The following is a 53,841-nucleotide window of genomic DNA, read 5'->3' on the forward strand; positions in this document are numbered from 1 at the left end:
AACGCCGACCGGGGCCGCGGAAATGGCGGTGCCCGTCAAGGCGGAGCTCGAGGCGCAGGCCGCCGCTCTTGCCGCGCGCCTGCAGGGCTGCGTGAACCGGCAGATGGATCAGCGCCTCCAGTCGGTGCGGGCGCTGATGCGGGCATTGCCGTCGCTCGATCAGCTTCTCGCCTTGCCGCGCCGCCGTTTCGACGAGGCGGCAGCCGGCCTCGGCCGCGGGCTGGAGCTGAACACCATCAACAAGCGCCGCGGCTTCGAGCGCGTCGCCGCGCATCTGCGTCCTGATGTGCTGTCCAATCGCATCGCCGAGCGCCGCCAGACGCTGAACGAGCGGATAGTGCGGGCCGAGCGCATGGTCGAGCGGCTGTTCGACCGCTCGAAATCGCGCGTCGACCGCGCCGAGGCAATTCTCTCGTCGCTGCCTGCCCGGCTGAAGACCCAGACCGACCGCGGTCGCGAACGCCTTGGCAATCTTTCGCGCCATGCCGATACGGCAATCCGCCACCAGCTGACCCGGGCGCGCGCCGAGCTTTCTGCGCAGGACCGCGTGCTGCAGTCGCTTTCCTATAAGAATGTGCTGAAGCGCGGCTACGCCGTCATTCGCGATGAAGATAACAGGCCGGTCTCGCAGGCTGCTCAACTCTCCGCCGGCATGGGCATCGCCATCGAATTCGCCGACGGCCGTGTCGGCGCCATGACCACGGAAGGCGGAACGCCGCCGGCCGGCGCCAGGAAGCGCAGCGTAAGACCCGCAGACCCGCCGAAGCAGGGAAGCCTGTTCTGACTATGCGGATCCTGCTGGTGCTTACCCATCCGTTGGAGGACAGTTTCGCCGCCGCCGTGGCAAGGACCGCGCGCGAAGCGCTGGAAGCGGCAGGCCATACCGTCGATCTGCTTGATCTCTATGCCGAGAATTTCGATCCACGCCTTTCGAAGGCCGAGCGCGGCGGCTATTTCGACGTGCCTTATGACACGTCAGCCGTTGCCGATATCGTTGCCCGCCTGAAGGCGGCCGATGGTCTGATCTTCGTCTTTCCGCAATGGTGGTTCAATTTTCCAGCGATCCTGAAGGGTTTCTTCGACCGTGTTTTCGCCCCCGGCGTCGCCTTCAGCCATGATGCGGCCGGCGGCCGTATCGTGCCGCAACTGACCCATATCAGGCTGCTTTATGCGCTGACGACGACAGGCTCGCCCTGGTGGCTGGTGCGTCTCTATATGGGCGATCCGGTGCGCCGGCTCTTGAAGCGCGGCATCGCCGCCTTCTGCTCGAAGAATCTCGTCTTCCGAATGCTCAGCCTGCACGACATGGACCGGGCCACCGATGCAAAGCGCAGGGCGCATCTCGATCGCGTGCGTAAGCTGCTATCGGCAATTCGATAGGCGCTATTCGAAGTCAGCAAGAAACTTGCGCAGCAGCCTGTCGAGTTCCGCCTTGTCGGCGGCGCTCAGATTTTTCGACAGCCGGTGCTGATTGGCGACATGCGCATCGACCGCGGTTTCCACCGTCGCAAGCCCTTTCTCCGTCAGCGCGATGAGCACGCTCCTGCGATCCTCCGGATTGAGGATACGTTCGACGTAGCCCGCCTTCTCCAGCTGGTCGATGCGGTTCGTCATCGTGCCGGAGCTGACCATGGTCATCTCCAGGAGCTCCCCCGGCGAAAGCCGGTGAGGCGCGCCGGCGCGGCGAAGCGTCGCCAGCACGTCGAAGGCGGAGGATGAAAGCCCCTGCTGCGTGAGCACGGCCTCCACCTCGCGGCCGAGATGCGTACTCAGGCGTTTTAGCCGTCCGAGGATGCCCATCGGTTCGACGTCGAGATCCGGCCGCTCCCGTCGCCATTGCGCCAGGATCTTGTCGACATGGTCCAACTTGCGGTCTTCGCTCATGCTCCATCGATATCATTCATTATCTTGACGTCAAGATAAGAAGGTGTAGGATCAGTTTATCTTGAAATAGAGATTCTTGATATGAAGACAAATTCACGCTATATCGCCGATCTTATGGCAACCGCGCTCGCCCCCGCCATCTGGGGAAGCACCTATATCGTCACCACCGCTTTCCTGCCGGCCGGATATCCGCTGACAGTGGCGATGCTGCGCGCCCTGCCGGCCGGTTTGCTGCTTCTCTTCCTGGTCAGAAAGTTGCCTTTCGGCATCTGGTGGGGAAGGACTTTCATTCTCGGCGCGCTTAACTTCTCGTTTTTCTGGCCGATGCTCTTTGTCTCGGCCTACAGGCTGCCAGGTGGCGTTGCCGCAACGGTCGGCGCGGTGCAGCCGCTGATCGTCATCGCTTTGTCGCGGCTTTTTCTCGGCAAGCCGATCCGGCCGCTTGCCGTGCTGGCCGGTCTCGCCGGCATGGCCGGCGTCGGATTGCTGGTGCTGACGCCGAAGGCGGGCCTCGATCCGATAGGTGTCGCTGCCGGTCTCGCCGGCGCCGTTTCGATGGCCTTCGGCACGGTGCTGACGCGACGCTGGGCGCCGCCGGTCTCAAACCTCACCTTCACCGCTTGGCAATTGACGGCGGGCGGCATGCTGCTGGTGCCTTTCGCCCTTTTCCTCGAACCGACGCCGCCGATCCCGACCGCTGCAAACATCGCCGGCATCGCCTATCTCGGGCTGATCGGCGCAGCCTTGACCTATCTGCTCTGGTTTCGCGGCTTGTCACGCATCGAGCCCTCGGCGGTCGCCTCGCTCGGCTTTCTGAGCCCGCTGGTCGCGACAATGCTCGGCTGGCTGGCGCTCGGCCAGACCCTGACGCCGGCGCAGATCGGCGGTTTCGCCATGGTGCTTGCCAGTGTCTGGTTCAGTCAGCACATAATGAAGCCGGTCAGGCCCATTCGCCCTGCCGCATCACCGGAACCCGTGAACCATCCGGCTTGAGGCCGTCGATATCGATCTTGTCGGAGCCGATCATCCAGTCGATATGGATCAGGCTGGAATTGCCGCCCTGAACCTTGATCTGCTCCTGGCTCAGTGTCGCGCCATCGAGGAAGCACTTGGAATAGCACTGGCCGAGCGCGATGTGGCACGAGGCGTTTTCGTCGAACAGCGTGTTGTAGAACAGGATGCCGCTGGCCGAGATCGGTGAGGAATGCGGCACCAGCGCCACTTCGCCGAGCCGGCGCGCGCCCTCGTCGGTATCGAGCACCTTGTTCAAGACCTCTTCGCCGCGCGAGGCCTTGGCCTCGACAATGCGCCCGCCCTGGAAGCGCACCTGGATATTGTCGATCAGCGTTCCCTGGTGCGAAAGCGGTTTGGTGCTCGACACATGGCCTTCGACGCGCAGCGCATGCGGCGTGGTGAACACTTCCTCGGTCGGGATGTTCGGATTGCAGGTGATGCCGTTCTTGGCGGTGGACGCGCCGCCATGCCATTCGTGCCCGTCGGCAAGGCCGATCGTCAGGTCGGTGCCCGGTCCCTTGAAATGCAGCGAGGCGAAGCGCTCGCCGTTCAGCCAGGCGCTACGCTTCGCAAGATTACCATTGTGTTCGGCCCAGGCGGCGACAGGATCGCTGACATCGACGCGCGAGGCGGCAAAGATCGCCTTGGCAAGCTTGGCAATGGCGATCGGTTCCGGATCGTCGGGGAAAACCACCTTGGCCCAGGACGGGTTCGGATAGGAGACGATGTTCCAGTTGATGTCGAAATTCGAGATCTTCTCCAGCGCCGGCTTGTAGGCGGTGGAGTTGGCGCGATTGGCGCGGCCGACTTTGCCGGCATCCTGCTCGGACAGCAGCATCGGATTGTCGCCGGCAACCGCAAGACGGGCCGCCCCGTTGGCATAGGCCTTGGCCATGCCCTCGTAGAGCCAGCCGGAGGCGCGGTCGAAGCTCTCGTCGCTGCCATACCGATAGCGCGCCAGCGTCGTTTCCTCATCGGAATAGAAGGCGGAGACCAGTCCGGCGCCGGCCAGATAGGCATGTTTGGTGATCAGGCGGACGAGCGGTAGCGCCACGACAGGTGCGGTGATCACCAGGTCCTGACCTCTTTGCAACTGAAGCCCGACCTTGACGGCGACTTCCGCAAGCTTTTCCAGCTTGACGGGATCAACGGTGTTCTGGCTCTGGGGCATGAAAGTCATGGTTCAACCTGCCTTCTGTCATCGACTGTGTGAGGCTGGAAGACTTAGACCCGTTTGCGGCGAAAATGAAGCGCGCCGCTGCCGAATTGCAGCGGCCGGATTATGTCTGGCCGGTTGCTGCGCTTTAAGCTGCGGCAGGCAACTTGAGCAGGATCGAATTATGCTTCTCGAGGAATTCGGTCAACCGTTGCGAATAATCTGCGCCAACGGCGGCCTTGACGCTTGCCCGCTCGGAGAGAGCCTTGCGCCAGCATGTCACCCGCTCTAGCCCTTCGAAGATGTCATTGTCGCCGAGCGTGTCGAAGAGATCGAAATACCGAAAGACCGGCGCGAAGACGGCGTCGACGAGGCTGAAATCGTTGCCGGCGAAATAGGGGCCGTCCGTCAACACCCTCTCGACAGTTGCGAATTTGGAGATGAGCGCCGTGCGCTTGGCCTCCAACTGCGCGGCATCCTGCGCCGTCTCGTAACCCCAGAGATCAGAGAGCACGGAGGAACCGAATTCCATCCAGCCGCGATGGCGGGCACGTGTCAGCGGGTCTTTCGGATGCAGCGCCACACCTGGCTGTGTTTCCTCCAGATATTCGCAGATGACGCTGCTTTCGAACAGGACAGCCTCGCTGCCATCCTCCTCCTCGATCCGCAGCAGCGGCACCTTGCCGAGCGGCGAGATCTTCAGGAACCAGTCGGGCTTGTTGGCAAGATCGATATTGATGCGCTCGAAGGGCACACCCTTTTCAAGAAGCGCGATCGCGGCGCGTTGCACATAGGGGCAGAGATGATGGCTGACGAGGGTAAGGTTGCTCATGGCGGTTTCCTTGGTAATGAGGATAGATGTAAATGCATCTAATATCGCTTGCGGCGGAATTCAAGATAGATGTAACTGCATTTATGTCCGAAAAATCGTCAAATCCGAGCGAAGCGGTCACTTCTGCCTGGACGAGCATCATGCGCGCCCGCGAACGGTTGCTCGCTGCCATCGAAGCCGACCTGAAAACGGCCGGCATGCCGCCGCTTGCCTGGTATGACGTGCTGTGGGAATTGGCGCGCTCGCAAGACGGCAAGCTGCGCCCCTACGAGATCGAGGAGCGGACATTGCTGGCCCAGTATAATCTTTCTCGCCTGCTCGACCGGCTGGAAAAAGAGGGCCTGGTCCGGCGCGAGGTCTTCGCCAAGGATGGACGCGGCCGCTGGGTGGTGATGACGGATGCCGGCCGAAAGCTTCGCGAGCGCATGTGGATTGTCTATGCCAGATCGATCGAGACCCATATCGGCTGCAAGCTTGCTGAAAACGAGGCGAAGGCGATCGCCGGCCTGCTCGACCGCTTCCTCTGATCAGGCAATCAGTGGCGCGGCGACAGCCTTCAGCACCTTCAATGCATCCCTCGGATCGAGCCGCACCTGCAGGCCGCGCTGCCCGCCATTGATATAGACGAGCGGCTCGCCAAGCGCGGCCTCCTCGATCGCCGTCGGCACGGTCTTCTTCTGGCCGAAAGGACTGATGCCGCCGACATGATAACCCGTCAGCCGCTCAGCATCGGCAGGCTTCATCATGCTGGCCGATTTGCCGTGAAAGGCGCTCGCCAGCTTCTTCATGCTGACCTCGCGGTCCGACGGTACGACGACGCAGACCGGTTTGCCGTCCACCTCCGCCATCAGCGTCTTCAGCAATCGATGCGGCGCCTCGCCGAGCGCTTCTGCCGCCTGCAGCCCGACACGCTCGGCATTGGGGTCGTAGTCATAGGTATGGATCGTGAATGCGATGCCCGCCTGCGAAAGAACCTGTGTCGCGCGCGTGGTCTTGGACATCTCTTTCCCTCGTGAGTTCATCCGGTCGCCTGTCAGCCGCCGAATGCACCGGCGTAAATCTCCGGCTTGAAGCCGATCAGCAATTTCCCCTTCGCCTCCAGCACCGGCCGCTTGATCATCGACGGCTGGTCGAGCATCAGGGCGATCGCTTTCTCCCGGGTCAGGTTCTCGCGCTCCGCGTCGGGCAATTTGCGGAAGGTGGTGCCGGCGCGGTTGAGCACGGTGTCGAGGCCGGCCTGGTCGATCCAGGCTTCGAGATGGGTGCGGTCGATGCCCAGCGCCTTGTAATCATGAAACTCATAGGCGACGCGGTGTTCTTCCAGCCAGCTGCGCGCCTTCTTCATCGTGTCGCAATTCTTGATGCCATAGATGGTGACGGCCATGCCCGATCGATCTCCCTGTGATGGCGCGAGATAACATGCACGAGGGCCGGCGCAAACGCCGTGCGACGTTTTATCCCCCGAGCGCGTCGACGATCGAGGCAGACAAAGCCGGCCTGTGGCTCAATTCTCCAGCGTGCCGGCCTTGCGCGAAGCCTTGCTGGGTTCGTCGCAGGCGATCTTCATCAGGTCGCCGCGCCGTCGCACCAGCCGGTCGGATGTTCGGGTCAGGATCAGCCCGTCCTGCGGCGCGCTAAGCTCGATGCTGCCGCCCGGCTGCCCTGGCCGGGTGATGATCGTCACTAGGCGGTCGCCTTCCGCAATCCTCTCGCCGATATTGCGATGAAAGAGCACGGCTCCACCTTCCGGAGCGCGGATGATCTCGACATTGTCGAGCGGCACGGCCGGACCGGAAAATGCCGTTGCCGCCGGCTTTTCGTCGGCGACGATCCCCCGTGCCGCGAGGAAACGCCAGAGCCCGTCGGCGTCCTTTTTCACCAATACCGGATCGACGTCGCGTTTGCCGCGCAGCTCGACGGTGACGGAAAGTCTGCCGGGCAGCTCGAATAGGCGTTCGCCGGGAATTTCATATTTCCATGCAAAGCCGACGGCCTCCTCGAAGGCCGAGCTTTCGCCATCCGAAAGCAGCACGGCTTCCATGTCGAGTGCAGCGGCAAGATCGGCCGCCTCCGGCCAGAAGGCCTCGTCGATATAGGCATATTGCAGCGATTCATCGTCGCAATGCAGGTCGAGCACGAGATCGGCCCCGAGCGCCAAATGCAGCAACTGTCGCTTCAATCTGTCGGTAGCCGGATAATCGTCGAGGTCTTCGATCAGCGTCGGGCGATCGGCCAGGGAGATCCGCGGAAAGTCCCGGTTGAAATTGGTGCGCGAGCCCAGGTCGAAACGGCCCTGCAATTCGCCGAAATGCGATTGCGCCGCACCGATCGGATTGGCCTGCGGCACGATGGTGATATTGCCGGCGATCCCGCCTTGGCTTTCCGCCTGCCGCAGCCTCTCGCAGAGGAAATGCAACAGCACCGTTCCCGGCAGCTCGCCGGCATGCAGTGCCGCCTGGATATAGGTCTTCGGCGCCTTCGGATCGCCGCCCGTAAAGCGCAGCACCGGCAGCCGCCACTCCGCTCCCGGCGTATCGCCCGGGATGATGATCTCTGAAACGTCCATGCTGATTTCGCTCCCCGTTTGCACCAATGCCGGAACAGGCTTTCGGAGCTTTATGCGCGGAAATCAGGCAAGCGCAAGCCGAGATCCGCGGACTCTTTGCCCTTAGCCCAGCAGTGGCCAGCGATCGATAATCCGATGTTCGGTTTTTCCGAGAACACTGTGGATGAGCAGGAATTCGGACGCCGTCCATGAAACGGGTGTGTCGAGGGTCGTCGGCGGCACGGCCTTGCGGTCGTAGAGCAGCGTCATATGCGGCGTGAAATCCCGGCTGATATTGTGCCGTAATCCGGCATTGTGCATGCCGATGCCCAGTTGGACATGCACTCGGTGAGCGGTTTGCGTCCGCCCTCGCCGCAAAGCACAAGCGCTCGCGCCTGCGGGAATCGCATGATCCGGTCAAAGGTCACTGCGATCGGCGCACTTTCGACCGTGGCGCCGGCCTGCCGTGCCGCGAAGACCACATCCTCCGGCAGCTTCGGATAGTCTCCGACCCCGATGATCGACACATGCAATGTCGTCAGGCGCGGCCTGCCGGAAAGGGAGAAGGCTCGACGATAGTCATCGGCGATTGCGGCCGCCTGCTGCTCGATGGCATCAGGAGGACAGAGCGCAAAGAAAAGCCGGTGTCCGCTGGCGTAGCTTTCGTTCCGCTGTCCGCGATCATTTTTGTCGTCTCCGAAGTCGAGGGGCATTTGGTTCATGGAATTTCAGGTCGTCATGACCCGCCTCGTCGTTTCCAAAACGCGCCGAAGGATACTCCGAAAGAAGGCGATATTAAGAACAAAAAGAGAACATAATTTCCTGATAGGCTCGGCGTCAGACTCATCCGAGCCGTCGCGGCAAAAGGGGCTGACTTGGAGGTTCGGGCAACAGTGCAGGGGTGCATCGCGATCTTTCCTGAAAGCCCGGCGCGCGCAAGAAACGGGTTGAAACCGACGCCATCCCATACGATTTTGAGGGTCATCGAAAACGCGGAGGCTGTGTCATGGCTGAGACAACGCACCACTATCTCATCTTCGAAACCGCGGGCGGCTTCTGCGGCATCGCCTGGAGCGACGCCGGCATTGCCCGCTTCCAACTGCCGACCAAATCGGCAGAGGCGACTGAACGGCTGCTGCTGCGCCGCCTGCCGGATGCCGAACCCGGCGCGCCGACGCCTGCCGTGCTGGAAACGGTCGCTGCGGTGAAGCGCTACTTCCAGGGCGAGGAGACGGATTTTTCCGGCGTCGAACTCGATCTTGCCGGGCAGGATGCCTTCTTCCAGGATATTTATGCGGCGGCAAGGCGTGTCGGCTGGGGCCGCACCACCACTTACGGCGCGCTGGCCAAGGAGCTCGGCGTCGGGCCGGAAACCGCCCGCGACGTCGGCCAGGCGATGGCGAAGAACCCTGTCGCTTTGATCATCCCGTGCCACCGGGTGCTCGCGGCCGGCGGCAAGATCGGCGGCTTTTCCGCGCCCGGCGGTTCGTCATCGAAGGCCCGGATGCTGGAGCTCGAAGGCGTCAACCTCGCCCCACCGCCGCCTGCCCAGCAGTCGCTGGGGTTTTAGGCGGCGGAGGCTTTTTCGTTTTCCGCAATTCCCGGCAAAATTGCTTCGCGCTTTGCCTGGCAAAACCGCACTTTTGCTGGAATTGCTTTGATAGAGTCTCAGGCACTCAATACGGGCTGGCCGTAGGCCGGATGATGATCTCGCTGACATCGACGTCGTCAGGCTGGCTGACGGCGTAGAGGATCGAATTGGCGATGGCCTCGGGGCTGATGGTGATCGCCCTGAAAGCCTTCATGGCGTCCCGCGCCGTCGGATCGGTGATCGTCTCGGCCAGTTCCGATGTCGTCGTGCCGGGCGAGATGACGGTGACGCGGATACGATCGGTCTCCTGCCGCAATCCGTCCGAGATTGCACGCACCGCGAATTTTGTCGCGCAATAGACGGCGGCCGTCGGCGAGACGCTGTGGCCGCCGATCGAAGACAGGTTGATGATCTGACCTGATCCCTGCGCCTTCATGATCGGAAGTGCGGCCGCGATGCCGTAGAGAACGCCCTTGATATTGACGTCGACCATCCGGTCCCATTCCTCGACCTTGAGGGCTTCCAGCGGCGACAGCGGCATGACGCCGGCATTGTTGACGATGACGTCGAGCCGGCCGAATTCGGACCTGGCAAAGCCTGCAAAGGCTTCCACGTCCGCACGGTCGGTGACGTCAAGCTTCTGCAGGCGCACCGACCCGCCCTTTTCCGCGATGTCGTCGGCAAGTTCCGCCAGGCGCTCGGTGCGGCGGGCGCCGATCACGATATGGGCGCCTGCGGCAGCCAGCACCTTTGCCGCCGCCTCTCCAATGCCGCTGCTGGCTCCGGTGATGGCAATGACTTTTCCTTCGATATCAGGCATTTCAAGCTCCATGTGTACGCCGCTCGTCTGGCGAGGCGGCTGAGGTTTCTTGGTATTCAGCTCGGGAAATCGGCGCTGAGCGTCGTCTCCGCCCAGGCGTCGAAGTTTGTGCGCAGCGCGTCCAGCCGTTCGCGGGCGATCTTCAGGGCGGGTGCGCCGAGCAGCAGGCGCAGCGGCGGTTCGTCCGCTTCGAACGCCGATATGATCGCGGTTGCCGCGCGCGCGGGATCGCCCGGCTGATTGCCGGAGATCGCGCGGGAGGCTTGGCGGCGCTTGCCTGATGTTTCGGCATAGTCGTCGATGATCGTGCTGGCTTCGACCATAGACCGACCGGCCCAATCCGTGCGGAAGGCGCCGGGTTCGAGGATCGTCACATCGATGCCGAGCGGCCTGACCTCATGCGAAAGCGATTCCGACAAGCCTTCGACCGCAAATTTTGTGGCGTGGTAGTAGCCGGTTGCGGCAAAAGCGACGAGCCCACCGAGCGAGGAGACGTTGAAGATATGCCCCCGTCGGCGTCGGCGCATGCCCGGCAGGGCCTGCTTGGTGACAGCGATCAATCCGAAGACGTTGGTCTCGAACTGGGCGCGTATCTCGGCGTCGTCGCCCTCTTCGATGGCCGAAAGGTAGCCGTAGCCGGCATTGTTGACCAAGACATCGATCGCACCGAAATGCGCTTCGGCGTCATGAACAGCACCGGCAATGGAGCGGCTGTCGGTCACATCGAGTGCAAGGGCAAGCGCGCGGTTTCCGTGCGCTGCCGTGAGATCTGCCAGTGTCTCGGGTCTGCGCGCCGTCACGGCGGCGCGCCAGCCACGGGCCAGAACGGCTTTGGCGAGTGCCCGGCCGAGGCCGGACGATGCGCCGGTGATGAACCAGATGGGGGTTGGGGGAGACATGATCGTCATCCTTTCCGGCCGGCAAATGCGGCCTTCTCCTGTGTGATGTTGCCTGTCGAGCGGCACGTCATCTGCGCCGAAGCACCATGCCGCCGTGATGGAGGGTATTGCCGTCGACGAAATCGCCGTCGGCCGTGAAGCCCGTGTCATCCCAATATTCGATGTGGCTTCCGGTGACGTCGTAGCGTCCTCGATAGGCGCTTTCCCGGTTGCCGCGGGCTTCGTCGTAACGGCCATTGGGCAGAAGCTCATGGCGGACGCGGCCATCATCCGTAACCCACATGCCGACATAGAGATGTTGCTGCATTGTGTTCTCGCTTGTTTGTTGCTGCCGAGTTTCTCGGTCGTTCACGGCATCGGCAGCGGACGAACTGGTGGCTACACTAGCCAGGGTGACCGCCGTGAAAAACTGCAGGACGGGGCTTTTGAAAATCCTTCGCATTGCCTTGCCTTTCGAAGCCTTCGTTGACCTCGACTGAAAGATAATACGGAGAGCCCGAGTGATTAAGTTGCCAATCCAGGATGCCTTGGTTAGAAACGCTAACCAATGGTCGACGATCTTGAAGGCATTTCAGTTTTTCTTGCGGTGGCCGAAGCGCGGAACTTCCGGCTTGCCGGCGAGCGGCTTGGCGTCACCCGCTCCGCCGTCAGCCAGGCCCTGCAGCGCCTGGAGGATCGGATCGGCGTCGCCCTGGTCCAGCGCACGACGCGCAGCGTCAGCCTGACCGAAGCCGGCGAAGTGTTCTTCGACGCGGTTCGTCCATCGCTCCGCCAGGTCAAGGATGCGATGCAGACGGTGCGGGAAATGCAGGCGCGCCCGAGCGGCCTGCTGAGGATCACCGTTTCCTCGATCGCCGAGAACTTCCTCTCCGGCACCTTGCTGGCCGGCTTCATGGAAGCCTGCCCTGATATCAAACTCGATATCACCATCACCGATGACGAATTCGATATCGTCGAGGCCGGCTTCGACGCGGGCGTCCGGCTGGGCGAAGTGATCGAACAGGACATGATCGCCATATCAGTCTCCGAAGAGCAGCGACAATGCGCCGCCGCATCCCGCAGCTATCTCGAGCGCCGCGGCCAACCCCGCCATCCCCGCGAGTTGCAGAACCACGCCTGCATCGGATGGCGGCCGCGCCCGGATACGGCGCCTTATCGCTGGGAGTTCACCGAAAACGACCGCGACTTCGACGTCGCGGTTGATCCCACTGTTACGACCAACGACATGGGAATGATGATCCGCATGGCCTGCGCCGGAGCAGGCATCACCTTCGGCATGGTGGAAACCTTCCAGGCCTATATCGAACGAGGCGAACTCGTGCCGCTGCTGGAGGATTTCTGTCCACCTTTCCCGGGCTTCTATCTCTACTATCCCAAGCGCCAGAGGCAGCCGCTGAAGCTGCGCGCATTGGTCGATTATGTGCGCAGGTCCGACCGGCGGTAGACATCGTCGTTACCTCCGGCGAATGTCAACGAATTGGTTTCAGGCTTCCCGGACTGCCTCATAACCCGCGGCTTGAGCCGCTTTCATAAATTTGCGGTCGAAGGTAACGAACTCTTCGCAATGGACCGATTTGGTAAGGTGTAAGGCATCGGCAAAATCCATTCCGTTCTCGGCGAGATCGAAAGCAGCAGCAACGATTGCCGAATCTTCAATCGTCACCGTGGACAGGCCGCCGAAAGCGCGAAGCGCACGAACAACGTCTGGTCGACCGTACCCATAGGCGCTGCGCAGCACCCATTCTGCTTCCAGCACCACCGTAACGGCAACAAAAACCGGCTGCCCATCGACGATCTCGCGGGCACGGGAAGATTGTTCGGGATGATCGCCGGTCAGATACCGGACGATAAGATTGGTATCAATCGCGATCATGACGGCGGCGAGCTTCGGCCAATACGCCGGCTTCCATGTCTTCCAGAGTTTTGGGCTCACCGCTGAAGGGAAGCATGCCGAACACATCGTCCGGCCGGGTCTGAGAAAAGGTAGGAGCCTGCCTCAGAAGCACGCCCTCTGCAGTTTCTTCAACGATCAGCCGAGTACCAGCCTCCCATTCCCGCCGCTGACGGATCGTTTTTGGGAGGATGACCTGCCCTTTGGTCGAGACGGTCGTAATGAGATTTTCAGAGTGAGCCATCAGCTTGAGCCCTGCAGGTAAGACAAAGGTAAGATAACCCTGTCGACCTTTGCATACAAGGTCTAAGATACTGCGGTCTCACCGGCGAGGGCCTGAGCCGGCCTCGGCCGAGGACGCAGCAGCAAATAGAATGCGAAGACATGGCTGATCATCAGCAGCGGCACGTAAATGATCGGGATCGCATATGCGGCGCCCAAATCTCCCGCCCGCGCGGGAAGGCCGGCCTGGATCGCGTGATAGTAGTCGAGGATGAGGTCGCCCATTCCCACGAGATTGAAGGCGATGACGAATAGCCAGAAGATCTGAGGTATCCTGATTGTGATGAGCGCCAGCATGGCAAGCAGCCCGGCCGAGAGATCGCCGTAGGCAGCGAAGGTGGCGAAGCTGGCGGGCAGGTTGGGGCCGACGACGCCTGGGAGAAGGAAGACGAGCCCGAAGAAGCGGAAGCTGTGCAGCGTGGCGATGGCGCGGTGCGCCCTGACCCTGTCCATCGACGTGAGCCAGGGCAGAATATAGGCGCCGAAGCAAATCAACCACGCAACATAGCCTAGGACGAGATGAGTTTGGAAGATGGATTCCGTCGACATCGGGGCACTCCTGATTTGTGGGATCCAGATGTACGCTCGCTTCCCGCGGTCGACTATTCGCGATAATATCGATGCGGTATGAAGCAGAACTTCACAGTCAGGCAAGGCGCGCTCGATGGCGTTGAAGCGTTTCTGAGCGTTGCCCGGCACCGCAGTTTTCGCAGGGCGGCTGCGGAGCTCGGGGTGACCCCATCGGCAATCAGCCAAGCCGTACGTGCTCTCGAGGAGCGTGTCGGCGCAGTACTGTTCATCCGCACGACGCGCAGCGTCGGCCTGACGGAGGCCGGTGAGCGGTTCCTTATGCGTGCAAAGCCCGCCTTCGAGGAACTGGTCGCCGCAAGCGAAGTGGCGCGTGAGCTCGGGCAGAGGCCAGCTGGACTATTGCGTCTCACTGTGCCGCCGGCAGTGGTGCCGATCCTGCTGGAGCCACTGATCGCATCCTTCTGCCAGGCATTTCCCGAGATCGAGGTGGAGGTCGCCGCGAATGAAGAACTGGTCGACATCGCCGCCGAGGGATTTGACGCCGGTATCCGGCTCGGCCAGTTCATCGCAGCCGACATGGTCGCGGTCCGGCTGACGCCGTCCTTCCCGCTGGTGGTCGTCGGCAGCCCCGAATATCTGCGCCGGAGAGGGCGGCCCGAGCGTATCGACGATCTGCGTCAGCATGCCTGCATCCGCATGCGCCGTTCGAACGGCTCAATCGCGCCGTGGTCGTTTGTCAGCGGCAAAAAGCCGATCGAGGCCGTTGTCTCCGGGCCGCTGATAGCCCACGACTTTTCCCACCATGCTGGGAGCCGCCGTCGAAGCTATGGGGCTTGCACAAGTGCCGGAGCCAATCGCCGCCGGACCCGCGAAAGCGGGAAAACTCGTCCGCGTCCTGGAGGCGTTCGCACCGGTGGCGCCGGGTGTGTTCCTCTACTATCCCAGCCGTCATCAAATGATGCCGAAGCTGCGGGCCTTCATCGATCACGTGAAAGGCCGAGCGGATGCCGCCGACAAAACCCGAATTGACATCGATGACTAAATGACGCTCACGATTGCCCATCACACGCGGTTTTGGTATTCCCGATCCTCCAAGGATCGGTGTGGCGAGGCGGACGTCTTCATGCCGGTTCTACCGATCATGGCTGCAGTCTCACGGCCCGGCAGCCGGAGCCCCACGATCATCCATCCCGTTGCCGGAGAACATATGCTCGACGAGGTCTTTCCCATTCCGGCCAGGGCGTTGATCCGCCAGGGCGGGCGGGCCTGTTTCTTTCGTCTCGTCAATACGAGCCCCTTGTTGATACAGGTGCAATCGGGAACGAAGATTGTCATGGCAGATGACAAGGCTTTGCGCCTCGAGGCGGGCGCCTATGGCTTGCTGCCCGACTACAGACCGTTGACGATGGAGAACATTCCCAAGGCGCCGCAGAAGTATCAGACCCTGGCGCTTCCAATTCCGCGACAGCTTTTCGAGGACGCATATGATAGGATAGGATCGGTCAGCGTGCCATCGAGACCTCTTCCGGCCAGCACCTCAGGCCTGCCGGAGGAAGCTGCGGCATTGTTTGAGTATTGCTGCCAGCCGGGCAATCTTGCGCGCCTTCCTGGCGCTATCGCCAAGGCTCGTCTGATGGAACTGGTCACCTGGTTCGCGCTCCACGGGGCGGTGCTCGGCCGATGCGAAAGCTCCCGGCTTGAGGACCGGCTGAGGCAGATGATCGAAGCTGATCCCGCCGCCGCCTGGACGTTGGCGCAAGCTGCGCGCTTGTTCAACATGAGCGAGGCGACGCTGAGGCGCAGGCTCTCCGAAGAGAATACCGCCTTCAGAGAGATATTGAGCGATACCCGAATGAACCGCGCTCTTGCACTCATTCAGACCACGACATTGCCGATGGCCCAGGTTGCGCTGGAGGTCGGCTATGACTCACCTTCGCAATTTTCCGCACGTTTCAAGGAGCGGTTTGGCGTCAGCCCGCGCCATGTACGCAGCGGCACCGAGCACTTTGAGCGGATCGGGGCAGAAATTGCGCAGAGCGGGGCAGATGCGCTTGCGCGGTGACGGTAGTTTCCCGGCATCGTCAACCACAGGAGAACAGCAATGCGTTTGATCACAGCAGCACTTATGGCCGCCTCAGTCTTCGGCGCCACGGCCGCCCACGCCGAAATGAAGCTCACCTCGAAGGACCTGGTCGCCGGCAAGGCCATGGCCGACGCGCAGGTCTTCAACGGTTTCGGCTGCTCGGGCAGGAACATTTCGCCGGAACTGACCTGGTCGGGCGCTCCCGAAGGTACCAAGAGCTTCGCCGTCATGGCGTACGATCCGGATGCGCCCACAGGTTCCGGCTGGTGGCATTGGTCGGTGTTCAACATTCCGGCAGACGTCTCGCAGATTGCCACCGGCGCAAGCGGTGACAAGAAGCTTCCCGCAGGCGCCGTGGAAGGTCATACCGATTTTGGCACGTCGGGATTTGGCGGCGCCTGCCCGCCGGCCGGCGATAAGCCGCACCGCTACCAGTTCACCGTCTACGCGCTCAAGGTCGACAAGCTTCCGCTTCCCGAGACCGCGCCGGGCGCCATGGTCGGCTTCTATGTCAAGGCAAACACGCTCGACAAGGCCTCCGTCGAGGTTACCTACGGGCGCTGAAGCCGGCTTCGGATCGTAGTCGTCATTGCCTTTATGACAACGGTCGGCCGAGGTGACTGAACCTCGGCCGACCGTTTCCTGTGCGGGCTTCTCTGGCCTGTAAACCTAGACAGTCATTGCTTGCCAGCAGATCGTAGACCTTTGTGTCGGGGCCGACCAACCGATCGAGGCGAACGGCGAAGAGATCAAGGCCGGCGAGATCCCTGGCGGACGCTGCGCGGTGCTGCGCGTCGTCGGCAACACCGACAATCTGGAGCCCGCCGCGCTCTACCTTTATCGCGACTGGCTTCCGGCCAGCGGCGAGGAAGCACGCGACTTCCCGATCTATTGCCAGCGGCTGAGCCTCTTCCCGGAGGTGGCGGAGCATGAGGCGGTGGCGGAGCTGTTTCTGCCGCTGAAATAGCGCCCTCTGACGGCGGCTTGTCCATTCGGATCGCCGGAAGCGGACAGGCCGTTGTCCACCCAGGCCGCCCAGTTGGCCAGAATGCGCACTTCAAAAACCAATTGCGATGTAAAACCAGTTGAGTTAACTTACAACCGATTGCATAATGCAATCAGACATGCGCGGATATGCCGTTTAAGGAAAGGAAGTGAGGATGGCTAAGCTTGTGTTCGGAATGAACCAGTCCCTGGACGGCTACGTCGATCATATGGGGTTTGCGCCAAGCCCCACGCTCTTCCGCCACTTCATCGAGGAGGCGGAGCGGCAGGCGGGCAGTGTGTACGGTCGCCAGATGTATGAGGTCATGCGTTACTGGGACGACGAACATCCTGAATGGGATGCAGAGCAACAGGCCTTCGCGGCGGCGTGGCGGAACCAGCCGAAATGGGTGGTCTCGCGCTCGTTGAAGTCGGTCGGTCCCAATGCCAGGCTCGTTGGGGAAGATCTTGAGGCCGCAATCCGCAAGCTGAAGGCGGAACGCGACGGGGAGATCGAAGTTGCCGGCCCCAATTTGGCGCAAAGCCTCACCGAACTTGGCCTGATCGATGAGTATCGAATCTACCTGCATCCCGTGGTGCTCGGTCACGGCAAGCCATATTTCGCCGGACCCCGGCCGCCGCTCCGCCTGATAGCTCATGACCGGATCGCCGAGGATGTGATCAGGTTAACCTACGTTCCGGCTTGATCTCGCCACTCGCCAGATGAAAATCGCGGCTCGGCTTCTGACCGGATGACGGCAAGCGTCGCCGGCGACCTGTCGGTCGTCAGTCGCGCGATATGGACAGCCCCGCGAGAAGCGGAGCGTACGCGGCGAGCCTGTGGGATACGAACTCCGTGAAGAGCCGCACGCGCTTCGTCTTGCGTGTCTCCCCCTGTGTGAGAAGCCAGAGCGTTCCGTACATGTGCAGGTCGGTGCCCGGCACCCTCGCCAAGAGGGGGTCGGCATCTCCGACGAAGCACGGCAGTGTCGTGATCCCAAGCCCTTGCCGTACAGCAACGATCTGCGCTTCGGCGTCCGTGATCCTGAATGGAACCTCCGTGGTGCGAACCTCGCCCTCGCTGGCCCAATCCGGAATTCCATGCATGCTTATGACGATCCACGGGATGGGATCAAGCGCGCCCGCACGCCATGCGGCCAGTCGATCGCGAGACATGTAGACGCCGCCGAACAGCTCCGGTCCCTTCAGGCCGTGAAGATTGAGCGGCAGGGTTTTGCGGTCGTAGACGACGCGGATCGCCACGTCGGCCTCTCGGTTGGTCAAATTTGCCAGCTCGCCGGACGACACGATTTCCATCTCGATATCCGGATGCAGCCGCGCGAAATCGGCGAAATCAGGCATCAGCAGGTGTGTAGCGAGGGGCGGAGCCAACGTCACCCGCAGAAGCCCGCGCACGCTCTGGTCGCGCCCAAAGACACGCGTCTCCAGCTCGTGCGACGACGCTTCCATCTGGTTCGCGAGCTCGAGCACCTCCTCGCCCGCAGCCGTCAGGCGGTAGCCCGAAGGCAGCTTTTCGAACATCTGCGCCCCGAGGCGTTCCTCGAGCTGCGCGATGCGCCGCAGCACGGTCGCGTGATTGACCCCGAGACGCCCGGCGGCAGCCCGCACTGAGCCTCCGCGCGCCACGGCAAGAAAGTAGCGAATGTCATCCCAGTCGATCATGGTGCAATCCGGCACCGCACGGTGCGCCTTCCCAAGCCAGTATCCGAAGCGTCGTACAGCAGTACGGGCGGTCATCATAGCCTATGTGGGCAAGCACGGCCCGATTCCAAACGGCGGACACCGATCGTCGCGGCTGGCATCAGTCGTCCGGTGGATCGATTTTGCACCACCGATGTGCGCGCTTCAGCACTCAACAACTGATGCCGGCGGACCCATTTCGACGGTCTCGGGGCGTACCCGAACGACCAAAGGCAGAGCCTGGAAGGAGAAGTCATGGGAAAGCTTGAAGGTAAGATTGCAGTCATTACGGGTGGGTCGAGCGGCATGGCGCTGGCGAGCGCCAAGCGGTTCGTTGAAGAAGGCGCCTATGTTTTCATCACGGGCCGGAGACAGGAATCGCTGGACGAGGCCGTCAAGCTGATCGGCCGGAATGTAACCGGCGTGCGCGGCGACGCGTCCAATCTCGACGACCTCGACCGCCTGTTCGATATAGTCAAACGGGAAAAGGGTAAGATCGACATCCTGTATGCGAGCGCCGGCACGGGCGAAGCCGTCCCACTGGGCGAGATAACCGAGCAGCATTTCGACGCGACCTTCAACCTGAATACGCGCGGCACGCTGTTTACGGTTCAGAAGGCGTTGCCGCTGTTCAACGACGGCGGATCGATCTTCATGACCGGGTCAGTTGCTTCGCTGAAAGGTTTTCCTGGTTACAGCGTGTATGCGGCGAGCAAGGCGGCGCTGCACGCGTTCGCACGCGGGTGGCTCAACGAACTCAAGGGCAGGAATATACGGGTGAACGTGCTGCACCCGGGGCCGATCGCCACACCGATGCAGGACCAGGTTCTCACCGAGGAGGCGAAGCAAATGTTCGAATCCCTGATCCCGCGGGGAAAGATGGGTCGTCCTGAGGAAATTGCGGCGGCCGCGCTGTTTCTCGCTTCAGATGATTCGAGCTTCGTGAATGGGCTGGAATTGTCCGTCGACGGCGGCTTCTCGGCCATCTGAATTCGCGCCGGATCGCGAGAAGCGGCTGATCGGCGGGAACGAGCGTGTCCATGGTGAAATGACTTCCGCGCTGAACAGTCGGACCGGCCGCGCGGAAGTCATTCGCGACGGGACGTCTACGCAAAGGTCGCCACACAGTAACCCAGCGCCGTTGAAGGCCGGGAAATCAATGTCAACACGGATCGGAGAAGCATTATGAGCTACGCAATTGTAGGATTCGGTAAGATAGGCCAGGCCCTCGCCCACGCCTTCGCCCGTAAAAACATCGAGGTGGCCGTCGCGAGCCGCCGTCCGCCCGAGGCGTTGGCGCCGCAGGCTCGGGCGATTGGACCCACGGTCGTTGCCAAGTCGCTGCGGGATGCGCTCGATGCCGACACGATCATCCTGGCGGTCCCGTTCGGCGAGCATCGCGAGGTTGCGAAGGTCCTGCCGAGCTGGGAAGGCAAGACCATCATCGACGCGACGAACACGTTTGGGGTTCCCCCTGAAGAGCTGGACGGCCTTCCGTCCTCCGCCTTCGTCGCGAAGTCGTTCACCGGCGCCAAGCTGGTGAAAGGCTTCAATCACCTGATTGCGGCCACCCTGGCTGCCGATCCGATCGTGGAGGGCGGGCATCGGGTCGTCTTTCTGTCGAGCGACGACGAGGACGCGATCGCTCCCGTGGCGGCCTTGGCCAAACAACTCGGGTTCGCACCCGTCAAGCTGGGAAAGCTCGACGAGGGTGGCGCGCTGGTGCACGCACGCGGCCGCACTTGGGGCCAGCTCATCTTCCAGGATTTGTTCAAGAGGGAACAGTAACCGATCTATGATCGTGTGATATCGCCGAGAACTGGTCGCGCGCGCAAACCTCTTCGAGCAGCGCGCGACCGAATATTTAAGGCCACAAAGTCGCGCGAAGGTTGGGATGGACCTGACGGCGTCTTGGCACCGTCCGAACCGGCATGACGACCACGAACTACCCGCAACAGATCCGCATGAACAAGGGATCGCGAAATGCCTCAGCTCAGTTCAAGACCGATCGATGAGGTTGATTAGCCAAGCGGCTACACCGATGCCGGTGTATTCCGCAGGGTTTTTATTCAGATCGTAGGTTTGTCCCCCCTCTGAATAAGGACGCCGTTTCGAGACATGGTGCCGTGCCCTTGGCAGGATAGAATCATCCCCAAGCTATCCGTGGCGGCTAGAGTGCTATCCCCAAGGCGTTCAGTTCTTGTATTGCTTGCGAAACTTAATCGGGGTGAAACCGGTTTCGCGGCTGAAAAACTTAGCGAAATTGGTTGCCTCCGCGAAACCGAGACCCTCTGCGATGAGGTAGATGGGCCTGTTGGTATGGACCAGGAGCCGTTTGGCTTCCAAGGCGATGCGAGCCGTGATGGCGTTTTTGGCGCTTTGCCCGGTCGCCTCCAACGCCGCTCGCGTCAGGCTTTTCTCGGTACAGCCTAGAGCTGCCGCATAGGCGGATACCTGATGCCAGCCAGCATAGTTTTGTTCGACTAGCCTGCGAAACCTGGCATAACGCTGCACACCCGGGCTTTGTGCGACGTCAATGCCCATGTGCTGATCCTGGAGGATGGCAAGGCGCAGAAGCAGCGCACAAAGTTCGTATCGCAAGAGCGCGTGTACATCCTTGGGCGGGGCGGGGCTCGTGGCGTCCTGCTGCATCCTGGCGATCGCCTCATTCACAGCGCCGAAATCGGCAGTGAGTAGGGATAGGTGATCCGGCAGCCGATCCAGACCCAGGACAGGCAGCAGATCGGCAGTCGTTTGCATCTCCGATGGGAGGAATTCTGCGCGGAACAGGACCATCCACCCGTCCCAGCCTTTATCACTACCGAAACTGTGAACCTGCCCGGGCCTCAAAACGAGGAGGGATCCGGCCGCACAATCGACCGGCTGGAAGTCCACGACCTGGGTCACCGCACCCTCGGTCACGCAGATCAGCGTGTGGAAGGAATAATGGTACAGCGCCAGGATTTGCTCGGAGGTCACGCGGCGGCGCAAGTCCGAAAAATGAAATATCTCAACATCCAGATCGCGCCCGCTCGGACGGTAATTGAGTTGATCCAGCTTCGCTCGGCTCTTTGTCATTCGCGTTGCGCCAATTCCGGCCGAACATGTCCGATAAGTATCATACTTCGGCGACTATGAACCACGACGGAATGGGATGCTACCCATTATTATCACTCTTATGAACTGCGAAGGGCACTTCGCAGCAGGTTCCAACATCTGCAAATGAGAGACCGAAATGACGACTATCGACGTCGGAAAAGCCTATATAAAAGCCGTCCAGACCGGCGATCAGGCCACGCTCGGCGAACTGCTTTCGCCCCAGGTCATTTGGCATCAGCCGGGCAATAACCAGTTCTCGGGCACCAAGAATGGCATTGCCGAATTTGGTGCCATGATGGGCGCCATGATGGCAAAGTCTGGTGGTAGTTTCGCCATCACCCATGCCCATCGCTATCTCGCCAACGGCGACCTGGTTGCCATCGAAATCGAGTTCGCCGGTCAACGCGAAGGCGCCAAAGTCGACCAGCCCGGTATCGATCTGCTGCGCGTGCAGGATGGCAAGATCGTAGAAGTCTGGCTGTTCTCCTCCGATCCGGAAGAAGAGGACCAGTTCTGGGGCAAATAAGTCGCCGCATCTGGGGCAGCGGAACGAAAGCGGCCCTGCTCCAACTACTTGTCCATTTTCCAAGGAGCTTCGCGATAAGCGCGAACAACGAGCAGATCGTCACTGCGCCTACCAGCGAATTTTCGGTGATTTGGACGGCTCTGCAGTAGACGATTAGATGAGCAACGATTGGGACTACTTGCGACGCCGGGCTCACCTTCACGAAGAAGAGGTCAACCACGCGCAGCTAGTGTCATGTTGCCGGGTTCTCCAGCCCTTCCACCAGCGTGTTCAAGGCCGCATCCAAGGGGGCCGATCCGACTTTCTCGGGCACTAGGAGCCCATCGATCGCAAGCATGGTCATGCCGTGGACGAGCCCCCACCAGCCTGCCGCCTGACCTTCTATCGGCCGCTCGCGAATGCTCCCCGCGGCTTGGCCGCGCCGGAGGATTTCGAGCGCAACATCAAACACCGCGAGCGCCCGCTCGTTGAGATGCAGCCCTGCGACTTTCTCCTCCCCCGCGCTGAACATCAGGCGGTAGAGAGCCGGGTTGTTCGTTCCGAACGCGACGTAGGCGTGAGCGACCGAAGCAATTTCGTCGCGCAGAGATTTGGGCGCCTTCGGCTTCGCGACCGATAGGGACTCCCGCAGGCGGTCGAAGCCGATCATTGCGAGCTCCGCGAGCAGCGCGGCTTTATCGGGAAAATGCTTGTAGGGGGCCGCGTGGCTGACGCCAGCCCGGCGCGCGACTTCCCGCAGCGTGAACTGCCAGCCCTTTTCCTCGGCAAGCATATCCAACGCCGTCTCGATAAGCGCACGACGGAGATCGCCATGATGATAAGGGCGGTTGGATGTGTCCGGCATGATGCCTCAAAGTTTCTTGTGGTTACATTGTTGACAGTGAATACATAAGCGCCTATGTCAAGGCCGAAGTTTCTCTTGTCTACATCGGAGTGGGCCGTGAACGCAACCGCAAACATCACCGACGCTGATCGGCTAAGTGGTCTTCTTGCCGCCCAGCGTGCCGCCTTCCTGCTTGACGGTGCGCCTTCGCTGGCGCAGCGACGCGCCGATCTGACAAAACTGAGGGCGGCGATCATCAGCCACCGCAAAGAGATCGAAGACGCCATCAATATCGATTTCGGCCATCGCTCACGGTATGAAACTGCGATCATGGAGATCGTGGCCGTTGCCGAAGGTGTGAAGTATCTGATCCGCAATCTTCGTAGATTCATGGCTCCGACCCGCCGCCATGTCGCTATGACGATGCGAATGGGTAACGCGCGCATCGAATATCAGCCGCTCGGCGTCGTCGGTGTAATGTCTCCCTGGAACTACCCGATCAACCTTGCCCTTATGCCGGTTGCCACGGCCATTGCCGCCGGAAACCGGGTGATGCTGAAACCTTCGGAGTTCACGCCCGTCATTAATGCCTTGCTCGCCAGGGTGCTTGGCGAGATCTTTTCCGAGGACCAGTTCGCGATCGTCACTGGTGATGCGGCGGTGGGAGCGGCGTTCACGGCTCTGCCGTTCGACCATCTCGTCTTCACCGGCAGCACCGCGGTGGGGCGGGCGGTGATGAAGGCCGCCAGCGACAACCTCGTCCCGGTTACGCTGGAGCTGGGGGGTAAATCACCGACTATCATCGCCAGGGGGCTCTCTCTCGACCGAGCGGCCGCGGCCGTGGTGTTCGGTAAGCTGGTCAACGCTGGTCAGACGTGCATCGCCCCGGACTACGCTCTCGTCCACGAAGACGATCTTGACGCGTTCGTTGCCGCGTATGGCCGACAGGTAGCGTCTTTCTACCCTGCTGGCCCGACAAGTGAGCATTACACTTCCATCGTAAACGAGCGGCAATATGTCCGGATCCGGGACCTGATCGAAGATGCCAGAGCCAAGGGAGCCCGGATCATCGAGGTCGGCAACCGGCCCGGCGATGCGTCCAACCGTTCCAATACGCTGGCCCCAACCGTGATGCTTGGCGTGACCGACGACATGCGCATCGCTCATGAAGAAATCTTCGGTCCAATCCTGCCGATCTTTCCCTACCGCGACATCGGTGACGCAATCGCCTATGTCAACGCGCGGCCCCGGCCGCTCGCGCTCTACTATTTCGGAGCCGATAACGAAGATCGACGCAACGTGCTGAGTCGAACAACCTCAGGCAACGTCACAATCAACGGCACGATCATGCACATTGCCCAGGACGACCTGCCCTTCGGTGGCGTTGGGCCGAGCGGCATGGGCGCTTACCACAGCATTGAGGGCTTCCGCAGCCTCAGCCATGCCAAGGGCATCTATGAGCAGGGTCGATGGAACCTCTCCAGCCTGCTGCATGCCCCGTTCAAGCAGCCCATCGATGCGATCCTTAAAATGATACTTCGATGATCGGCCTTCCTTCCCCATGAATTCAAGGAGAGTCAGCACATGGCCACCGACACGTCATTGCCGCTACGCGGCGCATGCGAATGCGGCGCTTGCTCGTTCGAGGTGCATACCTCGCCGAAAGCCAGGTTTCGGTGCCACTGCCTGATCTGCCAGGCGTTCAACGGCAAACCGTTCGCCGATGTTGTCGCTATTCGCGCCAAGGATGTGACACTGAAAGGTGTCGATAATATCTCGTTCAAGAAGTATCGTTCACCGCCGAACTTCGATCGCGGGCTCTGCCGCACTTGCGGCAATCCGGTCGTAGAGGTTATGGGGGCGGGGCCACTCAAGGTGATGTTCATTCCGACCAGCAACTTCGGCCCGGAAACCTGGCTGCCGCCGGTACGGATGGACATCTTCTATCACCGTCGTGTGATGGACATGGCAGACAGTTTACCCAAGTACAGCGGCTATTTCGCGAGCGAGTTCGCGGTCGGGAAACTGATCATGGGTGGTTTGCAGGGCTCCAGCTAAAGCACCGTTCGCGCGGAAGAGCCACGTGAAGGGCAGCTTTCAGATTGGATCTCAAAGGCCTTGATTGCAAAAAAAGTATCGTCAGGCCGAAAACGGACTGACGGTACTTTTCTCAGACGTTTGGCCGCACACGACGACCTTCAAAAGTACCGTCAGACAGATCCGCCACACTTTCGCCGCCCGCGACCGCCGTCGGACAACTCTAACCAAATCACTCGCTTAAGCACATCGGCGGTTCAGTTGATGATGCATCGGATAGTGCGCGGCGCAGTTCGAAAATCGTTGTATTGTCAACGACAGAATACGATTTCCTACGCCAGGCCGCGCTATTCCCCTACTCCCACTCGATCGTGCCCGGCGGCTTCGACGTCACGTCGTAGACCACGCGGTTGATACCGCGCACCTCGTTGATGATGCGGGTCGCGGCGCGGCCGAGGAATTCCATGTCGTAATGGTAGAAGTCCGCCGTCATGCCGTCGACGGAGGTGACGGCGCGCAGCGCGCAGACGAATTCGTAGGTGCGCCCGTCGCCCATGACGCCGACGGTCTGGACGGGCAGCAGCACGGCGAAGGCCTGCCAAATGGCGTCGTAGAGGCCCGCCTTTCGGATTTCGTCGAGATAGATCGCATCGGCCTCGCGCAGGATCTCCAGCTTTTCCCGGGTGATGCCGCCGGGGCAGCGGATCGCAAGGCCGGGGCCTGGGAAGGGGTGGCGGCCGATGAAGCTGTCGGGCAGCCCGAGCTCGCGGCCGAGCGCACGCACCTCGTCCTTGAAGAGTTCGCGCAAGGGTTCCACGAGCTGCATCTTCATGCGCTCCGGCAGACCGCCGACATTGTGGTGCGACTTGATCGTCACCGACGGGCCGCCGGTGAAGGAAACGCTTTCGATCACATCGGGATAGAGCGTGCCCTGGCCGAGGAAATCGGCGCCGCCGAGCTTCTTGGCCTCTTCCTCGAAGGTCTCGATGAACAGCCTGCCGATGATCTTGCGCTTGGTTTCTGGGTCGCTGACGCCTTCGAGTTCGCCGATGAAGCGATCGGCGGCATCGACGTGCAGCAGGTGCAGATTGTAGTGCTCGCGGAACATGGCGACGACGCCGGCCGCCTCGTCCTTGCGCATCAACCCGTGGTCGACGAGGATGCAGGTCAGCTGGTCGCCGACGGCCTCGTGGATCAGGAGCGCTGCGACGGAACTGTCGACGCCGCCCGAAAGCGCGCAGATGACGCGTTTGTCGCCCACCTGCGCGCGGATCTGCTCGACGGCCTTCTGGCGGTAGGCCGACATCGACCAGTCGCCCTTGATGCCGGCAATGTTGTGAATGAAATTGCCGATCAGCTTGGCACCGTCAGGCGTATGCACGACTTCCGGGTGGAACTGCACGCCGTAATATTTGCGCTTCTCGTCGGCGATGAAGGCATAGGGCGCGTTGGAAGAGGTGGCGATCACCTCGAAACCATCCGGCAGCGCGGTGACGCGGTCGCCATGGCTCATCCAGACCTGGTGGCGCGAGCCGGAGGACCAGAGGCCCTCGAACAGCTGGCAGTCCCTGTCGACATCGAGGAAGGCGCGGCCGAATTCGCGGTGATGGCCGCTCTCGACCTTGCCGCCGAGCTGCATGCACATTGTCTGCTGGCCATAGCAGATGCCGAACACCGGCAGACCGCTGTCGAAGATGATCTGAGGCGCTCGCGGCGATCCCTCGTCCACCGTGGAAGCCGGGCTGCCGGACAGGATCACGGCCTTCGGCTGCAGGCGGTGGAAGCCTTCTTCGGCCGATTGGAAGGGGACGATCTCGCAATAGACGCCGGCCTCGCGCACGCGTCGTGCGATGAGCTGGGTCACCTGGCTGCCGAAATCGACGATGAGAACGGAGTCGGGATGTGCTGTCTGGGTCATGGCGAGGCTTTAATGAAAAGCGCTTCGCCTGGCAATCCGGGAAATCGGCGGCATCAGGTTTTTATTGTTCCAATTGTCCCGACCCCACCAACCTGTTACCTGCCATTCAAAGACCGTTATCGGACGCTTCCAAAAGCGAAAAATTCACAAGTACGATGGGTTTGCGGTTTACTTGAACCAGAATTGCGCGGAATATTAGAGAATGGGAGGATAAGCCTTCGGCCCACTCTCGATCCATTGCGCCGGAACGGCTTTCCTCCCTTGGTTTCAAGGGAGGACCAATCATGAGGCGGGTATTGTTCTACGCGGCATCGGCCGCGATACTGTCGCTCGGTGTCTCGCATGCATTTGCGCAGTCGGGCGGCGTCGAGAAAGCGGTTGGCGGCTATAACTTCGAGGAAGCCGCAAAAGAGGCCCCCGGCACGAAGGATTTCCATTCGGCTGACGGTCATCTGACCTTCGCGATCGTGACGCACACGGCAGGCAATGGCTTCTTCGACCCTGTTTATGTCGGCGCGACCGTCGCCGGCAATATGATCGGTGCCAAGATATTGCTGCTCGGTTCGGAATCGCCGGTGGACGACCCCGCCCGCGAGATCGAGATCTTGAACCAGATCGTTCAGGACCCGACCATCGACGGCATCATCATGACGACGCCGCAGGTCGGCGCCTATAACGACATCGTCAAGGCTGCCGAGGCGGCCGGCATCCCGATCGCGACGACCAACTCGTTCGACGCCACCATCCTGCACCGCAGCGCGATCAGCCACACCGGCCAGGATGCGTCGGCGGCGGCAATCGGCGGCGAGGCGCTCGCAAATTGCGTGATTGCCAGTGGTGCTGCCAGCGGCTCGATCGTGCTGCCGTCCTCCACCGCGATGGGCAATATCGAGGTGAACAACCGTGTCACCGCCGCCTTCAATGCCATCGTCAAGACGCTGAAGGATGCCGGCAAGCTCGATGCCTTCAAGGTTGACGCCGGCCCGGAGAATGTCGGCATCGACACGAACCCGAACGACCCTGTCAATGCACTCGTTTCGCTGTTCGAGTCCCGCGGCGACGTGGTTGGCGCCTTCACGGCCAATAACGTCTTTACGCCGCCGCTGGTCAAGGCGGTTGCCCAGATGGGGAAGACCGGCAAGTTCTGCGCCTTTGGTTTCGATCTCGGCCCGGCACAGCAGGAAGGCATCGCGGCGGGAAATCTGACCGGGTCGCTCGGCCAGCAGCCCTTCCTGCAGGGCTTCTGGCCCGTCATGCAGCTCTATCTCCAGATCGATCGCGGAATTTCGGCTGCCAATCTCGACACGCGCGCCCAGCTTGTGACGAAGGATAACGTTGCCAAGGTCGGCAAGCGCTTCGAGAACTGATTTCGTCTGGGACGCTTGAAATCGAGGCGGGAGGGCTCGCGCCGCCCCGCCAAGCGACAGCAAGGATCGGTTGGTAGAAACGCATTTGGTCGGTAGAAACTGATGGAGCCCGCCACGACGACATCGCTCGGCCGTGCGCCACCCCAGCTCGTCGGCGGCTGGGAGGCGGGCCTCCTCATGTTCCTTGCACTGCTTTACTTCGGCGGGGCCATCGTCAACCCGGCCTTCTTCGGATCGACGGAAGCCCTTCACGCGCTGCTGCGCGATACGTCCCGCGTGGGGATCATCGCGGTCGGAATGACGTTCGTCATCGCCAACAAGGATCTCGATCTTTCGGTCGGCTCGACATACGGCCTGGTCGCCGTCGTCTTCGCCAGGCTTTTCGCCCCGAGCTTTCTCGATTTCGGCGTGACCCAGTCGGTGCTCCTCTGCGTGCTGCTGGGCACGGCGATCGGCCTGATCAACGGCGTGCTCGTCACCGTTCTGAAAGTGCCGGCCTTCATCGCCACGCTGACGATCCTCTTCATCGGTCGCGGCTTTGTGCTGGCGCTGACGCACGGCCAGGCAATCTATTACTCCGACAAGGCGAAAGACCATCCGCTGTTCTTCCACCTGGGCGGGACGAATATCCTCGGCTTCAACAACCAGATCGCGATCTTCTTCCTCATCGCCATCATCGGGGCCTACGTGCTTGCCAAGACCCGCTGGGGCTATGAGACTTTCGCCACCGGCGGAAACGAGCAGGCGGCGGTCTATGCCGGCATTCGCACACGCTGGGTGCGCATTCGCGCCTATCTGCTCTCCTCGCTTTGCGCGACCCTTGCAGCCCTCCTGTCGGCCGCACAGGACAAGGGCGTCACCCCTCTCTACGGGGTCAGCTGGGAACTTACGGTCATCGCATCCGTCGTCATCGGCGGAGCATCGATCCTTGGTGGCCGCGGCCGCGTCGTCGGGTCTTGCATGGGTGCTGCGGTCGTCGTCTTGATCGACAAGGTGCTGCGCGAGGGATGGCCGATCACGCGCATCGTCGTGATCGACGGTCAAAGCATCGCCGTCGGCGCCAAGTTCACCCTGCCGGCGGGCGCCGTCTTGGTTTTCCTGGGTCTGCTTCTCGTCATCGCCGTGCTGATCGAGCCCGTCCTTATCCGGCGCCAGGTTGCGGCCCGGCTATGGGCCTGGCTCAGCGGCCGGCCGCCGCCGCCGGCCTACGAGACGGGCGGCGTGGCGATCGAGGGTGTCCAGACCAAGGGGGCGATGGCGACCGACACGGCGCTGTCTGCCACCGGGCTCGGCAAGTTTCTCGCCCGCCGCGACGCGCTGGCCATCATCCTGACCGCCGTGTTGTGGCTGACGGGCCTCGCGCTGAGGCCGGACTACTGGTGGAACCTGCCCAACACCTTTGCCATCCTGCTCAACTATACGGAGCTGGCCCTCATCACCGTCGGGCTCACCTATGTCATCGCGGCCGGCGATATCGATCTCTCCGTCGGCGCGGTGCTTGCCCTTGCCGGCAGCACTGCGGCCTATTTCCTGAAGGTGCTCGGCGCCGACCCGCTCACCGCCGTGACGATGGGCCTGCTTGCGGGGACGGCGGCCGGAGCCGTCAACGCCATGGTCGTCGTCGGCTTCAAACTGCCTGCCTTCATCGCCACGCTCGGCATGTTCTACATTGCCCGGGGGCTCGCCGCCTGGTTCGTCGCGGGACAGCAGCTGACCGGCTGGCCCGAGAGCTATAACCTGCTCGGACGCAAGGTGAACGACGTTCTCCTGCATTTCGGCCTTGCATTGCCGCCGGGGATCGTTCGCACGGTGGCCGAGGTCGTCAGCGTCCAGACGATCTGGATGTTTTTCATCGCCCTGATCGCCGGCATCATGCTGGCCTATACCCCGTTCGGGCTGAAGGTCTGCGCGGCCGGCGGCAACGTGCGCGCCGCCGCTTATGCCGGCATCAACACCAACCGCGTGCGCTTCATCGCACTGATGCTGTCGGCGCTCTGCGCCACCATGGCCGGGATCATCAACGTCGCCTATTTTCGCAGCTTCAACCCGGTCGCCGGCCAGTTTCGCGAGCTCGATGCGATCGCTTCCGTCATCATCGGCGGCGGATCGATCTTCGGCGGTTACGGCACGATGATCGGCTCGCTTGCCGGTGCCGCCGTCATCACGCTCGTCCGGGCACTGCTTCAACTCAACGTCCAGGGGTTCAGCATGCCGCAGCACTGGATCAACGTCTTCATCGGCGTCATCCTCATCGTCGCGGTGCTGATCGACATATGGGTGCGCCAGGCCAATATTTTCGGGCGCCTGCGCACCCGCCTCGCAAGAGGCGCGCCAACACGGGAGAGCAGCCATGGCTGACGCGACACCATCCGCGCCGATCGTGGAAATGCGGGGCATCGAAAAGGCCTTCGGGGCCGTGCAGGCGCTTCGCAAGGTCGATCTGAGGCTTTATCCCGGCGAGATCCTCGGCCTGGTCGGCGACAACTCCGCCGGCAAATCGACGCTGATGAAGATCCTGACCGGCGCTTATCAGCGCGATGCGGGCGATATCATCGTTGCCGGGCAACCGGTGCGGTTCAAGAGCCCGCATGAGAGCCGCGACGTCGGCATCGAGATGATCTACCAGGATTTCGCGCTCTGCGGCAATATGGATGTCGGCCAGAATATCTTCCTTGGCCGCTGGCCGCTCAAAGGCCCTTTCGTTAACAGGCGGAAGATGTATGCGGAAGCCGACAGCGTGCTGAAACGGCTCAAGGTCGACGTGAACTCCGTCTATCAGAAGGTCGAAAGCCTGTCGGGCGGCCGCCAGCAATCCGTCGCAATCGCCCGCGCAATCTCGTTCGAGCCGCGCGTCGTGATCCTCGACGAGCCGACCGCCAACCTTTCGGTGATGGCGACGGAACGGCTGCTCGAAACCATGCTGGAACTGAAGAGGCAGGGCGTTGCCCAGATCATCATCTCACACCGCCTTATCGACATTTTCGCCGTGGGCGATCGCGTCATGGTCCTCAAGCGCGGCGAATATGTCGGCGATCGCTACATCAGGAATACCGATGAGCATGAAGTGCTGGAGATTATCGTTTCCGGCACGCGAGAGAATGCGCTGACGGCCGATGAGGCAAGATCCATTTGAATAGCCACGGTGAATCAGAAGCGAAGGTTGACACCGGTCTGGTTGCTATCTCCCGACCCCTACACCACCTGCCGGGACACGATCCATTCAGGGTCTCAGAACCAGAAAACCCCGTCCTCCAGCGCCGTGAACAGACTGTCGACCCCGTAAGAGAGCTTGCGGTCAACGATGTGCAGATACTCGGTCCAGCCCGAAATATGCTGCAGTTCGACGGCGCCGTCGGAAATGCCGCGAAGGCCGATCAGCGGCAGCTTGTAGCCCTGGCAGGCCCGCAGTACCGCATAGGTCTCCATATCGACCATGTCGGCGTCGACGCCCGTATAGGCGGCGCCCGAGATGATGTTGCCGCCGGTGGAAAGGCTTGCTTCGGCAATGCCGGGAATGCGCAGCGGCAGCTCGAGCGTTGCCGGCAGGTCGAGAAAGGGTGTCTTGCCCTTTTCGAAGCCGAGCGGCGAGGCGTCCATGTCGCGGTAGGAAACCGAGGTCACCTGATAGATTTCGGTCTGCTCCAGTTTCGCCGAGCCGGCCGAGCCGAGGGACACGACGAGATCAGGCAGGTCGTCGGCTGCATCCAGCCGCGCCAATGTCTTGCTCAGCGCGATGGCAGCCTCGACCGGGCCGACGCCGGTCATCAAAGGTTCGATGCGCGAACGCAGGAAGGGACCGTATTCGGCCTCCGCCGCCATGACGAAAAGGATGGATTTCCCCGCGACCGATTTCAGTTCGAACTTCATCCCGTAATGCCCTCTCTACCGCGGATCACCATCATCGTTCCGGTCATGGAGGCGATGAGTTTCGCCGGCCCGTCGCTGATCGCGTAGCCTCGTCCGTCGGCGACGATGATGGTGGAGCCGGGTTTGGTGATTTCCCCGCGAAACAGGAAACGATCGCCACGCCCCGGCGACATGAGATTGACCTTGAACTCGATCGTCAGGATCGAGGCTTCCGGGTCGATGACGCTGTAGGCGGCAAAGCCGCAGGCCGAATCGAGCGCTGCGGAAATGATGCCCGCGTGCAGGATGCCGTGCTGCTGTGTCAGTTTGACGTCGAAGGCAAGCTCGATCTCGACGACGCCGTGCTCGACGCGCGTCAGCTCCGCGCCGATTGTCTCCATCGCCGCCTGCCGCGCAAAATTACGGCGGATTCGCGCGCGGAAATCGCCCCTGTCAGTCTCGCTCATGTCTGCCCCTCTTACAGCCGCGAAAGTGGCATGGCGCGCCGCATTCGACAAGCTGGACATTGCTGAAATCGGTCCGGGCGCCGATGGAAACCCAGGACCGTGTCGCCGGGGCAACCTTTCACCTTTCCGTCGCCGTGCAAGCCGGTACAGCTGGCCAATACCGCTGGCCAGTACCGCTCGACTATGGCCTCCCGATGCGAAGACGATTGCAGCTTCGCGCGGTGTGCGTATTCTCCGCATCGGGTCGCGAAATGATGGAGCGCCAGCATGACGACGATATCGCAATCGGTCCGGAATTTCGAGACCTGGCTGGCCGGCGAACTCGGCGACGATCTCGTCAAGGACGATCTCAGGGAGAAGCACGAGAAGATGCGAAGCGGCGATTTCGTCTTCCTGCGCGCCACCTATTGGCGCTGGTGCGAGATCATCCTCGATATCTGTCCGGAACTCACAGGCGCGCCCGAGGTGCTGGCGATCGGCGATACGCATCTGGAGAATTTCGGCACCTGGCGCGATATCGAGGGCCGGCTCGTCTGGGGCGTCAATGATTTCGACGACGCGGCGGTGATGCCCTATGCATTTGATCTCGTTCGGCTTGCGGCAAGCGCCGTCTTGGCGCGCGGTGACGACGGTCCCTCGGTTCGCATGATCGGCGAGCTGATCCTCAGCGGCTATCGCAGGGGCCTTGAAAATCCGCTGCCCGTCATCCTCGAGCGCGACCACAAATGGCTGCGCAAGGCGTTGATGCTGCCGAATTCCGGACGCAGGGAATTCTGGGAGAAATACGAAATGTTGCGTCCCGGCAGCAAGCCGCCGCCACCAGCCTACGCCAAGGCGCTCGCCGCCGCGCTGCCGTCCGGGGCGGGGCCCTTCGTGCCAAAGCCGCGCAGCGGCGGCACCGGCAGTCTCGGCCGGCCGCGTTTCGTCGTCTATGCCGAATGGCAGGGCGGGCCGGTGCTGCGTGAGGCAAAGGCGCTGCTGCCGTCGGCCTGGTCGCTTCGCCACAGGCCACAGGACGTGGCGATCCACGCAAGCGAGATCGCCAATGGGCGGGCGCGCTCAGCCGATCCGCACTACCGGGTTTCCGGCCGCATCCTCGTGCGCCGGCTCTCGCCGAACAGCTGCAAGATCGAAATCGACCGGCGTCCCGAGATCCTGCTTTCGCCGACGATGCTGGAACTGATGGGCTTCGAGATCGCCAATTGCCATTCCGACGATGCGGCAGCGGTTGCAGCGATCCTGAAGGATCTGGCGGTGCGGGGAAACGAATGGCTGCACGAGGCGGCAAGAGCCGCGGCATCGAGCGTCAGCGCCGAGCAGAAAGCCTATTCGCGTTCAGGCTAGAGCGGTTCAGCTTTTAACGGAAGCGCAGGACCGCTCTAGCCTTTTGTTTTTACGCAATTCCGGACGGAAAACCGCTTCACACTTTTCCTGGAATTGCTCTGAAGCTCTGCTTCCGTGATCAGATCCGCACGATGTGCTGATCCCAGGCGACGTCGCTGCGGGTCGACAGGAAATCGCCGTCATAGGAGGAGACGGCAAAGCCGCTCTTTGCCGGCGCGATGCCCGCTGCATCCGGAATGGTCGCTTCGGCCAGCACCTTGCCCGTCCTTGCGTCGATCGTCACCGAGGCGCCGCCCTTCGGGGAGGTGATGCCGACGAGGCCTTCGCTGCGATTGACGGCGATCGCTCCGACGTAATTGGCTAGCCGGCGCGTCGTCTCCTCCGGCAGGTCGATGAAGGAGAGATTCTCGCCCTTGGCGAAATGGCCGACAAGCGGCGGCAAATCCTTGCGGTGACCTTCATACTGGCAGGCGAACCAGATGCGGCCCTCGCCGTCGAGATCGACGTGGCGGGTGGAGAGTTCCGCCCATTCCGCCGGCAGCACATGTTTCTCGACCAGCGCCCCGGTCGCCGCATCGATCAGCGCCAGCGACGGCTGCATCTCGCCGAGATTGAGCTTGGTGCGGCCGAAATCCGGATGCGTCTCGATGCCGCCATTGGCGACGACGAGAAGGCGTCCGTCTTCGGAAACCGTCATGTCGTGCGGACCGATGCCGTAAGTCTCGAATTCGCCGATGCGGGTGAAGCGGTCGGTGGCGTCGTAGAGACCGATCATGCCGCGATTGCCGTCGAAGTCGTTCTCGCTGGCATAGAGCAGACGACCATCGGGAGAGAAAGCGCCATGACCGTAGAAATGCCGGCCCTCTGGCGAACTGATGGCGACCGGCTCGCCCTTGTTCCGGGGATCGAAGATCATCGCAAAGGTGCCCGGCCGGCGCGCGAAGGCGACCGTCTTGCCGGTGCTGGCGCTGAAGGCCATACCGTGGGCGCGGGCGGGAAGCATCATCTGATCGACGATCTCGCCGCGCTCGGTCACGGTCGCAATGGCAAAGGAGCCGTCGGCTGCCCGAATGCCCGAGGCATAGACCGCATCAGTCTGCTCCAGCGCCATCAGCGACCTTGGCGTCAAGGTGGCAAGGAAGCCGAGGCCGGCCGCCTTGACGAAGCTGCGTCGGTTGATTGCGGCACTTCGCATCATCGTCTCAATCTCCGTCCGAAAAGGAAAAGCCGGCCGAAAGGCCGATCGCTGCGCCATATTCGTCGCTGATCCGGGTGATCAGGTTGCGGCTGTCGGCAAGCAGCGTATCGAGCTTGGCCTTCTCTGCATCGCCGGTGGCGACGTCGATGTCGGGATTGAGCTTCGGTACGCTGTCGAGCAGCGATTTGAAGTCCTCGTCGATCGAGGCGGCAATCGGTTGCTTGTCCGGCGGCAGAAGCTCGGCCATGCCGGCCTTCTGCCAGAGCGTGCGCAGGCCTTCGAGATTGGCGGCCATCGATTTCCAGGTATTCTTGGAGCGCCAGTAGATCGCCATGCGCGGCCGTGGCGCAGCGTCCTTGCCCTTGTAGAACTGCTCCAGCCGCTGGTCGCGGACATTCTCCGCACCATGGACGAGAATGCCGAGCAGCGCCGTCACTGCTTCCTTGTTGTCCATGAAATCGTTGCTCTGCGGGCCTGTATGTTTCCAGCTCGCCTGCACGCCGTCGGGCTTTTCCCAGGCGGCGACGACTTCGCCGGCTTCACGCTGGATATTGCCGGCGACCGCCTGGCCGTAAAGGCAGCGGAAGCCGTTTTTCTGCCCGACGAGATCGTTGGAGCCATTGCCGTAGAGCACGTATTCCAGCGCCGTCAGGCCTTGCAGCGCAACACTCTTGCCGGCGATCGCATCGACCGTCGCATCCTTCGGATCGGCCTTGGCAATCAGCGCCTGCACCTGCTTGAGGCCGACGCCCTTGCGGTCGGGATAAAACAGGATGTGCTCGAAGAGATTGTCCTGGATAACCGGTCCGGTCTGGACGATTTCGATGATCGACCAGTAGCGGATTGTATCGTCGAAGGCCGATTTCGCCTTGTCGAGCGTCTGCTGCGTGCCGTCGCTGCAAAGATCCTTCATCGCCGTCGTCAGCCGGGCGGCCGATTGCTGCATGTTGCGATAGCCGGGACGGATCACCTCGTCGACGGCGCGCTGCATGACGGCGGGAACGGCATCCTCGTTCAGCCCTGCCGGGGGAGCTACGGTCTGGGCGGCTGCTGATGTGGCGAGGCCGATCAGAGGAAGGCAGAGCAGGGGGTGCCAAAGGCGCATCAAAGTGACTCCAGGAATGTAATCAGGGCCGCCCTGTCGTCTTTCGGCAGGGAGGAGAAAGCGTTGCGGGCCTTTTCAGCTTCACCGCCATGCCAAAGGATCGCTTCGGTGAGGCTCCGCGCACGGCCGTCATGCAGGAAAAAGCTGTGTCCGCTGACAGTCCGGGTCAGTCCTATACCCCATAGTGGCGGCGTGCGCCATTCACGTCCGCTTGCAAGGCCGACCTGCTGCCCGTCGGCAAGGCCGTCGCCCATGTCGTGCAGAAGAAAGTCGGAATAGGGCCAGATCAGCTGGAAGGACTGTGCTTTTTCAGGCGTATCCCGCCGGGTGACGAATTTCGGCACATGACAGGAAATGCAGCCGCTTTCGTAGAAGATCCGCTTGCCCCGCAGCGTCTCGGCGAAGCTTGCCTTGCGCCGTGCCGGAACGGCGAGATTTTCGGAATAGAAGGTGACGAGGTCGAGAATGGGACCTGGCGCTTCTTCTGCGCCCAGCCGTTTCTGCACGCCGGTCGGCATATCAAGGCATTTCTCTTCGGCCTTGGTGCAATCGCCCTGCGCATCCGGGTGATCGGGCGTCGAGATACCGATATCATTGGCGAAGGCATCGGCACTCTGGTCTCGCACCGTGGCGTTCTGCGCCTTCCAGCCGAATCGGCCGAGGACGATCTTGCCGCTGCGGCGGTCGCGCACAACCGCAGCCTTCCCCGAAATGCCGTCGCCATCGGCATCGTCCGGATCGGCATGGGCGAGGATATCGGCTTCGGGAATGGCCTCGATCAGTCCGAGGCCGATCATCGCCGAGGCGACACGCGGCGAAATCGTCGTCGCGGGATCGAGCGGTCCATAGGCGGGATTGACAACCGCATAGCTCGGCCGGCGCAGCGAGGCGATCTCGCCGTCGACGAGCGTCACCCTCTCTTCGCGGTAGCTGATCGCCATCTTCCCCTCGGCAGCAAGGCCGGGAACGGCGAGGTCCTGCAACTGATGGCCGTAGACCGGATCGGGAAAATTGACGACATCAGCACGCGCAACCGCCTTTTCTTCCTCCGGCGTCCTGGCCGCACGGGAAAGCCGCAGCAACATCGAGGTGGCGCTCGGGCCTCCCTCCGGCGGCCTGCCGCGGCCATCATTGACATGGCAGCTCATGCAGGAGCGGGCGTTGAACAGCGGCCCGAGACCATCGGAGGCCTGCGTCGAGGACGGAGCGGACACCCAGAGCTTGCGGAAGAGCGCGTTGCCGAGCTTGAAATTCTGCTCTTCCTCGAAGGGGATATTGGCCGAAATATGCGAGAAGCTGTCCTCGGTGACAGGGTCGATCGAGGTCGTCGCCCCTGCCTGCATGGCCTCGTATTGTTCGGCCTTGGAAAAATCCACCGTCGGCCGGGTGACGTCGGCGACGCGTTGCAGATCGGCTTCGGAAAGGTCGGTACGTTTCGTCGGCAGATCGAAACCGGCGGCGATGCTGACGGAATAACCGGCAAGTGTGGCGCAGAGCGCTGCGCTGGCGATCAATCGGCGGGCCGGGACATGCGACATTTCAGGGTCCGGGCCGCCCCGGCTTTCGAAGCGGCCCGCCTTTTTGCTTATTTGAAGACGGCGTTAGGATTATCCAAGCTGTCGGAACCTTCAAGCTGAACCGTGCCGAGATCGAGTGCGGCAATGACGCGCTGCACCGATTTCGTCTGGTCGATCAGGCCGTCGATGGCGGCCTGGACGACGGCGTTGCCGTCCTTGTTGCCCTCGCCGATCATCTGGTCGTACTTCTCGACGGTCTCGCCGCGCTTTGCCATGGCATTCATCGCATCGAGCGTCTTGTTGAGCTTGCCTTCCACTTCGGCATCGAGCGCCTTGTCCTTGGCGGCCACCAGATCGTGCAGCGACGGGCCGCTGAGCTTGGTGCCGTCGGCGCGGGTATAGTTGCCGGTGTAGGCAGCAGCGATGCCGATCGCGTCGTTGAGATGCGAGTTGTAGGTGTTGTCCGAGAAGCAATCATGTTCTTCTTCCGGATCGTGCAGCAAGAGGCCGAGCTTCATGCGCTCGCCGGCAAGCTCGCCGTAGGAAAGCGAACCCATGCCCGTCAGAATCGCCACGAGGCCGGCCTTCGGATCGGCTTCGATGTTCTTGGTCGCCGCACCGTCCGGCGTCCAGTTGTCGGTCATTTCCTGCAGGTCGGAAACCAGCAGGGTGGAGGCGGACTTCAGATATTCGGCGCGCCGGTCGCAATTGCCGTGCGTGCAATTCTTGAGGTCGTAATCGGTTGCCGGGCGGTCGCCGGCGCCAGGGCCCGTGCCGTTCAGATCCTGTCCCCAGAGCAGGAATTCGATGGCGTGGTAGCCGGTCGCGACATTGGCTTCGATGCCGCCGGCCTCGGCCAGCGTGCCGGAGAGGAATTCCGGCGTCAGCTTGGAGGCGTCGACATCCTTGCCGTCGATCTTGATCGTCTTGTTGGCAATGACATTGGCCACATAGAGAGAATTTTCGTCGCTCTCGGTGCCGTAGGAGGCATCGACATAGTCGACCAGGCCTTCATCGAGCGGCCATGCATTGACCCTGCCTTCCCAGTCGTCGACAATCGGATTGCCGAAGCGATAGACTTCCGTCTGCTGGTAGGGAACGCGCGCCTTGATCCATGCCTCCCGGGCGGCCTTGAGCGTCGCATCGGTCGGCGCCTTCAGAAAGGCGTCGATCGCAGCGTCGAGCGCCTTGGCCGTCGTCAGCGAGTCCTCGTATTTCGCATGCGCCACATCGGCATAGTGTTTCACCACGCTAGCGGCATCGGTCTCGGCATGCGCGGGAAGGGCGAGCAGGGCGGCGGGGGCGATCGCCAGCACGGCTGCACGGAATTTGCGGTTGAGCTTCATGATCCTCTCCTGTGACGGATTTTCCGTCTACGGCACCGGCCCGAAAATCGGAATCGATTTTCGGAAAGCGCGATGCGTCGATTCAAAGTGTTACAGCGTCCTTTGCGCGTCTGATAAGACGCGCGGCGCTGTCATCGGGCTTCGTCTCTTCGCGCAAAAGCAAACTGGTGTCAAACACTCTAGTTTGGAATGATTTTAAGAATGGACAGGCGCGGCTAACCGGTCATTTTGAACGGCATTTGCTTGAAAAACCGGCAGCTGCGTATGCCTCCGCTAAACCGCGTCAACCCTTCCGCTGCATGCGGCAGAAGAAGAAGCCGTCGGTATCGGTGGAGGCGGGGGTCAAAGTCACCGACAGGCCGTCGGAAGAGTGCGGACGCGGGGCGTCCTTGCCGAAGAGCTGATCCCAGGCAGGCAGGGCACTGACGATCTGAAAATCAGGATTGTCAGCCGTGAAGCGGCGCGCCTGTTCCTCGTTTTCCTGAGGCAGGACCGAGCAGGTCACATAGATCAGGTCGCCGCCTGATTTGACGAAGCTGCTCGCCTGCGCCAGCGCGTCCTGCTGCTGGGCGGTGCGCTCGTCGAGGTTCTTCGCCGTCAGCCGCCACTTCGTATCGGGGCGGCGGCGCCACGTGCCGGTGCCGGTGCAGGGTGCGTCGACCAGCACCTTGTCGCAGCGTCCGGCAAGGCCGGAGAGCGCCCTGGCGTCGTCATGCACCTGGACATTGCGTGTGCCCGCCCGCTTCAGCCGCTCGATGATCGGCGCCAGCCGTTTGCGGTCGGCGTCATAGGCGTGAACCTGTCCCTTGTTCTGCATGGCCGCCGCCATGGCGAGCGTCTTGCCGCCGCCGCCGGCGCAATAGTCGAGAACCTGTTCGCCGTCGTGGGCGAGCACTAGGTCGGCGACGATCTGCGATCCCTCGTCCTGAACTTCGAACCAGCCTTTCTGGAACGATAGCTCGGCTGTCACGTTGGGAAGACGCGAGGCGCCTTCGCCGGCGGCAATCCGGATGCCGTGGCGGGCGATCTTCGCTGCATGCGCGTTGGCTCTTTCGAGCGCCTTGACGACCTTGTCGCGGGAGGCTTTGAGCAGGTTGGCGCGCAGATCGAGCGTCGGGCGCGCTGCGAGTGCCTGTGCCTCGGCGAGCCAGCCGGCGCCGAAGGCCCGCTCGAAGGAGGGTTGGACCCATTCGGGAATATCGCCGCGGATATGCGGCGGCGCATCGTCGAGCGAGCGGCTTTGAAAGGCCGAGACGGCGTCGGCTGAAAGCGGCGCCGGCGCGAACTTGTCATCTGCCAGCTCAGTGGCAAGACTGTCTGGCGTGAAACCCCATTGGCGGAACATGACGGCATGGGCAATGGCCGCGGCACTCTCGTCATCCATCAGCCAGGCGTGGGAAAGCCGCATGCGCAGTGCGTCATAGACGATGTTGCCGATCGCTGCACGATCGCCGGAGCCGGCGAAGCGGTGCGCGAGGCCCCAGTCCTTCAGCGCGTCGGCGACGGGCCGCTTGCGGGCATCGATGTCCGCGAGCACAGAAATCGCCCCTTCGAGGCGGCCGCCCAGACGCATTCACATGTCTCCTGTTGCCGTGGCGTGGGAACGACCAGCGCAAACGTGAGTGTCACGCAGTCAATTGTTCACAAGTCTCAACCGCGTGGTAACCGCGATTGACGGCAAGAGCAAGCGCCGCTTCCGGCGCAGTCAGTGCTGGCCTCAGCTGATGATCTGGTAGCAGACCTTCGCAGTGCCGGAGCTCACCATGCCGATATTCTGTGCGGCGGCGCGCGACAGGTCGAGCACACGACCGCGGATGAACGGACCACGATCGTTGATGCGAACGACGACGGTGCGGCCATTGTTGCTGTTGGTGACCTTCACCTTGGTGCCGAAAGCAAGCGAACGATGTGCGGCAGTCAAGATGGCAGGGTTCATACGTTCCCCGGAAGCAGTTTTGGAGCGAAGTGCGTACCATGAAGCACCGCCACAGCCATTGCCAGCAAAACCTTCCGCCGGAAGCATGGAAGAACAGGCTGCAATAGTTACAGCGGCGACAATAGAACGACGTATTTTCTTCAAAACAGAGTATCCCTCAACTATTGAACTCGCGCCCTTGCAGGCGGCGGGGCTTAAATCTGTGAAAAAGTGGCGAAAAAGTGCCGCGCAGCTTCACGGAATATTACAATCTGTAACATTCGTGAGTGTGACGTCGGGATTCCGGGAATGCACGCCGCGCCCAAGCGTGGAAAAAACCTAATAAAATCAGCTAAAATCCGAACGAATTTTCCGAAGGGATAGTTAACGCCTCGGCGTTCACGAAAATCGCGAAAATATTTTTCCGATTTCGCCATATTTACTGCCACATTTGAGCAAATTCAAAGGCCGTTAACCATAAGATGCGGCGAAAATTGTCCGGCCAAAGCGGGAAAGTAGGAATTTCCTACTCATTCTGGGTGAATGCGTCCGTCGCAAACAAGACTGCGTTCTAACCGCGCCAACATCCGTCCCGCCACAATTGCGCAAGCGACATAGGATAGTTCGGGAAGGAAAATGCGAAGCCGGCGGCCTTCAGTTTGGCATTCGAAACCCGTTTGTTCTCGCCGTAGAAAGTGCGCGCCATCGGCGTCAATTCGGCGGTCTCGAACGCCTGCTCCGGCGGCGATTCTACCCCCATCAGGCGGGCTGCCTCGACGATCACATCCTGCGGCGGGCCGGGTCGGTCGTCGGTGACATTATAGATGCCGCCGAGGCCGCGCTCCGACAGGAAACGCGTCGCCGCGCCGATATCCTCGACGCGGATGCGGTTGAACACCTGGTCCTTCTTGATCAGCCGTCGCGCCGTGCCCTTGTCCAGATTGCAGAAGGCGTTGCGTCCCGGCCCATAGATGCCGGAAAGGCGAAGCACCGCCGCCGGCAGGCCGCGCTCCCGGCCCATCGCCAGCCAGCCCTCTTCCGCCTCGAGCCGCTCGGTCGACCGCCCGGAAACGGGCAGGCACGGCGTTTCCTCACTCACCCAGTCGCCCTGGTGATCGCCATAGACGCCGACGGTCGAGAGATAACCGATCCATTCGAGCTTCAGCAGCAGGCGTGCGCGGTCTTTACCGAGCAGCCGCAGCAGTGGGTCGGCCTTTCCAGGGGCGATCGACTGCACCAGATGGGTGACGCCTTCCAAGGCATGGCAGAGCCCCTCTTCCATGCTCTCGCCGTCGAAAAGGAATGCTTCGATGCCGTTTCGGCGGAGCGCTTCCACTTTGTCAGGTGAGCGCGTGGTGCCGGAAACACGCACGCCGTCGCCGGCAAAGGCTTTGGCGATTGCCATGCCGGAATAACCGCAGCCAAAGATCATCACATGCATCAGCCCACTCCTGCCAATCGCCATTCGTTCAAGACGTCGTCATCTCTCTCATCCGCCCTTTGTGCGGCAAAGGCCGCAAATTCGTCAGCCTCCATCAGCCGTGAAAGCGCCCAGACCGCCATGCCGCGCACCATGGGCGAGGGATCCTCCGAAAGTTCGCGACATGGCCCGATGAACGCCTTGTCGCCGGAATTGCCGGCGGCGATCAGCACGTTGCGGATAAAGCGGTCGCGGCCGATCCGCTTCACCGGCGAGCCGCTGAAGAAGGTGCGGAAGGCGGCATCGTCGAGTGTCAGCAGAAAGGCGATCGACGGCTCCTTCAGATCTTCCCGCGCCTTGAGCTTCATCTCGGAGGCGGAGCTTGCAAACTTATTCCAGGGACAGGCGGCAAGACAGTCGTCGCAGCCGTAGATGCGGTTGCCGATCAGCACGCGCAAATCGGCGTCGATCGGCCCCTTGTGCTCGATGGTCAGATAGGAGATGCAGCGCCGCGCGTCGATCTGGTAAGGCGCCGGGAAGGCAGCCGTCGGACAGATGTCGAGGCAGGCGCGACAGGAGCCGCAATGATCGGTCTCCGGTGCGTCGACGGCAAGATCGGCGGTGGTAAACATCGTGCCGAGAAACAGCCAGGAGCCATGAACGCGGCTGACGAGATTGGTGTGTTTGCCCTGCCAGCCGAGCCCGGCTGCCTCCGCCAGCGGCTTTTCCATCACAGGCGCCGTATCGACGAAGACTTTGACATCGGCGCCCGCCCGCGCTGCAAAGCGCGTGGCGATCTCCTTCAGCCGGCCCTTGATGACGTCGTGATAATCGCGGTTGCGGGCATAGACCGAAATCGCCGCCTTATCAGGCTTGTCGAGAATGCCGCGGGGATCTTCTTCGGGGGTGTAGTTGAGGCCGAAGACGACGACGGAGTGTACCTCGCTCCAGAGTGTGCGCGGATCGCCGCGCCGGTCGCGCGTCTCCGCCATCCAGGCCATCGTCCCGTGGCGCCCGGCATCGATGAACTGGCCGAGACGCTCCTTCGCTTGCGGGATCGCATCCGGGCGCGTGATGCGGCAGAGATCGAAGCCCTTGGCGGCAGATTCCGCCCGGACGAACTCGGTCAAATTGTCGCGGCGCCGGCGTTCTTTGTCGTCATTGTCAGGTTCGGGCATGAAGAGCCCTCGTCAGAAATCCAGATCGGCATAGTGGGAAACCGGTGTCAGGCCGCGTACGCGCTCGGTCAGCATCGGCCGGAAGGACGGACGCGACTTCAGCCGCTGGTACCAGTCCTTGACGACGGGCGAATCCGCCCACTCGATCTCGCCGAGATAATCGAGGATCGAGATCGAAGCCGCAGCGGCAAGGTCGGCATAGCTCATCCGCTCGCCCGCCAGCCATTGACGCGAGCCGGCAAGCCAGGTGAGGTAGCGCATATGCTGGCGGATATTCGCGCGAGCCGTGCGCAAAACCTTCGAATCCGGCGCTCCGCCGCCCTGATCGGCGCTCATCTGCAACTTATAGACACGCTCGCGCGCGAGCGGCTTGGTCACGTCGTTTTCCATCTTCTGCATGAACCATTCGGTCAGCCGGCGGATTTCGGCCCGCTGGAAAGGGTCTTCGGCGAGCAGCCGCCGGTCGCGCTTCAAGACGCCATGCGTCTCGTCCAGATATTCGGAAATGACGCTCGCGCCGCAAAGCGCGCGCATGCTGTCGTCGACATAGACCGGCAGCGTGCCGGCCGGATTGAGCGCCAGGAAATCCCGGCGCTTCTCCCATGTCTGCTCGTCGATCAGATCCGCCTGATAGCCGTATTCCGCCAGGATCAGCCGAACGAAGCGAGATGCGGATGACATGGGATGATGATAGAGCGTGGGCATCGATACTCGGGCGTTGTGATTGCTGTTACAGGACTGTGTGGCAGCTCGATTATAGCGCCCTAGTCATGACTCATTGGTTGAAGCTATAGGAGTTTGACCCCGCCAATACAAGCGAATCGGATTTTTCGGGCCATCTGATAATGGCGAAACACGGTCTAACGAACGAATGGAAGCGGCAGTCTGATCGGCCCAAGCGCTCAGGCCCGACCGAACTTTAAACCGGAGACAATGTATGGATTATATAAATGCTGCAATTCTCGGTGTCATAGAGGGGATCACCGAGTTCCTGCCGATCTCGAGCACCGGCCATCTGATCATTGCCGAGCAATGGCTCGGACATCGGTCGGACATGTTCAACATCGTCATTCAGGCGGGCGCCATCCTCGCCGTCACCATCATCTACTGGCGTCGTCTGCTGGATCTGGTGCTTGGCTGGCGCGACCCCGCCAACCGCGATTATGCCGCCAAGCTGATCGTCGCCTTTCTCATCACCGCGATTCTCGGACTGATCGTCAAGAAGCTCGGCTTTGAACTTCCGGAGACCGCAACACCGATCGCCTGGGCGCTCATCATCGGCGGTATCTGGATGATCTTTGCCGAATGGGCCGCCGCCCGCAGGCCGCCTCATAAGGAGATCACCTGGCTTGTCGCCATCCTGGTCGGCATCGCCCAGATCGTTGCCGGCGTCTTCCCGGGAACCTCGCGCTCCGGCGCCACGATCTTCGTCGCGATGCTGGCAGGCACGGGCAACCGCGCTGCGGCGACGGAATTCGCCTTTCTCGTCGGCATACCCACAATGTATGCCGCCAGTGGCTATGAATTGCTGAAGACGTTTAAGGATGGCGGAGCGGCAGGCGAAGACTGGACGGCGCTCGGCATCGCCTTCGTCGTCTCAACGATCGTTGCCTTCATCGCCGTCAAATGGCTGCTTGCTTATATCAGAAGCAACCGGTTTACCCTGTTTGCCATCTACCGCATCATTCTCGGTGTCTTGCTGCTCGGCATGGCCGCGACCGGCTTCATTGCCTGAGACATCCGTCCTTATTGCATTCGCGCAACTCCCGGCGCGAATGCAAATGCCCCGTCGGACCGCACAAACAGGCACCCGATTACCGGCAATGTGCCGATCTCTCAGTTAGTCATTGAGGGGCAGGCGAGACATGACGTTCACTGTCGAGCGCCCTGTTTCAGGCGTTCCGATCGACTGCTTGGTTGGAGCAGGATGCCGGCGCAGGGGCCAGGCTTTTCGTCAATGGATGATCGAAGCCGTCGAGCAAGGATCGACGCCGTAGGCCGGCGAGCAATCGCCCTTCACCGCCGCGACCGAACCGGGCGCAACGAAAGAGCCTGCAAGGATAACCAGCGCCGCACACGCAAACAGGAGCGCGATTGACTTGCCCATCGAGAATTGCCTTTCACAGTGATTGCCGCGCGCGACCGCTGGCGTTGAGTCCGTTGGAAGACGCGCGGGTTTGGTAGTCAGTGGAATGGCAAATAGCAATAAACGTTCCTGCTAAATTTGGCGTTAATTCCACAAAAATTCCGATGCGTCTTTTATGCCACGCCGCTGAATATGCCGAGCACCAGAACACTTCAAACTTGCGCCGGGCTTTGCGGGACACGGCAACGCCAAAAGGCCGCCCGCGGGATCCGCAGACGGCCAAATCTCATCGTCTGGAAAAGATGCTCAGGCGGCCTTGCCGGTGCCGGTATATTGGCCGTGCGGACGATAGTGCACGAGATAGGAGCCGAGCACCGATGCCACCATGGTGGGCGTAATGCCGAGGCCCTTCAGCGTGCGGCCCTCCGCCTCCGCTTCTCTCGAGACGACATTGTCGCGCTTCAGCAGGCGCACCTGATCCGGCGTGATCGGCGGCGTTATGAAGGGGATCAGCGAGGCGATGCTGCCGATCATCGAAGCGATGCCGAAGGGCAGGGATATCAGCCGGTTCTTGCGGCACGTTACCTTCAGCATCGTCTCGAGACATTCGCGGAAGCTGAGCACCTCAGGCCCGCCAAGTTCGTAGACCTTGCCGCCGGCGACCTTGCCGTCGACGGCGCGGGCGACAGCCTCGGCGACGTCCTCGACATAGACAGGCTGGAATTTCGTCTTGCCGCCGCCAACCAGCGGCAGGATTGGCGACATGCGTGCCATCTCGGCGAATTTGTTGAAGAAGCTGTCCTCCGGTCCGAAGACGATCGACGGACGGAAGATTACTGCATCGGGCTTGACCGAGAGGATGGCTGTTTCGGCGCGGCCCTTGGTGCGGCCATAGTCGGAATCGGATTTCGCGTCGGCGCCGATCGCCGAAATATGCGTCAGCGCCGCACCTGCGCCGCGCGCCGCCTCAGCAATCGCACGGCCGCCGAATTCCTGCACGGCGTCGAAAGTGTTGCGGCCGGTTTCGTGCAGAATGCCGACGCAGTTGACGACGTGGCTCGCACCGTCGACGGCGCGGTCGATCGAGCTGCGGTAGCGCAGGTTCGCCTGGACGAAGGAGATCTGGCCGACATTGCCGAGCGGCTGCAGGAAGCCGGCGAGATCTGGACGGCGCACCGCGACGCGGATGCGATAGCCGCGCTTGGCCAGCGCCCGAACCACGTGCCTGCCCACGAAGCCCGACCCTCCGAACACGGTAACGAGCGGCGGCAGGTTGGCAAGGGTCATGGCAGGCTCCTCGAAAGGCTTTGCGGGATGCTGAATTGGCTCTCGTCTTAGACGAATCCCGGCGCGACGGGAAGGCCCATCACGCCGTCAGTTTTTTGGCGCATGCGAAGGCGCTCAGACGCCTTCGACGACGACCATTTCCGCATCCGCGACTTCCTGGCGGATTTTGGCGGCGATCTGGTATTCCGGCGAATTGTAGCAGTCGACCGCATGCTGCATCGAGGGGAATTCGATCACCACGTTGCGGGCGCGAGCCTTGCCCTCGAGTTCGGTGAAGGCGCCGCCGCGCGCCAGGAAATTCGCCCCATATTTTTCGAAGGCCGGCTTGGCCGCCGCCACGTAATCCTTGTAGCGCTCGGTATCGCGAACGTCGACGCGGGCGATCCAGTATCCTTTGGCCATGGTCTTCTCCCTTTTGTCCCTGGTTAGCGGTTTGCCGGCCAGAGTGCGCTCACCATCTCGCTGAGGATCGCGCGGGCGGCATCCCGGGGATCCGGCGCCTTGACGACAGGCCGGCCGACGACGAGATGCGTCGCTCCCGCCTTCAGCGCGTCGAAAGGCGTCATCACCCGCTTCTGGTCGCCCCTGTCGCTGCCATCAGGGCGAATGCCGGGGGTGACGATCGCCAGGTCGGGTCCGACGATTTCGCGCACTGCTGTCGCTTCCTCCGCCGAGCAGACGATACCGCCCATGCCGGCTGCGCGCGCCTGTTCGGCGCGGCGTAGCACCAGGCTGTGCGGATCTTGGCTGTAGCCGGCCTCGGCAAGGTCATCGGCATCCATCGAGGTCAGCACGGTGACGCCGAGCAGACAGAGGCCGGAGCCGGCCGCGGCCTCGACCGCCGCCTTCATGGCTTTCGGATAGGCATGCAGCGTCAGCATCGACATGCCCATCTTGGCGATGTTCTCGACGCCGGAGGCAACGGTGTTGTCGATATCGAGCAGCTTCATGTCGAGAAAGATCTTCTTGCCGCTTGCGGCAAGGTCGCGGGCGAATTCCAGGCCGCCGGCAAAGACCAGCTGATAGCCGATCTTGTAGAAGAGAATGTCGTCGCCGAGCGTGGAAACCAGTCTTTCCGCCTCGCCGATCGTTGGAACATCCAGGCCGACGATCAACCGCTCGCGTGCGTCCATCTGAAGTCACCCTTGCCAGTCTTCGATGGGTGTCCAGTCGCATGATAAGCGGCGATCCGCAAGGCCGAAAGCATAGAGATTGCCGCCGCCGCCGGGCTGGTCGCGGTCACGGCCGATCGGCCTGCCCGCCAGGTGGCATTTGAGCAGCGTGCCGACGCCGCCATGGCCGACAAAGGCGATCGGCGCCGTCGCATCATGCGTGGCAAGAACGACATTAACGGCCTCGACGATGCGGGTCTGCGCATCGACGGCGCGCTCCCAACCCTTGAAGCTCTGCTCCGGATGGGCGAAGAACCAGTTGGCGGCTTCTTCGAATTGCGGCGGCGGCAGGAAGCCGGTGGCGGAGCGGTCGTTCTCGTGCATGCCGTGCACGACCTCGACGGGCACGCCGGAAGCTTCCGCCAGTATTTCGGCCGTCTCGATCGCCTTCGTCTCGTCGCTGGAGACGATGCGCCGCAATTGCCTGGCCCAGCCGCTTTCGGCCGCCTTGCGCGCGCGCGCGGCGCCCACATCGGAAAGCCCCCATTTCGGCACGGGCACGTTGGCGTCGATCCTGACTTGCGGATGAGTGATATAGATCCCGAACATCTCAACCGCGCTTATAGATCCAGAGCTGCGCCGGCGGAATGTTGCGCATGACGAAGTCGAAATGCTGGATATGGTAGCGGTCGGGATTGGCGGCGATCGGCGAGATCGCGCCGTAGGAAATCTGCACCATTGGCCGGCCGGCCGGCAGTCGATCGAGCAGGCTTTCGAGCAGCGAGATGCGCTTCGCCATTGGGAAATTCAGAAGCGGAATGCCCGAGACGACCGAATCGAAGGTGAGACCGCTGAAAGTGCCAAGAGTGGTCTGAAGATCGAAAGCGTCGCCGTTGATGAAGTGCACGCCGGGATAGGTCCGCTGCAGATGTTTATGAAAATCCGTCGAATATTCGATCGCCACGAGATTTTCCGGCCGGACGCCGCGGCCGAGGATGGCCTTGGTGATGGCGCCCGTGCCCGGTCCCAATTCGAGCACCGGCAGCCCGGAATGGATATCGACGACGCTTGCCATGCGCTTCGCCGTGATCGAGGAGGTCGGCACGATCGAGCCCACCGTCTTCGGCCCCTGCATCATGCCCCGGAAGAAGCGGATCTCGTCGTCGAACCTCTTGCCCAGCCGTTCCTTCACCTTGACCCGTAAGCTCATTCTCCACCCATCCGCATGTTGATCGAATGCCTTAATATGCCGCTTGTCGCTTAAGGGACAAGGATTTTCGCAACAAGGATATCGACATCAACAGCTCATGCGGCTTTCGGCGCCGAACCCGGCATGAGATCGCCGAGCCTTTCGCTCAGATGATCGGCGTCGACGGGGGCGCGCAGCTTCACGTCGGTATTGTCGAAATAGAGATAGACGTCGCGGCCCTTGTTGCGCGCCGGTACGGGCGCCAGCACCCGCGTCGCATTCTCCGGTTCCCCGCCCGTGGCCCAGGCGCGGATGCGTTGTGCCCACATGTCCAGCGCCTCGTCCTCGTAGCCGCTGACATAGAGCTTTTCCGAGCCATGCAGGCGGCAATAGACGAAATCGGCGGTGATATCCATCAGTAGCGGCCATTGCACCGTATCGGCGCAGACGAGGGCGACCTTGTGGCGCCTGAGCATCTCGATAAAAGCGGGTGCGCGGAAGCTTTCGTGGCGAATCTCCAGCGCATGGCGGATCGGCTGATGTCCGTCGCATGTAAGCCAGGCTGGTGCCTTGATATGCCAGTCGTGCCGTTTCGCCAGCGCGATCGCCGCGTCGCGGGTGTGCGGCAGCAGCGACAAAAAACTTTCGAACAGGGATGGGTCGAAGACCATGTTCGGCGGGAATTGCCAGAGGATCGGCCCGAGCTTGGGGCCGAGCCGCAAAACGCCGGAGGCGAGGAAATTGGCGAGCGCCGTCTGGATATCCTGCAGCCGCAGCATATGGGTGATGAAGCGCGGTCCTTTGATCGCGAAGACGAAATCATCCGGCGTTTCCTCGCGCCAGCGGCCGAAGCTTTCGGGCCGCTGCAATCCATAGAAAGTGCCGTTGATCTCGATCGACCGGAAGTGCCGGGCGGCGTAGGAAAGTTCCTGCTTCTGCGGCAGGTCCTTCGGGTAGAATTGACCGCGCCAGGGCGCATAGGTCCAGCCGGATACGCCGATGCGCACCGTTGCCGTCTTTTTGGTCATGGGATCCTCCATTTTGACAGGAGGAAAAACGGCAATGGGCGGCCTTCGTTCCGGTCAGACGCGCATCGGCATCAGCACGTAGAGCGCATCGTCGCCCGCCGTGTCGCGGATCAGCGTCGGGGAGCCGGCATCGGCAAGCAGGAAGATCGCTTCCTCGCCGGAAAGCTGGGCGGTGATGTCGAGCAGGTATTTGGCGTTAAAGCCGATTTCCATCGCATCCGTGTCGTAGCCGACGGCAACTTCCTCCGTCGCGCTGCCGGAATCCGGATTGTTGACGGTCAGCATCAGCTGCCCCTCGGAAAGCGCCAGCTTGACGGCGCGGCCGCGCTCGGAGGAGATGGTGGAGACGCGGTCGACGGCCTGGGCGAAACTCGTGCAGTCGACGCGCATTTCCTTGTCGTTGCCGGTGGGGATGACGCGCTGATAGTCCGGGAAGGTGCCGTCGATCAGTTTCGAGGTCATGACGATCGAGCCGATCGTCAGGCGGATCTTGGCGTCGGAGACCTCGACGGTCACCGTCACCTCGGGATTATCGACCAGCTTCTGCAGTTCGCCGACCGTCTTGCGGGGAATGATGATGCCGGGCATGCCCTCGGAGCCGGAGGGCGCATCGACATCGGCGCGCGCCAGCCTGTGGCCGTCGGTCGCAACCGCCCTGAGTTTCAGCTGGCCGTTACTCTCGATCGTGTGGAAGAAGATGCCGTTCAGATAATAACGGGTCTCTTCCGTCGAGATCGCAAACTGGGTGCGGTCGATCAGCATCTTCAGATCGGTCGCCTTCAGCTTGAAGGAATGCGTGAAGGTGCCGGCTGTGAGATCCGGAAAGTCCGATTCCGGCAGGCACTGCAGCGAGAATTTCGAGCGGCCGGATTGCACGGTCATTGAGCCGCCATCGGTGCTGGTGGCAAGCAGCACTTCCGAGCCGTCGGAGAGCTTGCGCACGATATCGTAGAGAAGATGGGCGGGAACGGTGGTGGCGCCGGGCTGCTCGACGCTTGCCGGGGTCGCCTCGGTGATTTCGAGGTCGAGGTCGGTCGCCTTCATGTCGAGCTTCTGGCCGTCGGCCTTGAGCAATACGTTGGACAGGATCGGGATCGTGTTGCGACGTTCGACCACGCGGTGGACGTGGTTCAGCGATTTCAACAGGTTTGACCGCTCAATAGTAATACGCATGGGATGCTACCGCTTTCGACCGTGACTGTCCGGGCGCGTCGAGCACCCGAAGAATGCTGTCCCGGCCTGAAGCCGGGGGAGTGGACGGGCAAAATGGCAGACTTCAGCATTGCTTTGCAAGAGGCATGGACGCCGGCGCCCCTGCATTTGCGGTTTTCCAGAGCGATGCTCACAGAAATCCGAACCCTTGCCGAAGCGGTGCGGCTCGCCCATAAGGGTTCGATGCCGACGACGCGCCGGCTGGACGAAAGCAAATGGCATGACTGAGGAAACCACAGCGGACGCCGCCAGCCGGCGAAGCTTCCGCCTGCACAATATGGCGGTGCCGGCACGGCCGCTGGAGCCGGCGCTCTATCTCGTCGCCACCCCCATCGGCAATCTCGGCGACATCACCCTGCGGGCGCTGGAAACGCTGGCCGGCGCCGACGTGCTTGCCTGTGAGGATACGCGCGTCACCCGCGTGCTGCTCGACCGCTACGGCATCCAGAACCGTCCCTTCGCCTATCACGAGCACAATGCCGATGAGGCTGGCCCAAGGCTGCTGCAGGCGCTCGAAGCCGGCCGCTCGGTGGCGCTGGTTTCCGATGCCGGCACGCCGCTGGTCTCCGATCCCGGTTATCGGCTGGCGCAGCAGGCGATAACGGCAGGTTACCGCGTCATCCCCATTCCCGGGGCGTCGGCCCCGCTCGCAGCCCTTGTCGGCTCCGGCCTGCCGAACGATGCCTTTCTTTTCGCCGGTTTCCTGCCGGCCAAGGACAAGGCCCGCCGCGACCGCCTCGGTGAACTTGCAGCAGTACCCGCGACGCTGATCTTCTTTGAATCGCCGCATCGCATCGGCGCAACGCTTCTCGCCGCCGCCGATGTGCTGGGCGCCGCCCGGCCCGCCTCTATCTGCCGCGAGCTGACCAAGACCTATGAGGAGTTCCGCCGCGGCACGCTTGCCGACCTTGCGGCGCATTATCAGCAGGTGGAAAACGTCAAGGGCGAGATCGTCCTCGTGATCGGTCCGCCGGAGCCGGTCGAGACCGATGCGGCCGATGTCGAAGCCATGCTGGCCGACCTGTCGAAATCGATGCCGACGGCAGCTGCTGCGACCGAGGCGGCCCGCCTCACCGGCCTGCCGCGCAAGGTGCTCTACCAGCGCCTGCTGGAGATCAAGAACGCTGATGGGCGATAGTGATCTCACCGCCATCAGAAGGAAGGCGCTGCGCCGGGGCCGCATGTCGGAATATGTCGCGGCCGTCTTCCTGATGCTGAAGGGCTACCGCATCCTGGCTCTGCGCCACCGCACCCGGCTCGGCGAGATCGACATCATCGCCCGTAAGGGCGATCTCGCCGTCTTCGTCGAGGTCAAGGCCCGCCATGGCGAGGCGGCGGCGGTCGATGCCGTCTCTATCGCCGCGCAAAAGCGGATCCGGGCGGCAAGCGATCTCTGGCTCGCCCGCCAGGCAGATCAAGCCCGCCTTTCCCAGCGTTACGACATTGTGGCGATTATGCCCGGCCGATTGCCGCGGCACTTTATTGATGCCTTCTGACCTCCTTTCGACCCGTTGGAGTTCCGGATCGTTAAACTTTTAGTTTCCGCGTGAACCAGGTTCTTACGACTCTCTGCTACCCCCTCGGTAGGGATAACAATTGGGGGTTGTTTCATGGCCTGGAAGCTGATGCTTGCAAGTGCGGTCGCCACGGCCGCGCGCTCCGTGCCGTATGCCGTGGCGAAGCCGGCCGGCAAGTCTTTCGTCGCACATGCGAGCGATCTACTGCCGCTGAAATCCACGCCAATCAATCCGGACTGGATCGTCAGCGGCAATCCGCAGGCCCGCACCGCCGAACATTCGCGCGGCCATGACGAGGCGTCACTAACGGCGATCTGGGATTGCACGGCGGGCGAATTCCGCTGGTATTTCGGCTGGGACGAGACGGTGATGATCCTCGAAGGCGAGGTCCATATCACCGCCGAGGACGGCACCGAACGAACGCTCTGCGCCGGCGACGTCGCCTTTTTCGCCGGCGGAACCTGGGCAAGTTGGCGGGTCGACAATTACGTCCGCAAGGTCGCCTTCCTGCGCAAGCCCTTCCCGAAGCCCTTGGCGATCGCCTACCGCCTCCGCAACATGTTGCGCAACAACGGCAACCAGGGCATCGCTGCCTGAAAACCGCGACCGGAAGCCCTTGATTGCCCGTTGCGTTTGATATCTGGCCGACCTACATCTGTCCGGCATTCAGCGAGGGATGGAAATGGCCAAGATCACCAATGTAGCGGTCCAGATGGACCATGTCGCCGGCATCAATATCGCAGGTGATTCCACCTTCGCCATGAGCCTGGAAGCCCAAGCGCGCGGCTACAGGCTCTTCCATTACACCCCCGAGCGCCTGAGTTTTCGCGACGGCAAGCTTTATGCCAGCGTCGAGCCGATGGTGCTGCGCGACGTCAAGGGCGATCACTTTGAACTTGGCGCGCCGGAGCGTGTCGATCTCTCGACTATGGATGTCGTGCTGCTGCGCCAGGACCCGCCCTTCGACATGGCCTATATCACCTCGACGCATCTGCTCGAGCGCATCCATCCAAAGACGCTCGTCGTCAACGATCCGGCCTGGGTGCGCAACTCGCCGGAAAAAATCTTCGTCACCGAATTCTCCGACCTGA

58 protein-coding genes and 3 pseudogenes (2 of these 61 only partly in view) are annotated in these 53,841 nt (G+C 61.9%); 25 read left to right on the forward strand and 36 right to left on the reverse strand.

The annotated features are described in order from the left end of the window. Both xseA and N1937_RS23400 read left to right on the forward strand, forming a co-directional pair. Positions 1-784: the end of an exodeoxyribonuclease VII large subunit gene (gene xseA / locus N1937_RS23395; protein WP_170260319.1), read on the forward strand. It extends 797 nt beyond the left edge of the window; only the last 784 of its 1,581 coding nucleotides appear in the window; its start codon lies off the left edge, out of view; it ends in the stop codon at positions 782-784. Between the two features lie 2 nt (positions 785-786). Next, entirely contained in the window at positions 787-1,380 is a 594-nt protein-coding gene (locus tag N1937_RS23400) for an NAD(P)H-dependent oxidoreductase (RefSeq protein WP_260057091.1), read from the forward strand. Positions 1,381-1,383: 3 nt separating this feature from the next. Here the strand turns inward: N1937_RS23400 and N1937_RS23405 are convergent, their stop codons facing one another. Next, positions 1,384-1,884: a MarR family winged helix-turn-helix transcriptional regulator gene (locus tag N1937_RS23405; protein WP_162115504.1), complete on the reverse strand. Its 501-nt coding sequence runs from the start codon at positions 1,882-1,884 to the stop codon at positions 1,384-1,386. 81 nt (positions 1,885-1,965) lie between these two features. On the opposite strand from N1937_RS23405, the gene N1937_RS23410 reads away from it, so the two are divergent. Next, the gene (locus N1937_RS23410; protein WP_260057092.1) at positions 1,966-2,877 is read left to right on the forward strand and encodes an EamA family transporter; all 912 of its coding nucleotides are present in this window, start codon (positions 1,966-1,968) and stop codon (positions 2,875-2,877) included. Here the strand turns inward: N1937_RS23410 and N1937_RS23415 are convergent. Together N1937_RS23415 and N1937_RS23420 are read right to left on the reverse strand one after the other, a co-directional pair. Continuing rightward, positions 2,825-4,078 (reverse strand): aminopeptidase, encoded by a 1,254-nt coding sequence (locus tag N1937_RS23415; protein ID WP_260057093.1) that lies wholly within the window; start codon positions 4,076-4,078, stop codon positions 2,825-2,827. The two genes, N1937_RS23410 and N1937_RS23415, sit on opposite strands and share 53 nt — an antisense overlap. Before the next feature lie 124 nt (positions 4,079-4,202). After that, a complete protein-coding gene (locus N1937_RS23420) occupies positions 4,203-4,886 on the reverse strand; it encodes a glutathione S-transferase family protein (protein ID WP_260057094.1) in 684 nt (227 codons plus the stop codon). 83 nt (positions 4,887-4,969) lie between these two features. On the opposite strand from N1937_RS23420, the gene N1937_RS23425 reads away from it, so the two are divergent. Next, positions 4,970-5,413, forward strand: a complete 444-nt coding sequence (locus N1937_RS23425) for a MarR family winged helix-turn-helix transcriptional regulator (protein ID WP_260057095.1) — start codon at positions 4,970-4,972, stop codon at positions 5,411-5,413. On the opposite strand, the gene ybaK is transcribed toward N1937_RS23425, so the two are convergent. From ybaK to N1937_RS23450, 4 genes and pseudogenes are all read right to left on the reverse strand, one after another. After that, complete coding sequence (ybaK, locus tag N1937_RS23430) at positions 5,414-5,887, reverse strand: Cys-tRNA(Pro) deacylase (RefSeq protein ID WP_260057096.1); 474 nt, start codon at positions 5,885-5,887, stop codon at positions 5,414-5,416. A gap of 32 nt (positions 5,888-5,919) precedes the next feature. Then, the gene (locus N1937_RS23435; protein WP_222385577.1) at positions 5,920-6,270 is read right to left on the reverse strand and encodes an ArsC family reductase; all 351 of its coding nucleotides are present in this window, start codon (positions 6,268-6,270) and stop codon (positions 5,920-5,922) included. A gap of 120 nt (positions 6,271-6,390) precedes the next feature. Further along, positions 6,391-7,452, reverse strand: a complete 1,062-nt coding sequence (locus N1937_RS23440) for a succinylglutamate desuccinylase/aspartoacylase domain-containing protein (protein WP_260057097.1) — start codon at positions 7,450-7,452, stop codon at positions 6,391-6,393. Positions 7,453-7,554: 102 nt separating this feature from the next. Continuing rightward, positions 7,555-8,153 (reverse strand): annotated as a pseudogene (locus N1937_RS23450) (2'-5' RNA ligase family protein). Between the two features lie 284 nt (positions 8,154-8,437). Between N1937_RS23450 and N1937_RS23455 the strand changes: the two are divergent. Further along, entirely contained in the window at positions 8,438-9,001 is a 564-nt protein-coding gene (locus N1937_RS23455; protein ID WP_260057100.1) for a methylated-DNA--[protein]-cysteine S-methyltransferase, read from the forward strand. Positions 9,002-9,107: 106 nt separating this feature from the next. On the opposite strand, the gene N1937_RS23460 is transcribed toward N1937_RS23455, so the two are convergent. The 3 genes from N1937_RS23460 to N1937_RS23470 are packed head-to-tail and all read right to left on the reverse strand — an operon-like array spanning position 9,108 to position 11,183. After that, positions 9,108-9,842 (reverse strand): SDR family oxidoreductase, encoded by a 735-nt coding sequence (locus N1937_RS23460; RefSeq protein WP_260057101.1) that lies wholly within the window; start codon positions 9,840-9,842, stop codon positions 9,108-9,110. A gap of 56 nt (positions 9,843-9,898) precedes the next feature. Then, positions 9,899-10,750, reverse strand: a complete 852-nt coding sequence (locus tag N1937_RS23465) for an oxidoreductase (RefSeq protein ID WP_260057102.1) — start codon at positions 10,748-10,750, stop codon at positions 9,899-9,901. A gap of 58 nt (positions 10,751-10,808) precedes the next feature. Further along, positions 10,809-11,183, reverse strand: coding sequence for an Atu4866 domain-containing protein (locus tag N1937_RS23470; protein ID WP_260057103.1), 375 nt, complete (start codon positions 11,181-11,183; stop codon positions 10,809-10,811). Between the two features lie 105 nt (positions 11,184-11,288). Between N1937_RS23470 and N1937_RS23475 the strand changes: the two genes are divergently transcribed. Next, complete coding sequence (locus tag N1937_RS23475) at positions 11,289-12,185, forward strand: LysR family transcriptional regulator (RefSeq protein WP_260057104.1); 897 nt, start codon at positions 11,289-11,291, stop codon at positions 12,183-12,185. Positions 12,186-12,224: 39 nt separating this feature from the next. On the opposite strand, the gene N1937_RS23480 is transcribed toward N1937_RS23475, so the two are convergent. From N1937_RS23480 to N1937_RS23490, 3 genes are all read right to left on the reverse strand, one after another. After that, on the reverse strand, positions 12,225-12,614 hold the full coding sequence (locus tag N1937_RS23480; RefSeq protein ID WP_162115490.1) for a type II toxin-antitoxin system VapC family toxin: 390 nt from the start codon (positions 12,612-12,614) through the stop codon (positions 12,225-12,227). Then, complete coding sequence (locus tag N1937_RS23485) at positions 12,601-12,876, reverse strand: AbrB/MazE/SpoVT family DNA-binding domain-containing protein (protein ID WP_017966619.1); 276 nt, start codon at positions 12,874-12,876, stop codon at positions 12,601-12,603. Before N1937_RS23485 ends, N1937_RS23480 begins: the two co-directional genes overlap by 14 nt. A gap of 62 nt (positions 12,877-12,938) precedes the next feature. Next, positions 12,939-13,463 carry a hypothetical protein gene (locus tag N1937_RS23490; RefSeq protein WP_260057105.1) on the reverse strand — a complete coding sequence of 175 codons (525 nt, stop codon included), beginning with the start codon at positions 13,461-13,463 and terminating at the stop codon, positions 12,939-12,941. 78 nt (positions 13,464-13,541) lie between these two features. Here N1937_RS23490 and N1937_RS23495 point away from each other — a divergent pair. The 5 genes and pseudogenes from N1937_RS23495 to N1937_RS23515 all read left to right on the forward strand — a co-directional run bounded on the left by N1937_RS23495 (position 13,542) and on the right by N1937_RS23515 (position 17,219). Beyond that, a pseudogene (locus N1937_RS23495) lies at positions 13,542-14,487 on the forward strand (LysR family transcriptional regulator). Positions 14,488-14,652: 165 nt separating this feature from the next. Beyond that, positions 14,653-15,507 (forward strand): helix-turn-helix transcriptional regulator, encoded by an 855-nt coding sequence (locus N1937_RS23500; RefSeq protein WP_170280306.1) that lies wholly within the window; start codon positions 14,653-14,655, stop codon positions 15,505-15,507. Between the two features lie 39 nt (positions 15,508-15,546). Further along, positions 15,547-16,092, forward strand: coding sequence for a YbhB/YbcL family Raf kinase inhibitor-like protein (locus N1937_RS23505; RefSeq protein WP_222280087.1), 546 nt, complete (start codon positions 15,547-15,549; stop codon positions 16,090-16,092). A 133-nt stretch (positions 16,093-16,225) separates the two neighbouring features. Further along, positions 16,226-16,495: pseudogene (locus N1937_RS23510) on the forward strand (AraC family transcriptional regulator); the annotation flags it as partial. 193 nt (positions 16,496-16,688) lie between these two features. Further along, positions 16,689-17,219, forward strand: coding sequence for a dihydrofolate reductase family protein (locus N1937_RS23515; protein ID WP_260057106.1), 531 nt, complete (start codon positions 16,689-16,691; stop codon positions 17,217-17,219). Positions 17,220-17,298: 79 nt separating this feature from the next. Here N1937_RS23515 and N1937_RS23520 read toward each other — a convergent pair whose 3' ends face one another. Next, complete coding sequence (locus N1937_RS23520) at positions 17,299-18,195, reverse strand: LysR family transcriptional regulator (protein WP_260057107.1); 897 nt, start codon at positions 18,193-18,195, stop codon at positions 17,299-17,301. 273 nt (positions 18,196-18,468) lie between these two features. On the opposite strand from N1937_RS23520, the gene N1937_RS23525 reads away from it, so the two are divergent. Next, the gene (locus tag N1937_RS23525) at positions 18,469-19,203 is read left to right on the forward strand and encodes an SDR family NAD(P)-dependent oxidoreductase (RefSeq protein WP_170277273.1); all 735 of its coding nucleotides are present in this window, start codon (positions 18,469-18,471) and stop codon (positions 19,201-19,203) included. A 195-nt stretch (positions 19,204-19,398) separates the two neighbouring features. Then, a complete protein-coding gene (locus N1937_RS23530) occupies positions 19,399-20,001 on the forward strand; it encodes an NADPH-dependent F420 reductase (RefSeq protein ID WP_170280237.1) in 603 nt (200 codons plus the stop codon). Positions 20,002-20,406: 405 nt separating this feature from the next. On the opposite strand, the gene N1937_RS23535 is transcribed toward N1937_RS23530, so the two are convergent. After that, positions 20,407-21,291, reverse strand: coding sequence for a helix-turn-helix domain-containing protein (locus tag N1937_RS23535; RefSeq protein WP_222292273.1), 885 nt, complete (start codon positions 21,289-21,291; stop codon positions 20,407-20,409). A gap of 157 nt (positions 21,292-21,448) precedes the next feature. Here N1937_RS23535 and N1937_RS23540 point away from each other — a divergent pair, with 157 nt between their 5' ends. After that, a complete protein-coding gene (locus N1937_RS23540; RefSeq protein ID WP_260057108.1) occupies positions 21,449-21,838 on the forward strand; it encodes a nuclear transport factor 2 family protein in 390 nt (129 codons plus the stop codon). A gap of 232 nt (positions 21,839-22,070) precedes the next feature. Here N1937_RS23540 and N1937_RS23545 read toward each other — a convergent pair whose 3' ends face one another. Next, complete coding sequence (locus tag N1937_RS23545; RefSeq protein ID WP_260057109.1) at positions 22,071-22,682, reverse strand: TetR/AcrR family transcriptional regulator; 612 nt, start codon at positions 22,680-22,682, stop codon at positions 22,071-22,073. A 96-nt stretch (positions 22,683-22,778) separates the two neighbouring features. Between N1937_RS23545 and N1937_RS23550 the strand changes: the two genes are divergently transcribed. Both N1937_RS23550 and N1937_RS23555 read left to right on the forward strand, forming a co-directional pair. Then, positions 22,779-24,206 carry a coniferyl aldehyde dehydrogenase gene (locus N1937_RS23550; protein ID WP_260057110.1) on the forward strand — a complete coding sequence of 476 codons (1,428 nt, stop codon included), beginning with the start codon at positions 22,779-22,781 and terminating at the stop codon, positions 24,204-24,206. A 39-nt stretch (positions 24,207-24,245) separates the two neighbouring features. After that, the gene (locus N1937_RS23555; RefSeq protein ID WP_260057111.1) at positions 24,246-24,719 is read left to right on the forward strand and encodes a GFA family protein; all 474 of its coding nucleotides are present in this window, start codon (positions 24,246-24,248) and stop codon (positions 24,717-24,719) included. A 334-nt stretch (positions 24,720-25,053) separates the two neighbouring features. Here N1937_RS23555 and guaA read toward each other — a convergent pair whose 3' ends face one another. Continuing rightward, entirely contained in the window at positions 25,054-26,616 is a 1,563-nt protein-coding gene (gene guaA / locus N1937_RS23560; RefSeq protein WP_017966645.1) for a glutamine-hydrolyzing GMP synthase, read from the reverse strand. A 284-nt stretch (positions 26,617-26,900) separates the two neighbouring features. Here guaA and N1937_RS23565 point away from each other — a divergent pair, with 284 nt between their 5' ends. From N1937_RS23565 to N1937_RS23575, 3 genes are all read left to right on the forward strand, one after another. Then, complete coding sequence (locus tag N1937_RS23565) at positions 26,901-27,983, forward strand: substrate-binding domain-containing protein (protein WP_170277279.1); 1,083 nt, start codon at positions 26,901-26,903, stop codon at positions 27,981-27,983. Between the two features lie 102 nt (positions 27,984-28,085). Then, positions 28,086-30,341 (forward strand): ABC transporter permease, encoded by a 2,256-nt coding sequence (locus N1937_RS23570; protein WP_260057112.1) that lies wholly within the window; start codon positions 28,086-28,088, stop codon positions 30,339-30,341. Then, a complete protein-coding gene (locus N1937_RS23575; RefSeq protein WP_170277281.1) occupies positions 30,334-31,116 on the forward strand; it encodes an ATP-binding cassette domain-containing protein in 783 nt (260 codons plus the stop codon). The genes N1937_RS23570 and N1937_RS23575 overlap by 8 nt, the downstream gene beginning before the upstream one ends. 95 nt (positions 31,117-31,211) lie before the next feature. On the opposite strand, the gene N1937_RS23580 is transcribed toward N1937_RS23575, so the two are convergent. Further along, the gene (locus tag N1937_RS23580; protein WP_017966649.1) at positions 31,212-31,850 is read right to left on the reverse strand and encodes a 5'-methylthioadenosine/S-adenosylhomocysteine nucleosidase; all 639 of its coding nucleotides are present in this window, start codon (positions 31,848-31,850) and stop codon (positions 31,212-31,214) included. Beyond that, the gene (locus N1937_RS23585; protein WP_260057113.1) at positions 31,847-32,296 is read right to left on the reverse strand and encodes a PaaI family thioesterase; all 450 of its coding nucleotides are present in this window, start codon (positions 32,294-32,296) and stop codon (positions 31,847-31,849) included. Before N1937_RS23585 ends, N1937_RS23580 begins: the two co-directional genes overlap by 4 nt. Positions 32,297-32,563: 267 nt before the next feature. Here N1937_RS23585 and N1937_RS23590 point away from each other — a divergent pair, with 267 nt between their 5' ends. Beyond that, the gene (locus N1937_RS23590; protein ID WP_260057114.1) at positions 32,564-33,640 is read left to right on the forward strand and encodes a DUF2252 domain-containing protein; all 1,077 of its coding nucleotides are present in this window, start codon (positions 32,564-32,566) and stop codon (positions 33,638-33,640) included. A gap of 118 nt (positions 33,641-33,758) precedes the next feature. On the opposite strand, the gene N1937_RS23595 is transcribed toward N1937_RS23590, so the two are convergent. From N1937_RS23595 to N1937_RS23635, 9 genes are all read right to left on the reverse strand, one after another. Further along, a complete protein-coding gene (locus N1937_RS23595; RefSeq protein ID WP_260057115.1) occupies positions 33,759-34,838 on the reverse strand; it encodes a DUF1513 domain-containing protein in 1,080 nt (359 codons plus the stop codon). Between the two features lie 4 nt (positions 34,839-34,842). Then, positions 34,843-35,943 (reverse strand): imelysin family protein, encoded by a 1,101-nt coding sequence (locus N1937_RS23600; protein ID WP_260057116.1) that lies wholly within the window; start codon positions 35,941-35,943, stop codon positions 34,843-34,845. After that, complete coding sequence (locus N1937_RS23605; protein ID WP_260057117.1) at positions 35,943-37,481, reverse strand: di-heme oxidoreductase family protein; 1,539 nt, start codon at positions 37,479-37,481, stop codon at positions 35,943-35,945. The genes N1937_RS23600 and N1937_RS23605 overlap by 1 nt, the downstream gene beginning before the upstream one ends. Positions 37,482-37,528: 47 nt before the next feature. Next, positions 37,529-38,806, reverse strand: coding sequence for an imelysin family protein (locus N1937_RS23610; protein WP_260057118.1), 1,278 nt, complete (start codon positions 38,804-38,806; stop codon positions 37,529-37,531). 283 nt (positions 38,807-39,089) lie between these two features. Further along, positions 39,090-40,379: an RsmB/NOP family class I SAM-dependent RNA methyltransferase gene (locus N1937_RS23615; RefSeq protein WP_260057119.1), complete on the reverse strand. Its 1,290-nt coding sequence runs from the start codon at positions 40,377-40,379 to the stop codon at positions 39,090-39,092. Between the two features lie 144 nt (positions 40,380-40,523). Beyond that, complete coding sequence (locus tag N1937_RS23620; protein WP_017966657.1) at positions 40,524-40,886, reverse strand: septal ring lytic transglycosylase RlpA family protein; 363 nt, start codon at positions 40,884-40,886, stop codon at positions 40,524-40,526. A gap of 406 nt (positions 40,887-41,292) precedes the next feature. Further along, positions 41,293-42,162 (reverse strand): SDR family oxidoreductase, encoded by an 870-nt coding sequence (locus N1937_RS23625; protein WP_260057120.1) that lies wholly within the window; start codon positions 42,160-42,162, stop codon positions 41,293-41,295. Then, positions 42,162-43,319, reverse strand: a complete 1,158-nt coding sequence (queG, locus tag N1937_RS23630; protein ID WP_260057121.1) for a tRNA epoxyqueuosine(34) reductase QueG — start codon at positions 43,317-43,319, stop codon at positions 42,162-42,164. The genes N1937_RS23625 and queG overlap by 1 nt, the downstream gene beginning before the upstream one ends. A 12-nt stretch (positions 43,320-43,331) precedes the next feature. Next, positions 43,332-44,024 (reverse strand): glutathione S-transferase family protein, encoded by a 693-nt coding sequence (locus N1937_RS23635; protein ID WP_017966660.1) that lies wholly within the window; start codon positions 44,022-44,024, stop codon positions 43,332-43,334. Positions 44,025-44,256: 232 nt separating this feature from the next. Here N1937_RS23635 and N1937_RS23640 point away from each other — a divergent pair, with 232 nt between their 5' ends. After that, entirely contained in the window at positions 44,257-45,054 is a 798-nt protein-coding gene (locus tag N1937_RS23640) for an undecaprenyl-diphosphate phosphatase (protein WP_260057122.1), read from the forward strand. Positions 45,055-45,273: 219 nt separating this feature from the next. Here the strand turns inward: N1937_RS23640 and N1937_RS23645 are convergent, their stop codons facing one another. From N1937_RS23645 to dnaN, 8 genes are all read right to left on the reverse strand, one after another. Beyond that, positions 45,274-45,426, reverse strand: coding sequence for a hypothetical protein (locus N1937_RS23645; protein ID WP_003544729.1), 153 nt, complete (start codon positions 45,424-45,426; stop codon positions 45,274-45,276). A 285-nt stretch (positions 45,427-45,711) separates the two neighbouring features. Next, positions 45,712-46,692: a complex I NDUFA9 subunit family protein gene (locus tag N1937_RS23650; RefSeq protein WP_222292329.1), complete on the reverse strand. Its 981-nt coding sequence runs from the start codon at positions 46,690-46,692 to the stop codon at positions 45,712-45,714. A gap of 114 nt (positions 46,693-46,806) precedes the next feature. Further along, complete coding sequence (locus tag N1937_RS23655) at positions 46,807-47,094, reverse strand: DUF1330 domain-containing protein (RefSeq protein WP_170260360.1); 288 nt, start codon at positions 47,092-47,094, stop codon at positions 46,807-46,809. Positions 47,095-47,117: 23 nt separating this feature from the next. After that, positions 47,118-47,825 carry an orotidine-5'-phosphate decarboxylase gene (pyrF, locus tag N1937_RS23660; protein WP_017966664.1) on the reverse strand — a complete coding sequence of 236 codons (708 nt, stop codon included), beginning with the start codon at positions 47,823-47,825 and terminating at the stop codon, positions 47,118-47,120. A gap of 6 nt (positions 47,826-47,831) precedes the next feature. Further along, positions 47,832-48,413, reverse strand: coding sequence for a histidine phosphatase family protein (locus tag N1937_RS23665; protein WP_260057123.1), 582 nt, complete (start codon positions 48,411-48,413; stop codon positions 47,832-47,834). Position 48,414: 1 nt separating this feature from the next. After that, the gene (gene pmtA / locus N1937_RS23670; protein WP_017966666.1) at positions 48,415-49,014 is read right to left on the reverse strand and encodes a phospholipid N-methyltransferase PmtA; all 600 of its coding nucleotides are present in this window, start codon (positions 49,012-49,014) and stop codon (positions 48,415-48,417) included. Between the two features lie 95 nt (positions 49,015-49,109). Beyond that, on the reverse strand, positions 49,110-50,021 hold the full coding sequence (locus N1937_RS23675) for a DUF72 domain-containing protein (RefSeq protein ID WP_222385543.1): 912 nt from the start codon (positions 50,019-50,021) through the stop codon (positions 49,110-49,112). Positions 50,022-50,075: 54 nt separating this feature from the next. Continuing rightward, positions 50,076-51,194: a DNA polymerase III subunit beta gene (dnaN, locus tag N1937_RS23680; RefSeq protein WP_162115452.1), complete on the reverse strand. Its 1,119-nt coding sequence runs from the start codon at positions 51,192-51,194 to the stop codon at positions 50,076-50,078. A gap of 259 nt (positions 51,195-51,453) precedes the next feature. Here dnaN and rsmI point away from each other — a divergent pair, with 259 nt between their 5' ends. The 4 genes from rsmI to gshB all read left to right on the forward strand — a co-directional run. Then, positions 51,454-52,371, forward strand: coding sequence for a 16S rRNA (cytidine(1402)-2'-O)-methyltransferase (gene rsmI / locus N1937_RS23685; RefSeq protein WP_260057124.1), 918 nt, complete (start codon positions 51,454-51,456; stop codon positions 52,369-52,371). Beyond that, entirely contained in the window at positions 52,361-52,729 is a 369-nt protein-coding gene (locus N1937_RS23690; RefSeq protein WP_260057125.1) for a YraN family protein, read from the forward strand. Before rsmI ends, N1937_RS23690 begins: the two co-directional genes overlap by 11 nt. A gap of 114 nt (positions 52,730-52,843) precedes the next feature. After that, complete coding sequence (locus tag N1937_RS23695) at positions 52,844-53,347, forward strand: cupin domain-containing protein (RefSeq protein WP_260057126.1); 504 nt, start codon at positions 52,844-52,846, stop codon at positions 53,345-53,347. An 85-nt stretch (positions 53,348-53,432) separates the two neighbouring features. Then, positions 53,433-53,841: the start of a glutathione synthase gene (gene gshB / locus N1937_RS23700; protein WP_260057127.1), read on the forward strand. Its footprint extends 539 nt past the window's final position; the window shows 409 of its 948 coding nt (coding positions 1-409); the start codon lies at positions 53,433-53,435; the stop codon falls past the right edge of the window.

The sequence above is a fragment of the Rhizobium sp. WSM4643 genome (assembly GCF_025152745.1).
GTDB lineage: Bacteria > Pseudomonadota > Alphaproteobacteria > Rhizobiales > Rhizobiaceae > Rhizobium > Rhizobium leguminosarum_I.

Excerpts from the sequence above, each read along its gene's own strand:
- N1937_RS23400 (WP_260057091.1), top strand. The coding sequence starts at position 787 with ATGCGGATCCTGCTGGTGCTTACCCATCCGTTGGAGGACAGTTTCGCC.
- N1937_RS23405 (WP_162115504.1), bottom strand. The coding sequence starts at position 1,884 with ATGAGCGAAGACCGCAAGTTGGACCATGTCGACAAGATCCTGGCGCAA.
- N1937_RS23410 (WP_260057092.1), top strand. The coding sequence starts at position 1,966 with ATGAAGACAAATTCACGCTATATCGCCGATCTTATGGCAACCGCGCTC.
- N1937_RS23415 (WP_260057093.1), bottom strand. The coding sequence starts at position 4,078 with ATGACTTTCATGCCCCAGAGCCAGAACACCGTTGATCCCGTCAAGCTG.
- N1937_RS23420 (WP_260057094.1), bottom strand. The coding sequence starts at position 4,886 with ATGAGCAACCTTACCCTCGTCAGCCATCATCTCTGCCCCTATGTGCAA.
- N1937_RS23425 (WP_260057095.1), top strand. The coding sequence starts at position 4,970 with ATGTCCGAAAAATCGTCAAATCCGAGCGAAGCGGTCACTTCTGCCTGG.
- ybaK (WP_260057096.1), bottom strand. The coding sequence starts at position 5,887 with ATGTCCAAGACCACGCGCGCGACACAGGTTCTTTCGCAGGCGGGCATC.
- N1937_RS23435 (WP_222385577.1), bottom strand. The coding sequence starts at position 6,270 with ATGGCCGTCACCATCTATGGCATCAAGAATTGCGACACGATGAAGAAG.
- N1937_RS23440 (WP_260057097.1), bottom strand. The coding sequence starts at position 7,452 with ATGGACGTTTCAGAGATCATCATCCCGGGCGATACGCCGGGAGCGGAG.
- N1937_RS23455 (WP_260057100.1), top strand. The coding sequence starts at position 8,438 with ATGGCTGAGACAACGCACCACTATCTCATCTTCGAAACCGCGGGCGGC.
- N1937_RS23460 (WP_260057101.1), bottom strand. The coding sequence starts at position 9,842 with ATGCCTGATATCGAAGGAAAAGTCATTGCCATCACCGGAGCCAGCAGC.
- N1937_RS23465 (WP_260057102.1), bottom strand. The coding sequence starts at position 10,750 with ATGACGATCATGTCTCCCCCAACCCCCATCTGGTTCATCACCGGCGCA.
- N1937_RS23470 (WP_260057103.1), bottom strand. The coding sequence starts at position 11,183 with ATGCGAAGGATTTTCAAAAGCCCCGTCCTGCAGTTTTTCACGGCGGTC.
- N1937_RS23475 (WP_260057104.1), top strand. The coding sequence starts at position 11,289 with ATGGTCGACGATCTTGAAGGCATTTCAGTTTTTCTTGCGGTGGCCGAA.
- N1937_RS23480 (WP_162115490.1), bottom strand. The coding sequence starts at position 12,614 with ATGATCGCGATTGATACCAATCTTATCGTCCGGTATCTGACCGGCGAT.
- N1937_RS23485 (WP_017966619.1), bottom strand. The coding sequence starts at position 12,876 with ATGGCTCACTCTGAAAATCTCATTACGACCGTCTCGACCAAAGGGCAG.
- N1937_RS23490 (WP_260057105.1), bottom strand. The coding sequence starts at position 13,463 with ATGTCGACGGAATCCATCTTCCAAACTCATCTCGTCCTAGGCTATGTT.
- N1937_RS23500 (WP_170280306.1), top strand. The coding sequence starts at position 14,653 with ATGCTCGACGAGGTCTTTCCCATTCCGGCCAGGGCGTTGATCCGCCAG.
- N1937_RS23505 (WP_222280087.1), top strand. The coding sequence starts at position 15,547 with ATGCGTTTGATCACAGCAGCACTTATGGCCGCCTCAGTCTTCGGCGCC.
- N1937_RS23515 (WP_260057106.1), top strand. The coding sequence starts at position 16,689 with ATGGCTAAGCTTGTGTTCGGAATGAACCAGTCCCTGGACGGCTACGTC.
- N1937_RS23520 (WP_260057107.1), bottom strand. The coding sequence starts at position 18,195 with ATGATCGACTGGGATGACATTCGCTACTTTCTTGCCGTGGCGCGCGGA.
- N1937_RS23525 (WP_170277273.1), top strand. The coding sequence starts at position 18,469 with ATGGGAAAGCTTGAAGGTAAGATTGCAGTCATTACGGGTGGGTCGAGC.
- N1937_RS23530 (WP_170280237.1), top strand. The coding sequence starts at position 19,399 with ATGAGCTACGCAATTGTAGGATTCGGTAAGATAGGCCAGGCCCTCGCC.
- N1937_RS23535 (WP_222292273.1), bottom strand. The coding sequence starts at position 21,291 with ATGACAAAGAGCCGAGCGAAGCTGGATCAACTCAATTACCGTCCGAGC.
- N1937_RS23540 (WP_260057108.1), top strand. The coding sequence starts at position 21,449 with ATGACGACTATCGACGTCGGAAAAGCCTATATAAAAGCCGTCCAGACC.
- N1937_RS23545 (WP_260057109.1), bottom strand. The coding sequence starts at position 22,682 with ATGCCGGACACATCCAACCGCCCTTATCATCATGGCGATCTCCGTCGT.
- N1937_RS23555 (WP_260057111.1), top strand. The coding sequence starts at position 24,246 with ATGGCCACCGACACGTCATTGCCGCTACGCGGCGCATGCGAATGCGGC.
- guaA (WP_017966645.1), bottom strand. The coding sequence starts at position 26,616 with ATGACCCAGACAGCACATCCCGACTCCGTTCTCATCGTCGATTTCGGC.
- N1937_RS23565 (WP_170277279.1), top strand. The coding sequence starts at position 26,901 with ATGAGGCGGGTATTGTTCTACGCGGCATCGGCCGCGATACTGTCGCTC.
- N1937_RS23570 (WP_260057112.1), top strand. The coding sequence starts at position 28,086 with ATGGAGCCCGCCACGACGACATCGCTCGGCCGTGCGCCACCCCAGCTC.
- N1937_RS23575 (WP_170277281.1), top strand. The coding sequence starts at position 30,334 with ATGGCTGACGCGACACCATCCGCGCCGATCGTGGAAATGCGGGGCATC.
- N1937_RS23580 (WP_017966649.1), bottom strand. The coding sequence starts at position 31,850 with ATGAAGTTCGAACTGAAATCGGTCGCGGGGAAATCCATCCTTTTCGTC.
- N1937_RS23585 (WP_260057113.1), bottom strand. The coding sequence starts at position 32,296 with ATGAGCGAGACTGACAGGGGCGATTTCCGCGCGCGAATCCGCCGTAAT.
- N1937_RS23590 (WP_260057114.1), top strand. The coding sequence starts at position 32,564 with ATGACGACGATATCGCAATCGGTCCGGAATTTCGAGACCTGGCTGGCC.
- N1937_RS23595 (WP_260057115.1), bottom strand. The coding sequence starts at position 34,838 with ATGATGCGAAGTGCCGCAATCAACCGACGCAGCTTCGTCAAGGCGGCC.
- N1937_RS23600 (WP_260057116.1), bottom strand. The coding sequence starts at position 35,943 with ATGCGCCTTTGGCACCCCCTGCTCTGCCTTCCTCTGATCGGCCTCGCC.
- N1937_RS23605 (WP_260057117.1), bottom strand. The coding sequence starts at position 37,481 with ATGTCGCATGTCCCGGCCCGCCGATTGATCGCCAGCGCAGCGCTCTGC.
- N1937_RS23610 (WP_260057118.1), bottom strand. The coding sequence starts at position 38,806 with ATGAAGCTCAACCGCAAATTCCGTGCAGCCGTGCTGGCGATCGCCCCC.
- N1937_RS23615 (WP_260057119.1), bottom strand. The coding sequence starts at position 40,379 with ATGCGTCTGGGCGGCCGCCTCGAAGGGGCGATTTCTGTGCTCGCGGAC.
- N1937_RS23625 (WP_260057120.1), bottom strand. The coding sequence starts at position 42,162 with ATGCATGTGATGATCTTTGGCTGCGGTTATTCCGGCATGGCAATCGCC.
- queG (WP_260057121.1), bottom strand. The coding sequence starts at position 43,319 with ATGCCCGAACCTGACAATGACGACAAAGAACGCCGGCGCCGCGACAAT.
- N1937_RS23635 (WP_017966660.1), bottom strand. The coding sequence starts at position 44,024 with ATGCCCACGCTCTATCATCATCCCATGTCATCCGCATCTCGCTTCGTT.
- N1937_RS23640 (WP_260057122.1), top strand. The coding sequence starts at position 44,257 with ATGGATTATATAAATGCTGCAATTCTCGGTGTCATAGAGGGGATCACC.
- N1937_RS23645 (WP_003544729.1), bottom strand. The coding sequence starts at position 45,426 with ATGGGCAAGTCAATCGCGCTCCTGTTTGCGTGTGCGGCGCTGGTTATC.
- N1937_RS23650 (WP_222292329.1), bottom strand. The coding sequence starts at position 46,692 with ATGACCCTTGCCAACCTGCCGCCGCTCGTTACCGTGTTCGGAGGGTCG.
- N1937_RS23655 (WP_170260360.1), bottom strand. The coding sequence starts at position 47,094 with ATGGCCAAAGGATACTGGATCGCCCGCGTCGACGTTCGCGATACCGAG.
- pyrF (WP_017966664.1), bottom strand. The coding sequence starts at position 47,825 with ATGGACGCACGCGAGCGGTTGATCGTCGGCCTGGATGTTCCAACGATC.
- N1937_RS23665 (WP_260057123.1), bottom strand. The coding sequence starts at position 48,413 with ATGTTCGGGATCTATATCACTCATCCGCAAGTCAGGATCGACGCCAAC.
- pmtA (WP_017966666.1), bottom strand. The coding sequence starts at position 49,014 with ATGAGCTTACGGGTCAAGGTGAAGGAACGGCTGGGCAAGAGGTTCGAC.
- N1937_RS23675 (WP_222385543.1), bottom strand. The coding sequence starts at position 50,021 with ATGACCAAAAAGACGGCAACGGTGCGCATCGGCGTATCCGGCTGGACC.
- dnaN (WP_162115452.1), bottom strand. The coding sequence starts at position 51,194 with ATGCGTATTACTATTGAGCGGTCAAACCTGTTGAAATCGCTGAACCAC.
- rsmI (WP_260057124.1), top strand. The coding sequence starts at position 51,454 with ATGACTGAGGAAACCACAGCGGACGCCGCCAGCCGGCGAAGCTTCCGC.
- N1937_RS23690 (WP_260057125.1), top strand. The coding sequence starts at position 52,361 with ATGGGCGATAGTGATCTCACCGCCATCAGAAGGAAGGCGCTGCGCCGG.
- N1937_RS23695 (WP_260057126.1), top strand. The coding sequence starts at position 52,844 with ATGGCCTGGAAGCTGATGCTTGCAAGTGCGGTCGCCACGGCCGCGCGC.